This is a genomic window from Lepagella muris (assembly GCF_004793975.1).
GTDB lineage: Bacteria > Bacteroidota > Bacteroidia > Bacteroidales > Muribaculaceae > Lepagella > Lepagella muris.
Window position 1 is genome coordinate 1 of sequence record NZ_SRYB01000024.1, and the last position, 57,671, is coordinate 57,671.

The following is a 57,671-nucleotide window of genomic DNA, read 5'->3' on the forward strand; positions in this document are numbered from 1 at the left end:
CACGAATCTTTTCATTATACAAAATTTAATGATCATAAACCATAAACATTAAACCTTAAACCATTTAAGTTTCGCATCTATGTATTGGGTTATTGCTACATGTAGCTTACCGATGTGGAGCAGGAGCATAACGGGGTGTATTATTACTACCGTATTCCGGAGTTCGGCATAAATCGGATAAATAAGATATTCAGCAATAGTCCGAAGGATTGAACACAACAAATCGATTATAATTGCAATTACACTTTCAGTAGTGGTTCACTACGGAAATCGGGGGAGATCGTGATGACCTTCCCCGATTTTTTTATCGTATGATTTATCGTATCATTTCCGTGATACGAAATCAAGAGGTTTGAAGTTCCTTTTATAATACCGCAATCATCAGTTATCATAGGCTGTGGTAATCCAATACTTTTGCATTCTTTAAATATTGTGGTCAATCCACGAGCCAAATGTGTATGTTAAAAAAATGAAATGGTATTTGAAAAAAATAGCTGTGGTTGTGTTTAAAATGGAATATAGTTGTTATCTTTGTGTCTAAAACAATAAGTTATGCAAGTAGTATCAGCAAGAGAGTTTCGAAGTAACCAAGGTCGTTTTTTGACTGCGGCACGGGAGGGTCAATCTGTGTTGTTGACATCTCGATATGGTAATTTTAAAATAGTTCCGGTGACTGAAGAAGATTCATTGACGGATCGTATTTGTCGCGGACTGGAGCAGGTTAAGTTGATGGAGACAGGTAAGATGCCATGTAAAACTATTGAAGAGTTTTTAGATGAACTTTGAGATATATCCTACGGAAGATTTTCAGAAGTCTTTCAAAAAACTTACAAAACGTCATCGGTCATTGGTGGCAGACATGAAGGAGTTTGTGAAATCTTTGAAAAAAGATCCATATCAAGGTACTGAGTTAAGTCAAGGTATACGTAAGATTCGTATGGCTATTACATCAAAGGGACGAGGAAAATCCGGTGGTGCGCGAATTATCACATATACAGTTCAATTTGATGAATTTGGCGGAAAAGTTTTCTTATTGGATATTTATGACAAAGGAGATTTCTCAACTATTGATGAGTCTGTTATAAAAGCTAAGATAAGGGACTTGGAGCTATAAAACGAAACAATCGCACGCAAAAGGAGTAGCACTAAGAAAAGAAAGAAATTATATTTTTTTAATTATTTGAAAATTAATGAATTTCTTTTATTTCTTTCTTTTCTTAGAGCAATATTGAAATCAGAATTGTTTCGTCACGGAGTGGTTGCCCGGTCCATATTCCTTGGATGAGGTCTCTCCGGGGAGGGTCACTTCTGCCACGGCACCTTTGGGGACGGTGAAATTCCATATCCATTTGTCGCCGTCGTATCTCCACTGACTCTTGATCTTGCCGGCTGCGGAATCATATTCTGCCTTGACGAATCCGAGACGCTTGTCGGGGATCGGCTTCATGATGATTTTCTTGAAACCGGGGTTTGCCACATCGGTAGAGATCCCCGCCATTGTCTCCCACATCCATTCAGCCACACATCCGTAGGCATAATGGTTGAAGCTGTTCATGCCTTGTGGTCCCATGCCTTGGTCAACCATATAGCTGTTCCAGCGTTCCCAGATAGTGGTCGCGCCATTGTCGATGGAGTAGAGCCAGCTTGGGTTCTTACGTTGGAAAAGAAGTTCGTAGGCAATATCAGCCATACCGTTCTCCGTCAGAGTCTGCATAAGGATAGAGGTGCCGAGGAATCCGGTCTGAAGACAATTATCATGCTCTGCGAAGTTCTTTCTTAACCGGCTGATCATATCCTCCTTCGCCTTGCCGTCAACCAGCTTGTTTTTCAGAGCGAAAAGGGCGGGAGTCTGCATGGTGTTGAGGATATCGGTCTTGAACTTGCCGTCGGGAGTCAGGAATTTACCCTGAATGTAGGCTCTTGCCTCCTTCGCCATATCGGCGTATCGGCGGCTGTCTCTGCCTGTGGCGGCTGCCATGTCGCGCATCATCTCCGCATCCATCAGCCAATAGCAAGCGCTCAGATAATTCCAATAGTCGTAAGTCTCAGGGAGTATCCCGTCGGGACCGTTCATCCTTCCGCTGCAACTTTCAAGCGGCTCATAGCTAAGCCAGTCAGCCCATTGATAGTTGCCGTTTTCCCCGCGCAGGGCGTAATGGTCAAACTTTGTCTCATTGAGATGATTGAGATATTTCTCCATCGCGCTCCAGTTCTCATCGATGATGGAGGTGTCGTCAAACTGTTTCCATACCACCCAAGGCACAATAACCCCGGCGTCAGACCATCCGAGTCGCGTCATCTCGTTGCCATACTGAGCCAAGGGAGCCACGCCGGGGAATCCACCCAGCTCGTGCTGGCTATCGCGCATGTCACGCATCCATTTATGGAAGAAGCGGCGAGTGTCGGCAAAATATGTGCCGGTTTCGGAGAAAACCTGAGTGTCGGCAGTCCAGCCAAGACGCTCGTTGCGCTGCGGGCAGTCGGTCGGCACAGAGAGATAGTTTGAGCGTTGTCCCCACAATGTGTTGGAGATTAACTTATTCACCATGTCATTGCCGGTAGTGATGGTGCCGGTCTCAAGATTCTCGGCTATTGAACTTACCGGAATAGACTTTACCGACTTGATTTTCACTTCATCGTCGGCAGTGACGGAGATGAAGCGGTAGCCGTAGAAGGTGCATTCCGGATGATACGTGGCATATCCTTTTGTGTCGGCAAATGTGTAGTCGAGAAGCATACCGGTGTCAGGCACACGGAGATTCAGGCGGTGGCAGCTGCCTTCCGGACCATCCATGCCTCGGCTTTTCGAGCCGTTGCCATCGTTCAGAAGTTCGGCTGGGCGACAGTTGAGTTTTGTGCCACCTTTGGCGCGGAACTCAAATTCCGGCACTGCGGCACAGTTCTGACCAAAGTCAATCACGAGTGTCTCGCCGGGTTGCAGCGTTATCTCCTCACCTTTGCGGAACTCCTTGGATATTACAACCTTGCCGAAAGCATCATCGCTTTGTCCGGTGACACCTTTCCAGATATATGCACGCTCCGGGGTGAGAGCCAAGTCGTTGCGCAGATATATTTCCGCACCGTTAGAGGGGAATATAGTGCCTTTGAATTCGGTGTTTTTCTCCGGAGTGCCCAACTTGCCGATAGTCTCAAACCCTTGTAGCTCACGGGCATCATATTCTTCACCATCGAAGATTGCGGCATGTTTGACGGGTCCGGCTATACCGGCTTTCCAATCGGACACGTTTGTACCGAAACATTCCGTCGTGCCGTCGGTGTAGGTCAGTTCAAGCACGCCACGGAATGCCACTTTCTTGCCGATCATACCTTCAGTTCCCCACGGGGTGATGATCTTATCCGCCCACCATCCAGGAGTCACCTGTACGGAAAGGATGTTTTCCGCGCCTGCCTTGCGTTGGATTGCATCTGTCACGTCGTATGTGAATGACAGTTTTGTCTTGCCATGATGGGTGAAACCGGGTTTCAATACCTCCTGACCGATTATATTGCCGTTGACGTAGAGCGTGTAGACACCGAGTCCTGCAGTCATCCAGCGGGCAGACTTTACTTTCTTGCCGTTGGTCACGGTAGCGGCAAACCATGCGGCACCGTCGGCGGCGCGTCCGTCGGGGTCAGTGACTACGTGCGTCACTATGGGCGCGTCTTTTGCGGAAATCCATTCCGATTTGTTCCAAAGTGAATCGGCGAGAGGATCGGTCAGAGTGCCGCTTCGTTTATCTTTTGAGGAGGCTCCGTAGACTGTCGGGGTCAACAGGATGGAAGCCGCCAAGATGTATGCGAGATTCTTTTTCATAAATAGTTAAGATAAAGTCCGGCAAACCTCTTCGGTGGGGGTTGCCGGACTTTATCATAGGTTATAGGTTGTTATGGTTAAATCTGATAGATATTGTTCAATCCGGTATATGCTATTCAATAATGAGAGCTATCATTTCTCCTTGGAGAAAGAGTAGGGTGCAGCTTCCGGAGATGTGCCACGCTTGGTGTTGGGTTCAGAAGCCATGTCATATTTGAATGATGCGCCATTGATCAGCTCATCGTGAGTGACGTAGTTGCGGTCAAGATCCTTACCGTTGAGTTTCAGATTATTGACGTAGCGGTTGTCGCGGTTGTTTGACGGGGCATCGATCTCAATTGTCTTACCGTTCTCAAGTTTGAGCTTCATATTCTTGAAGAGGGGAGTGCCGAGAGCATATTCGCCGCTGCCGGGGCATACGGGATAGAAACCGAGAGCGGAGAATACGTACCATGCGGAAGTCTGACCGTTGTCCTCATCGCCGCAATATCCGTCGGGAGCAGGAGTATAGAAGCGATCCATTACCTCACGCACCCATTTCTGAGCCTTCCAAGGCTCGCCGCTGTAGTCATAGAGATAAATCATGTGCTGGATGGGCTGGTTGCCGTGGGCGTAGTTACCCATGTTCATGATCTGCATCTCACGGATCTCGTGAATGACTGCGTTGTAGTAGCTTTCGTCGAAGATCGGCGGAACGGAGAATACGGAGTCAAGCATATTGTTGAATTCCTTATTCCCGCCCATGAGGTCGATAAGACCCTGTGGGTCATGGAATACTGACCATGTATAGTGCCAGGAGTTACCCTCGGTGAATGCATCGCCCCATTTGAGCGGATTGAACGGAGATTGGAACTGACCGTCCTTGTTCTTTCCACGCATCAGCTTATGGGTCGGGTCGAAGAGATTCTTATAGTTCATAGCCTTTTTCTTGAAGGGTGCGAGCTCTTCATCCGATTTGCCGAGGCTCTTGCCGAGCTGGTAGATACACCAGTCGTCGTAGGCATATTCGAGTGTGCGGGCTGCATTCTCACGGATATCAACATCGTAAGGCACGTAGCCGAGAGAGTCGTAATATTCATGCCCGAGACGTCCTGTTGATGATACAGTCGGATGCACGTTGGCGGCACCGTTCACGACAGCTTCCCAGAGAGTGTTGATGTCATTCTCAGATACTTTCACGCCTTTCAGCCATGCGTCAGCCACTACAGAAGCGGAATTGTTGCCGACCATGCATCCACGGTGTCCCGGGCTTGCCCATTCGGGGAGGAACCCGCTTTCACGATATGCATTTGCCAAACCCTCCTGCATCTTCTCGTTCATTGAGGGGTAGGCGAGGTTAAGAAGGGGGAAGAGACAACGGAATGTATCCCAGAAACCTGTGTCGGTAAACATATAGCCGGGGAGAATCTCGCCATTGTAGGGGCTATAGTGTACGGGCTTGCCGTCAGCACCGATCTCATAGAAACTTCTGGGGAATAGCACAGAGCGATAGAGGCAAGAATAGAATGTGCGCAGACGGTCGATGTCGTTGTCGTTGACCTCAAATACACCCAGCACGTCGTTCCAGCGGTCGCGTCCATCCTTCTTGATACGATCGAAGTCGCCGTCGCCGAGTTCCTTCAGATTGACAGATGCCTGTTCGGGGCTGATGAAAGAGGAAGCCACCTTAGCGTTGACCACCTGACCCTTCTTTGTCTTGAAGCCAACGATGGCACCTGCATGGTTGCCCTCTACAGCATCACGGTCGGTCTTGATCTCACCGTTGTCGAGCACGGTTGCGGTGTAGGTGATAGGGGTGTCAAACTGTATCTCGAAGTAGTTGCGGAAATTCTCGGGAACGCCGCCGCTGTTTTTGGTGGTGTAGCCCACAACTTTATTTTCCGCAGGGATCACTTTCACGTAAGACCCGTTGTCCATCGCGTCGATGACGAGATAGCTGTCGTTCTCAGGGAATGTGAAACGCATTGCTGCGGCACGTTCGGTCGGTGTCACTTCAGCCACCACATCATGGTCGGCAAGATACACCTTATAATAATAAGGAGTGGCGGTCTCCGCCTTGTGGGAGAACCATGATGCACGTTGCTCCTCGTCGAATACGGGAGTGCCGGTCACAGGCATGATTGAGAACTGACCGTAGTCGTTGATCCACGGGCTTGGCTGGTGGGTCTGCTTGATGCCGCGGATCTTGTCGGCGTCATACGTGTATGCCCATCCGTCGCCCATGCGTCCTGTCTGGGGTGTCCAGAAGTTCATGCCCCAGGGTAGTGCAGTGGCGGGGTAGGTATTGCCGGTCGATAGGGAATGTTTCGACTGGGTGCCCACGAGAGTGCTTACGTAATCTACCGGGTCGGGCGCGGCAGATGAGGATGCCTGGGTGGATGTGCATCCTGCCAGAGCGATGACAGAGCCTAAGGCTGCTGTGAGATTCATGATGTGAGATGTTGTACGCATCGTTTTTTTGTATTTTTTTTGTTGTTGTGCAACTTGCTTGTAATTACGGTGTAAAATTACGGAAATCAATCTGTATGCAAGTGTTCAATCGTGCCAAATCTGTATACAGTGCGCCATGCATACGGATTTGGCAGAGATGGATTACATTTTGCGTGAAAATAAGCGTTTACTTTGCAGCGTAAAAAATATATGACGACAAGGTTAGTGTTAGGTAAATTATTAGGTTGAATTATTAAGGTTTTGAAAATGGCAGGGAGACTTGCAGAGGCGGTCTCCCAAAAAAATCAAAAGGTAAGAAAGATTGTTTTTTATGGTTCACACTAAAACTGACATTATATAGCTAACAAACTAATATAGTAATCATGAAAATTAAAAGATTTTTCAAAAAGATTGGACTCGCTGTCATGGCAGGTTTGATGATTGCAGGGGTGCAGTCATGCTCCGACAGCGATTCAGACGGAGGAGCCGTTGGTAACGGCACTGTTTCCGGTATCGTGACAGACGAACAGGAGAATCCTATCGATGGGGTTAAGGTAAGTCTGCATGCTACCGGTGCGTCTGTCACTACCAATTCCGCAGGTGAGTATTCTCTTCCGAACGTCCCGATGACATCGGGTATCATTGTATATGAAAAGGAGGGTTACGAGACTGCAGCCGTGACCGTGACTTCAAAGAGATTTACGGATGACAAGGCAAACGTCAACGTTTCTCTTGTATATGCAAATGCGGTTATCTCCGGTACGGTTTATGACGGCAATTCTGATGGACAGCCTCTTGCGGGCGTGACTGTAAAAGTTAGTGATTTCCAGAAAACAGAGACCGATGCCCAGGGTCATTTCGAACTCCGCAACCTGATCCTTCAGGATTATACTGTGACTTTCCTGAAAGATGGTTATCCTGACGTGACCAAGAATGTGGCAGCAGATGCGTTTGTCGACGGTGTATATTCACTCGAAGTGACAATGGGTAGCGTTCAGTTGCTCCGTGGTCTCACCAAGTTCAACCTTATGGAGGCTCCGAAATGGTATTATAATGAGTATCGCGGTGGTCGTAATGCCGAGGCTTATCCCCACTGGGACTGGGCTTGCAACTATATGTGTACGCTCGAATTTGTCGGTGAATGGGAGGAGCAGAATGAGGGCACAACTCTCCGCATCCGCAACTCTGCCGAAGACCAGCGCAACAATCCGGTCGACATGGAGATGTTTGACTCATTCGTATATGGCAGCAAGCTGATCACAGCTGACAACTGCCTCATGACTCTTGAAAGCCGCACACACAGTGCAGATGCCGAGAATCCCGCATATTTCGGTATTCAGGTGATCGACCTTGCAGAGTCTGACCCGAAGGCTAAGCTGATCGGAGGCGTGCGCACACTTGCTGATGAGAACTATCATCAGATTGAGGCTGACCTCAGCGAATATATCGGCAAGGAGGTGATCATCGCAGTCGGCACATTCCGTCAGCAGGCGGGCGACTACTGGAAACAGTTTGTGATCCGTCGTATCGCATTCACTCCGCAGTCTATCGGCACACTCTGGGGCTGGCTCCCCGGTACGGAGATTCCGGGTCTTGAGGGTTGGAAGCTCACTATGGAGATGGTTCGTTCCACAATGCCTAACCAGACAAGCTCATTCACCGGCATCAGCCCGATCAGCGGCAACCGTGATAATTACTTCGATGCCTATCGTGCATGGCGCGACGTTCATCACGTGGCTTGCGACTGGAGCTTCATGCCGTTGACAAAAGACCCCGAGGTGTTCCCGGGAGAGGGTTATCTCATCAAGACACGCGGTGGCGATGATGTCAACACAAAGGTGCCCGAGTCATATTTCTATTCTAAATTCTCGATTGCTCCAGGTCACAATAAGTTCACTCTGAATACACGCACATTCAGCTCAACAAACGCAACCTTCTTCAAGATCACGGCTATCACCAACGACGGCACAGTGACTCATCTTGATCCGGTGGAGAACACCGCCCAGTTTGCTGAGGCTGCTGCCGACGGTTGCTGGAAGTTTACTCATGAATCTGGCGATGCCGGTAATCCTGCCGGATATTGCAAGTTTGTCTACGATCTTTCCCAGTTCGACGGTCAGGACGTGACAATCGCAATCGCAATCTTCAAGGGTGAGGCTAACGGCGATGAGAACAAGCTTCTCTTCTACTCAGTCAAGATAGACTAATAATAAAGTCAGGAATGATGAAGAAAAGAATATTCATCAATGCTCTATATGGCACCATGGCGGCTGTTGCCGCCATGGGAGCCACATCCTGTGGCAGCGACGACAAGAATGAGCCGTCGGGTGGAGACAATGGGAAGGATCCGGTAGAGACAACCGATAAGTCTCTTGTCAATGCTGAACGCGCAATCGAGATTATCGATGCCGCCGTTGAGAATTATTTCGAGGGCGCAGGCATGTCAATGGCACGTCTATATAATCCTTACAACAATAAGAGGTCGGACGAACTCGGAAGTGTATGGATGTATACCTCCTCAATAGAGGCTGTTAATTCAGTGTTGAAGGCTATGAAGGAGCAGAAGGCTGCCGGGAAATCGGCTCTCTATGATGCTCATTTCACACGCTACACTCAGCTTCTCTCCGATCTCGTGGATAATCTGGAGTTTTATGCCGGCACTTACACCCTGACATCTTACACCGGCACCACCACCTGGACAGTCTACGGAGTGAACCGTGGAAGCGGAAAGGGTGCGGCTGATGTGACAGGCGTGCTGAACGTGTATGATGATCAGATGTGGATCGTGCGTGAGTTGCTTGAGGCTTACGAGGTGACAGGGGAGAAGAGGTATCTTGATAAGGCTGAATACCTGACGGCATACGTGCTCGACGGTTGGGACTGCACTCTTGATGAGAATGGTCGTCAGCATGGCGGCATCACTTGGGGTCCGGGCTACGTCACGAAGCATTCCTGCTCCAATGGTCCAATCGTGGCTCCCCTTGTGAAACTCGCCGACATATATAAAGGTAAGAGCGACGATATCACTTACGGCGTGATCCTTGAAGGGAAGAAACGTGGTAAGGAGACAAAGGCTAAGGCTGACTACTATCTTGAGATGGCTGCCGCAGTATATGATTACCAGATGACGCATCTCTATGATCCGAAGACGGGGCTTTTCAGCGACATGATGGGTGGCGACGACAATGGCGGAAAGGTCAGATATGAGACAGTGCGTGGCGTGGAATATCGTGCCTACGTGCATCTGCGCGACCGTGTGGGCACAATCTTCTCCTACAACACCGGCACTATGATCTCCGGCGCGGCGGCTCTCTATAAGGCTACCTCCGATGCAAAATATCTGACTGAGATGAAGTCTCTTTGCGACAAGAGTTTCCCTTATTTCGCAAAGCCAGCTACAGGGAAGGACGGCTGCTATACGTTTGACATAACCGGATTCAACAACTGGTTTAACAACGTGCTTGAAAGAAGCTATGTCGATGCTGCTGCGGCTTATCCGGAAGCGGGCGTATATGCGGAGGCTTTCCAGGCAAATCTTGACTATGCATATTCAAACTATCTCTACAACCACATGCTTCCTACCAATCTTCTGGTGGGATGGAATATGGAAAGGAGCAAGAATAACGTGGAGGGGATGTTCACGTTCTCATTCGCGGCAGAATATGCCTCTCTTGCAGAATATCAATTAACAAAATAACTAACTAACAACAAACATGACATCTATGAAGACTCCCGGCAGTCTGGCGCGTTTTTTCGTCTGTATGGCGATAGCGTTTATGGCGGCCCTCTATCCGGCAGGCTCACTGGCTCAAAGCACGGTGACCGTCACCGGTACAGTGACAGATGAACAGAACGAACCGCTTATCGGTGCTACCGTAATGATGAAGGGATCATCAGTCGGTACGTCAACGGATATAGATGGTGCGTATTCTCTTCAGGTTCCATCAAATGCAGTCCTGGTATTCTCATACGTGGGCTACAATTCCATTGAGGAGAAACTGAATGGAAGAAAAGTGATCAACGTATCCATGAGTGCAGATGCCCAGCTTATGGATGAGGTGGTTGTCGTGGGTTACGGCACACAGCGCCGAGGCTCAGTGACGGGTGCCGTGGCAAGCGTGAAGGGTGATGAGATGCTCCAGACCAAGAGCGAGAACCCTCAGAACATGCTCACAGGTCGTGTCCCCGGTCTCCGCGTATGGCAGAAGAGCTCCGAACCCGGTACGTACAGCAACAACATGGACGTGCGTGGTCTTGGTGCGCCGCTCGTGGTGATTGACGGTGTGCCCCGCACAGTTGAGGATTTCCAGCGTCTTAATGCCACCGACATCCAGGATATCTCAGTATTGAAGGATGCATCGGCTGCCATCTACGGTGTGCGTGCGGCAAACGGTGTGCTTCTCGTGACTACGAAGGGTGGCAACGCAGGTAAGGTCAACGTCACCTACAGCGGCTCCTATACTATCCAGAAGCCTAACAAGATGCCGAAGCTGGCAAGCGCGTATGACGCGATGACTATCTACAATGAGCAGAAATGGAACAACATCAACGGTGGTTCAATCGGTTTCTCCGCTGAGGATTTCGAGGCTCTCGCCAACGGCACTCGTCGCACTTCTGACTGGAACGACCTCGTGTTCTCCAACACTTCTCCCCAGACTCAGCATGACGTCAGCATCTCCGGTGGCAACGAGCGTAACCAGTATTACGTGAGCTTCGGCTATTTCTATCAGGAGGGTCTCTTCAAGAGCGGCGACCTTAACTATGACAAATACAACGTGCGTGCCAACATCACGTCGGAGATCGTTAAGGGTCTTAAGTTCTATGCCAACCTTGCAGGTATGGCAGACTCCCGCAACACTCCCTACAACTCTTCAGTAGACATTATCCGTAACTACTGGAAGCAGGGTGTACTCTTCCCGGCTTACGCCGATCCGGAGCAGACTATGCTCAACTATGAGGGTCTTGACCTCGAACAGAATACTGTGGCTATGATGACAGCCGACGTAAGCGGTCATCGCAAGTATCGTCAGAAGACTTTCGAGTCGTCAGCTTATCTTAACTTTGACTTCGGCGCATATATCGCTCCGCTCAAAGGTCTTGAGGCAAAGGCTCTCATCAGCTACGACTATCGTGCGGACGACAATGAGATCTACCGTAAGGAATACTATCAGTATGCCTACGATCCGATGACTGACTCCTACAATAAGAAGATCTACAACAGCAGCTCTCCGAGCAACCTCCGTCGTGAATACTACAACAAGCAGCAGGTGCTCTACCAGTTCCTCCTCAACTACAACCGTGAGTTTAACGAGCTTCACAACGTCAGCGCGACTGTAGGTTGGGAGGGTCAGCGTCGCAACGGCGACAACTTCTATGCAGTGCGTGACCTTGCATTCTCCAATCCTTACCTTCTCGTGGGTGTTACTGAGGGTCAGATCGGTGCGATGAACGGCGGCGACCTCTATGAGTATACCAACAACGCTCTTATCGGACGAGTTAACTATTCATTTGCCGACCGCTACCTTATCGAGGGTCAGTTCCGTTATGACGGTTCTTCAAAATTTGCCAAGGGTCATCAGTGGGGCTTCTTCCCCTCTGTGTCTGCCGGCTGGAGAATCTCTGAGGAATCATTCGTGCGCGACACGGAAGCCCTTGATTTCATCAACAACCTCAAGGTGCGTGCAAGCTACGGTGTGCTTGGTGACGACAGCGGCGTGAACTATGACTGGACGATGGGTTACAACTATCCCGCAGGCAACCCTGCTGACAACGGTAACTACAACGGTTATTCTCCGGGTTACGTATTCAACGGACAATATATCTCCGCAGCGTCTCCCATGGCACTCCCCAACGTGGCAATCTCATGGTATAAATCAAAGACATTCGACGTAGGTGTGGATTTCGATATGCGTAACGGTCTCTTCGGATTCTCATTCGACTATTTCCACCGCAAGCGTACAGGTCTCTACGAGCGCAACAATGGCGCGTTGCCGACAGTGGTAGGTGCGACAGCTCCACGCGAAAACATCAACAGCGACTCCCATCAGGGTATGGAGCTTGAACTCCGCCATTCCAACAAGGTAGGGGAAGTCACCTACAATCTTCGCGGTATGGTTACCATCACCCGTAACAAGTATCTCTATGCAGCCAACAAGGGACCGTGGGCTAACTCCTACGACCGTTGGAAGAACGATAACCTCAACAACCGTTATCAGGGTGTGCAGTTCGGCTACACAGGCGCAGGACGTTACCAGAACTGGTATGATATCTGGAACTATGCCGGATATCAGGAGAAGGATATCCTCCCCGGCGACTATAAATATGAGGACTGGAACGGCGACGGTGAGATCAGCGATCTTGACTCGCATCCTTTCGCATTCGACCAGACTCCCTGGATGAACTACTCACTTAACGTAGGCGTCAACTGGCGCGACTTCGATTTCTCAATGCTCTGGCAGGGTTCTGCTCTCGGCTCAATGGAATATAAGGAACCTCTTTATTCAATCTGGGGCGACATGGGCGGCGGTATCCTCGAGCAGTACACCGACCGCTGGCATCCGGTGAACCCGACTGCAGATCCATACGATCCCGCAACTGAATGGGTATCCGGCTACTATGCCTACACAGGTCGCTATCCTCGCGGCAACTCTTCATTCAACCGCGTAAGCACTGACTATCTGCGTCTGAAGAGCATCGAGCTTGGCTACACTCTGCCGAAGAAAATCACTCGCCAGACAAGTCTCCGTCTCTATTTCAACGCCTACAACCTGCTTACGTTTACAAAGGTGAAATTCGTTGACCCGGAGCATCCCGATGATGATCTCGGACGTATGTACCCGCTTAACAAGACCTTCACATTCGGTCTTACTTTCTCTTACTAACCAAAAAAGAAACATCAGAAATGAAAAAGATAATTCTATCAGCTATTTTGGGTGCGACCCTTCTGACATCCTGTCAGAATATGGACATCCCTCCCAAAAATATAGTCACCTCCGACGACCTTCTTTCCAGTGAGTCGGGTATGGACATATACATGGCGCGCATGTATTCCATCATGCCGTTTGAGGATTTCAAATATCTCCCTGAGAGAGGTATCAGTAACTTCAACGGCTGGCTTGCCGGTTTCGGTTTCGAGGGTATCGGCGAGAATGTGAACCGCGACGGTTATTGCCGTTCGTTCACGGGAGAGGGCGACGTATATTGGGGCAAGGCTTTCGAGCTTCTCCGCGACGCCAACTTCCTTATCGAGAATCTTCCCAACTATCGCGGCACTTACCCGGAGATCACTTATAATGACTATCTCGGTGAGGCATACTTCGTGAGAGCTTACGTATTCTATGCTCTTGCAAAGCGTTTCGGTGGTATCCCTTTGGTGACAAGAGTGATCAACTATCCTGCCGAGACGGATCTGCTTGAGGTGCCCCGTGCAAGCGAGGAGGAGACCTGGGACCAGATATGTGCCGACTTTGACAAGGCTATCGAGCTGATGATGCCCAAGAGTCCGAAGAGAGGTTATGCCAACAAGTATGTGGCTCTCGCAGTGAAATCTCAGGCAATGCTCTATGCCGGTTCTGTGGCTAAGTATAATGAGACAGTGCCCGGACGTCTGACAGGTCTCGGTCAGAAGACCGGTGTACGCGTGATCGGTTTCGACGCCGCTACAGCTGCCGAGGCTTCCAAACGTTATTTCACGGAGGCTTATAAGGCTGCCAACGAGGTGATACAGAATGGCGGCTACAGCCTTTATAAGAAGAAATGGGCTGAGGGAGACCGCGAGGCTATCCGTCAGAACATGATCGATATGATTTCTGACACAGATAGTCCGGAGAATATTTGGATCCGCGAATATCTCTATCCGACCACTACCCACTCATTCGATGCCTACAACGCGCCTTACGTGTTCCGTTCGCCGTTGAGCTCCGCAATGTGTCCGACTGCCGACTTCGTTGAGCTTTTCGAAGGCTTCGACCGTTATCCCGACGGTTCGCTCAAGGTGACTACCGGCAATTCCAACAGTGAGGGTACATATATAATGTATGACAACATCGGCGATTTCTATAAGAATGCCGAGCCGCGTCTGCTCTCTTATCTGATTATCCCCGGCGACCAGTTCAAGGGTCAGAAGATGGAGATCTATGCAGGTGTCTACACCGGCACAACTCCTGTAAGACCTCTCCTGAATGATTATTCTTATCAGGGTCAGGCTCAGAACTACCAGAATCTCGATATCGCCAAGGGCGACAATCCGACTCTCTATATGACTCCTGACCCCAACAATCATAAGATTGTGAAACTTCCCGACGGAAGCGAGATGAAGGCATCAGGCGCGAACGGTCCGTTCTACAACTTCGCCGAGTCAGCAATGACGGGTCTTCTTGCAAGAAAATGGCTGAAGGATGATCCTTCGTTCACCGCTCGTGAGGGCAACAGCGACCAGCACTATATCCTCGTGCGCTATGCAGAGGTGCTTCTCAACGCTGCTGAGGCTGCCGTGGAGCTTTCGCTCGCCGGAGTGGCATCTCCCGATGGATCCGACATGCTTGGCGTGGCTACCGACGTGATCAACGACATACGTAGCCGTGCGGGAGCAACTCTGCTCTCCGGCAAACTCACCGGCAGCATCGAGAGCCGCAATGAGGTCAGAAAAGAGCGTCGTAAGGAGATCGCAATGGAGACAAATATCAAGTGGGACCTCCGTCGCTGGCGTGTGCAGGATTATGACAACCGCGACGGTTTCTGGGGTGAGACACGCGACAAGGATAAGTTCAGCTCCAACTCTCACTATCGTTTCCGTGGCATCTATCCTTTCTACTCCGCACAGGATAAGAAATGGTTCTACGACGTGCGTTTCGAATGCATCTCCCATAAGGAGTTTGATTACAACACGATCGACTACTATTTCAGCATACCCGGTGGGGAAGTTGTCAAGAGTCCTGTAATAGACCAGCAGCCAAACCGTTAATAAAACAAAGCATGAGGCTCCGGTGAGCCGGAAGCCACTGGAGCCATACATACTAACAATACTAATAAAGACATATCATGAAATTATTTAAGATATCCGGCATGTTTGCCGCCCTCCTTATGCTCTCCTCTTGCAGCATGTTTGAGATTGATAACTACGACGCACCGGAAGAGACTATCCGTGGCGAAGTCGTGGATGTGAAGACCGGTAATCCGGTGCTGACCGACCAGGGCAGCGAGGGTATCCGTGTGCGCCTGACAGAGTTGAGCTGGGGACCGAACGTGGAGCATAACCCCGATTTCTATTGCCGTCCGGATGGCACTTTCCAGAATACCAAGATATTCAAGGGTAACTACAACATACGCATCGACGGTCCGTTTATCCCTCTTGTAAGAGAGACTGCTGACGGAGTGCCTCTCGCTGACGAGACCATCACTACAGACATAAAGGGAGTGACAAACGTCAAGTTTGAGGTTGAGCCGTTCCTTAATGTGCGCATCGTGGGTGATCCCACCGTCAGCAATGGCGTTATCAAGGCTAAGGTAGTAGTGGAGAGAGGCGTGAGTGAGCAGGATTTCCGCGACAAGATTCAGCCGATGGGCAACTGGAATGATTCATTCCTGAATATGACCGACATTCAGTTCTTCGTGAGCTACTCTAATTCGGTCGGTTATCGTGCGCGCGACGACCGCTGGTCAAGCGCAATCAACTATACCGGTTCTGAATTTAACGACAAGTTCGGCACTCCGATCACCATCACTTCCAATGGTCAGATACCATCAGGTCGTAAGGTGTGGGTGCGTGCTGCTGCCCGTATAAACTTTGATACTCCTGTAGGTAGCGGCACACGTCGCTGGAACTACAGCGAGCCTATCGAAGTGATGATTCCATAATCCCCTAACCCCATGCAGGGGAGCCGTCCGGCATTGTCCGGCTTGGCTCCCCGGCTCCCTAAAGGGGAAGTCTTAATCACTATCAACTATAACCCATAAACTATCAACCATAAACTATAAACTATAAACTATAAACTATACCCCATACCCCCTCACCCATAAAAATCTCAACCCTATGAAAAAGATTAGCAGCTTATTGGCTTGTGGATCCCTTCTGGCTCTCAGAGCGGTAGGATGTACGGCAACAGATAAAACTTCCCTGACAAGGGAGGTTGATCCAAAAATCGGCAGTGGTGGTCATGGTCACGTGTTTGTCGGTGCGAATGTCCCGTTCGGTCTTGTACAGGTGGGTCCGACAAGTGTGACAGAGGGCTGGGACTGGTGTTCCGGCTACCATGACAGCGACTCTACCGTAATAGGTTTTTCACATACTCATCTCTCAGGCACAGGTTGCGGAGATTTGCTTGACGTCACAGTGATGCCGGTGGTAGGGGATGATCTTATATATGCGCGTGGAAATACAGATTCTATCGGTTCCGGTCTGTGGTCGTATGCCGACCGTTCGCGTGAGGTGGTGCGTCCCGGCTACTATGCCGTGCCGCTGACCCGCTATGGAATCGAGACAGAGATGACCGCAACGCCGAGAGTAGGTTTTCATAGATACAGATTCCCGGAAGGGAAGGCTCCGGCAGTGGTGGTTGACTTGCGCGATGGCGGCAACTGGGATTCCGCCGAAGATATTCATATAGAGAAACAGGGAGATTCGCGTCTTACCGGCTGGCGTCATTCCAAAGGATGGGCAAATAATCAGAAACTTTTCTTTGTCATTGATTTCTCCCGCCCGTTTGCATCCCTTGAGAAGAAGGGTGAGGATGGTCTGTTTGCACGCGTGGATTTTGAGGAGAAGGGTGATGAGCCTTTGATGATGAAGGTGGCAATCTCGCCGGTGTCGGTAGAGGGAGCCGTAGCCAACATGGAGAAAGAACTTCCGGGATGGGATTTCGATAAGACCGTGGCGGATGCCGACCGTCTTTGGGATGATGAACTCGGCAAGGTGAGAATCAAGGGTGGCACTCCTGATGAGAGGAAGATATTCTACACATCCTTATATCACACGATGATTGCACCATCGGAATTTTCCGATGTCAACGGTGATTATCGTGGTGCTGACGGGGAGGTGAAACATAATCCCGGTTTCAATTGCTACACCACTTACTCACTCTGGGATACCTATCGCGCCGCGATGCCGCTCCTTAGCATAATCCAGCCGCAGCGTTATGCCGACATGATTAACACGATGACCGCTATCTGCGATGAGCAGGGTCGTCTGCCGGTGTGGCATCTGTGGGGATGTGAGACCGACTGCATGGTGGGCAATCCCGGCATACCGGTGGTGGCTGACGCTATCGTGAAGGATATCCCCGGGGTGGATAAGGAGCGTGCGTATAAGGCATTGCTGAAGACCGGCATGGATACAATCCGTGGAAACGGGCTTCGTCAGAAGTATGGCTATATCCCGTTTGATCTGTTCGGGAATGAGTCTGTGGCTTACGATATGGAGTATGCGCTTGCCGATTGGGCAATCGCACAGGCTGCGGAGGCTATGGGCGACTCTATTAATAAGGAGTATTTTGAAAACCGCAGTCATTCCTACCGCAATTATTTCGACGCGTCCACCGGCTTCATGAGAGGCAAGGACAGCAAGGGGAATTGGCGCGATCCGTTCAATGAGTTCAACACGTCGCATCGTGTAAATGACTATTGCGAGGGTAACGCCTGGCAATACACTTGGCTCGTGCCTCATGACGTGGAGGGTCTGCGCGACTGCTTCGGCTCAAAGGAGAGGATGATTTCGCGTCTTGACTCGCTGTTTACCGTATCGTCGGAGCTTCAGGGCACCGACATATCTCCCGACGTGTCGGGTTTCATCGGTCAGTATGCTCACGGCAATGAGCCGGGACACCACACTGCTTATCTCTACACGATGCTCGGGTATCCGGAGAAGACTGCCGACCTCGTGAGGGAGATCTGTTCCACCATGTACACCACGGAAGTAGACGGGTTGTCAGGAAATGAGGACGTGGGTCAGATGTCGGCATGGTACATACTCTCTGCAATCGGCATGTATGAGGTGGAGCCGGGTAGCGGACGCTACTGGTTTGGCACTCCTCTGTTTGAGGAAGTGGAGATCGACGTGCCGGGTGGTGTGTTCCGTGTGAAGGCTGACGGAATGTCTGCCGACAGGAAGTACGTGAAGGGCATCCGTCTCAACGGCGAGGAATATAAGCTCCCGTATATCAACTATTCCGATATAATGAAGGGTGGCGAGATAGTGTTTGAATTTTGAGTGTCGCTCAAAATACGATGTGACAGGTAACAAGTAATATGTAACATACGCGCTTCGCGCGTTTAGCTTATGAGATTTAAGACAATAACAGCATTTTCGGCGTCTCTCCTGATGATGGCGTCTTGCGGCGCATCGCATAAGGCTACTGTGGCAAATGATGCGTTTGCGGTATATGATTCTTTTAATACGGTATTTCTGGATTCCGCGAAGTATATCTATAAGAATACCACCAAGGATGAGGCTGCTGTCGACCGTTGGAACGGCGCGGCTGCAATATGGTGCCAGCCAATGTATGCCGATATGGCTATGAATGCCATGCTTCTCGCCCGCAAGAATGGCGACAAGGAGAATGAGGCGAAGTATCGCGACCTGAGTAATAAGATAATCGACGGTAATATCGCGCATTATCTGAATTTTGATTTCGATAATAACGACACCAACAAGGGTTGGTTCATATATGACGATATACAGTGGTGGACCATCACAATGGCTCGTGCGGCGCAGGTGCTCGGAAGAGAGGATTGCCGAGAGTTGGCGGAGAAGAGCTTCGCGCGCGTATGGTATGGCTCGCCACGTGTGGGCGACACCGGTTCGTATGCCGATCCGGCTAAGGGGCTCGGCGGAGGCATGTTCTGGCAGTGGCAACCGCTGGAGAAGCCGAATGCCAATGCTGCCGACCATGGCAAGATGTCGTGCATCAACTTCCCGACGGTAGTGGCTGCCATGCTCCTTTATGACGTGGCTCCCGAGAATCGTGCGGCTGACCCGAATCCGGAGAAATGGACCAACAACTATGGCGATTTCGTGCGCCCACATTATGAGACGAAGGGGCGTTATCTCGAGATGGCGAAGGAGATCTACGACTGGGCTTCCGAAAATCTCGGCGATATGCAGACCGGTATGATTTCCGATAGCAGCCATGGCGGGCACCGTGGTGGTCATCCGCTTATATATAATCAGGGCACATTCATCGGTGCGGGTGCGCTTCTCTATCTCGCCACCGGCGACAAACGCTATCTTGATAATGCTAAGGCGGGTGCAGACTATTCCATCAACGTGATGTCGGCGGAGAATGGTGTGCTTCCGTGGGCACGCAACCATAAGAACCCCTACGATCAGGGTAGCCTTGAACAGGGTGTGTATCCTGCAATCTGGGCGCAGTATATGGATATCCTTATCAATGATTGCGGTCAGGATCAGTATCGTGAGTTTATTGCCGACAACGTGCGTCAGGGCGTGTCAAACCGTAATGGTGCGGGTATATGCGACGGCGAGATGGATAAGAAGACTCCCGATGATGTGCTCGTGGGTAGCTATGCCGCCTCCTCACTGCCGTCGTTGATGCTATTGTTTCCGGAATATAATAAAGAGGAGAAAAAATGAGACAGCCGATTAAGTTCCTTCCGTACTTCAAGAGTACCGCATGGGGCGGACGTCGAATATCTGTTTTTAAGAATCTGTCGGTCAATTGCTCCGACATAGGGGAGAGCTGGGAGCTTTCCGCAATATCGGGATGCGAAAGCATCGTGGCGAATGGCGACGATTCGGGTATGACGTTGCCCGACCTATGCATAAAATATAGGGAGAGACTTCTCGGTGAGAACGTCTATCAGCGTTTCGGCACCGAGTTCCCGCTGCTCGTGAAGTTTATCGACGCTAAGACAGATACGTCGATGCAGGTGAATATCTCCATGCAAGGCGATCGGGATAAGGAGACGATAGGCTATGCTTATTATCCCGAAGGGGATGCTGCCGCTCATGAAGGAGAAGAGAGCGGAACCACGGCATTGGCGCAATGTGAGTATTTCAAAGTGAACAAAGAGGATATAGAGGGGAGCCGCACCTTAAGTAATGCTGAAGATTCGTTTATGGGTATAGTCTGCATAGACGGCGACGGCAAATTGAAGGTAGACGGCGTATCTACATCTGTCAGACAGGGGGAGACACTCCTGCTTCCGGCTCACGTCGACGAGTTTGACGTGGAAGGGGTGCTCTCCCTACTGACAGTGGTCATTCCGGCTTTGGGATAGCCCATCCGGTCCCTGCCCCCCGGTCCCCTAAAGGGGGAGTTGAAGAGTCGACATATATGTGTTGGCTGGAGTTGGGTGCCCGAACCCATGGGTTCGGCGTGCCGTATAAGCCAAATTCCCCGGTATCTTTTCATAAGATACCGGGGAATCTCTTTTTATTGAGAGAGAATCATACAACATTATTATTACAGTCAACGTTAACTAAATAAAAACTGCTGAAAACTTACATTTTAAGCAGAGAAGGGAATAAGATGAATATCATATCAGAGAATATCCACAAACTGAATAACCTGTGTAAAAAACATAAGGTAAAGTCATTATATGCCATAGGATCTGTATTGACATCTCGTTTTCGTGATGATAGTGATATAGATTTGGTTGTAAATTTCAACGATTCAGAGGTAGAGGATTCGTTTGTAAATTTCTTTGACTTTCAAGATGCACTTGAAACCCTCTTTGCCCGTAAAGTAGATTTGGTAGATTATTCCGCCATAAACAGCAATATTTTCCTAAGTGAAGTTAATCGAACTCGCCAATTGATTTATGGATAGAACTCAAAAATACTTGGAAGATATGCTCAGTTCAATTACCAATATTGAGCTATTTCTTTCTACACGTCCTCGAGAATATGAAAAATTTCTTGAAGATAGATGTTTCCGGAGTGCCGTGCAGTGGGAAATTGCCATTATTGGTGAAGCAATGAATAAGTTGCTTAAATTAAATCCTGATGTGGAAATTACGGATAAAAAACGGATTGTAGCTACACGTAATTATTTGATACATGGTTATGATAGTTTACGACCGGATATTATTTGGAGTATTGTCATAAATCATTTGCCAATTCTAAAGAAAGAAATTCAAGATTTGCTTAATTGAATAACTCCCAATTTTGAAGATGTGTAGATTAGCAAATATAAATATTGGGATAAAGAAACTTGATTTTAGTGCGAAAGGTAGAATGTCGGCTCTTCTTAGTGACGGTAGAGAAATAAGTGTGCCGATTTCTATGTTCCCTGATATAAAGAAACTTTCAATTAAGCAGAGAGGAGAGTGGATGGTGCTTGATGACCAATTTTTCACTTTTAAGAATCTGAGTAGAATTTTCTCTATTCAGGATCTGATGAGGTTGAAATAGAGACAACTGAAAAATAACCATATTCCCCGGTATCTTTTCGCAAGATATTGGGGAATATTTTTTATAAATAGGAACTGAAAAATGTTTGCCATTTTTGCCCGTCTCTAATTTAGAGTGGGACTTCTGCTTGCAAAATTAATAAACAAGCATGAATTATACAAATTCAGAACGATTAAAATTTCCTTTTTTTTATAAATTTATGATATGGCTACAATAATGTAATAGAGTTATAATGTATTATTAATTAGCTATTTGTATAATATTTCTATTTTTGTGTCATTATTACTTCATTGATTTTTTAACGGTAATCTCAATTAAATATCAGAATAACGTTGTCGTATTGATTGTGTTGACCAACATGGTGTATTTTGTTGACCATTTTGCCCCATTTGTTTGCCATTTTTAGATTCCCGAAAATATATTTATCTAAATATCAACAATGTAATCCACGTTGCCCCACTCTAAATTAGAGAAGGACTCTTTACACTACGGGATTACCTAAGAATCAAGCTCTTGCCAAAATCCCCGCGACATAACCCCCGATTTTTCCTCCCGACACCCACAGGTTGTCAGGGGGAAAATAAGTGTACCCTCAAAACCCGAAGTGGGTTATAGTGCTTTTCGATGCCGAAACTTCTATCATACATAGATTTACAAAATTCCGCGCTCCCGAAAAATACGTCACGTGCCACCCTCGACAAGATCAGTCAGTTCACCAACTCACTGCGTGACTACTGCCAGGGTGAGGACGTCGACATGAGGCTCGCACAGACCACCCCCTTCGTCATCGGCTACGGCACCGCACTCACCGACGGCACCGTCCGCAACTACAGCCCGACCGTCGCCAACGAGTGCGTCGAACGCCTGCGGAGCACCCTCCGCCGCGCAATGCGAATGAGGCTCATACCCAACTACGACCCCATACCCGAAGCACTCATCCGGCTCCGCGAAGAGGTTTGGCACCTCGACATGAAGGCGGAAACACCGATACCCATCGAACTGAACACACAGGAGGAGACCTGCGAACTGGCACGTCGCCTGACATGGCTCTTCGCCAACCGAGGCATCACCCGTCAGCCCGACGATCCCGCCGCACAACGCCGTCTTCGCGAAAGCATCACCGAGGCACGCGCCGCCCTCATCGTCCTCTTCGGACTCTTCTTCTACGGACTCGACGTCGAGTCCATCATCCGCCTCAAAACATCAGAGCCCTCAGAAATTTTCGTGCCGAAGTACGGCAGAAGCCTCCCGGTCCCGGCAGTCGCCCTCTCCCTCGCCCGAATGCACAACGAAGGCAAGATCTGCACCGTCGGCAACTACCTCTTCAGCGTGGTCAGCGACACCGACACCGACGAGCAGATCGCAGCCAAGGCACAGCGCATCACCGCACGTGCCCGCAAATGGCTCCTCCGTGAAGGCTTCGGACTCGGCAACCACTCGACCCTCCTCGGAGAATGGCTCACCGTGGCAGCCGCCACCGGAGCACCCACCGACGACATGGAGTCGGCACTCACGCACGCCGCCGAGGACCGTCTCACCCAGCTACCCACCGAGACCCTTCTCCGGCTCAACAACCCCGACAAAAGCATCTCCGGATTCCTCGAACAGAACTGGTACGTGCTGTGCAGCTACTCCACCACCTTCCGTGGTGACCGACTTCGCCGTCATATAGCCGCCTCCGGCATCTTCGGCACCGAGACCGACGCCATGCGCCGACTCTACGACCCGACCGACCTTGACGACGACCGCCGTCACGAATCCTCCGCTGTGAGCCGCTTCATCTTCTTCCGTGGCAACCCCATGGAGGCGATGCTTGTCGACAGCCTGCGCCGCGACGCCTCCGTACTCCGCGTCAGCCGTACCCGTCGCTTCGCCATCGTGCCCCAGCACGAACTCGAACTCTTCCAGGTCGCCCTCCGCGACTTCCGCGACGACGTGGACCTCGTCGACCGCGAGGAATGGATCCTCGCCCACCGTAAAGAGTTCGCCAAATCCCAGAAAGTGATCATCCACACCGGACCCTTCAAAGGCCGCGAAGCCACCATCGTCGACATCAAGACAAAACCGGGCAAAGCCTCCGGCAGCACCGCTACCACCGAGCCCGTCTACCTCCTCAGCTTCGCCCACACCACCTTCACCATCGTAGCGACAGCAACCGCCCTCGCCCTCGATGCCGCCCCAACCCCGCCAAGCCCACAGAGAATAATCTTCACACGAAGAAACAAAAGAATAAAAAGAAATTAATCTACAACCAGATACAATCACCCTCAAATTCCCCAATCATCTCACCTTCCCCTGAAGGATGGTCGGGGGATAACCTCATACCATTATGAAAGGCATAGTACTCGCCGGCGGTTCCGGCACGCGCCTGTATCCCATCACGAAAGGCGTATCGAAGCAGATGCTTCCGATCTATGACAAACCGATGATCTACTATCCGATTTCGGTGCTCATGCTTGCCGGAATCCGTGACATCCTCATCATCTCCACCCCACATGACCTCCCCGGTTTCAGGCGTCTTCTCGGTGACGGCTCCGATTTCGGAGTGCGTTTCGAATATGCCGAGCAGCCATCCCCCGCCGGTCTTGCACAGGCTTTCATCATCGGGAAGGAATTCATCGGTGATGACTCGGTGTGCCTTGTGCTCGGTGACAACATCTTCTACGGCTCATACTTCACGGGTATGCTGAAGGAGGCTGTGCGTTCAGCCGAGGAGGACGGGAAGGCAACCGTCTTCGGCTATTGGGTCAGCGACCCGGAGCGTTACGGCGTGGCGGAGTTCGACAGCGAGGGTAACTGTCTCTCCATAGAGGAGAAACCGGAGCATCCGAAATCCAACTATGCCGTAGTTGGTCTCTACTTCTATCCCAACAAGGTGGTGCATGTGGCGGAGAACATCAGGCCGTCGGCACGCGGTGAGCTGGAGATCACGACCGTCAACCAATGGTTCCTCCAGGATCGAGAGTTGAAGGTGCAGACACTCGGTCGTGGCTTCGCGTGGCTCGACACCGGCACGCACGACTCGCTTGCCGAGGCATCCACCTTCATAGAGGTGATAGAGAAGCGTCAGGGACTGAAGGTTGCGTGTCTTGAGGGGATCGCCTACCGCAAGGGATGGATCACGGAGGAGAGGATGCGCCGGAATGCCGCCCCGATGCTCAAGAACCAGTACGGGCAGTATCTCCTTCAGGTGATAGAGGAACTGAGGCACAGGGATATGACAGGTGATAGGTAACAGGTTATATGTAATAGGTCATTAGTAACACAATCTATGAGGAATATATTGATCACCGGTGGTGCCGGATTCATCGGATCGCACGTTGTCAGGCTGTTTGTCAACAAATACCCTGACTATCATATCGTAAATCTTGACAAGCTTACATACGCCGGCAATCTTGCCAATCTTGAGGATATAGAGGGCAGACCGAACTACACGTTCGTGAAGGCTGACATCGCCGACCTCGATGAGATGCGCCGCATCATCCGCGACTATGAGATCGACGGCATCATCCACCTTGCGGCAGAGAGCCACGTTGACCGCTCCATCAAGGACCCGTTCACGTTCGCACGCACCAACGTAATGGGCACTCTCGCCCTGCTGCAGGCCGCCAGGGAATACTGGGAATCGTTGCCCGAAAAATATGAAAGCAAGCGATTCTACCATATCTCCACCGATGAGGTGTACGGGGCACTCGAGCTGACCCATCCGGAGGGTGTTGACGCACCTTTCTCCACCAAGGCATCAAGCGGAAAGAAACATGAGGCGTATGGTTCCCTCTTCTTCACCGAGGAGACCAAATACAATCCCCATTCGCCATACAGCGCGTCGAAGGCATCCTCCGACCACTTTGTCCGTGCCTACCACGACACCTACGGTATGCCGACGATCGTGACCAACTGCTCCAACAACTACGGACCGTACCAGTTCCCGGAGAAACTGATACCCCTCTTCATCAACAATATACGCCACGGCAAACCACTTCCCGTCTACGGCAAGGGTGAGAACGTGCGCGACTGGCTGTACGTGGAGGACCATGCCCGCGCCATCGACCTCATCTTCCACAAGGGTAAGACCGCCGACACCTACAACATCGGCGGCTTCAATGAATGGAAGAACATCGACCTCATCAAGGTCATCATCAAGACCGTTGACCGTCTTCTCGGCAACCCTGAAGGTGAGAGCGAGCGTTTGATCACCTACGTCACCGACCGACTCGGACACGACATGCGCTACGCCATCGACAGCCGCAAGCTCCAGCGCGAGTTAGGCTGGGAACCGAGCCTCCAGTTTGAGGAAGGGATTGAGAAGACCGTCCGCTGGTACCTCGACCATCAGGACTGGATGGACCGCATCACCAGCGGCGACTACCTCCGCTACTACGACGACATGTACTCCAATCGCTAATCTGGCTCTTCGCTCATATTAAAATCTTTAAATGATTCAAAAGATTTAAGGCGTTAGCAAAAGTTAGCGCAGCAGTTTTGTTTCAAGTGTGAGCGCGGAGCGCGAAATTCCAACCGTCCCATCTCAATAATAACCGAATGAAAGTAACAAAGACCGACATAGAGGGCGTCCTCATCATAGAGCCTCGCCTTTTCAACGATGCCCGTGGCTATTTCTTTGAGAGCTACAACAGAAAGAACTACGAGGAAGCGGGTATAACCGCAGATTTCGTACAGGATAATGAGTCATGCTCCACGCGAGGCGTCATGCGCGGGCTCCACTTCCAGCGACCGCCATACGCACAGGCGAAACTCGTGCGTTGCGTGAAGGGGAAAGTACTTGACGTGGCAGTAGACATCCGCAAGGGTTCACCCACATACGGACAGCACGTGGCAGTGGAGCTTTCGGAAGAAAATCACCGCCAGTTCTTCATACCGCGAGGTTTCGCCCACGGATTTGCCGTACTCTCCGATACAGCGGTGTTCCAATACAAATGTGACAATTACTATCATCCCGAAGCCGACGGCGGCATCTCCATTCAGGACGACACCCTCGGCATCGACTGGCAGATAGACCCTACGGAAGCCCTCCTGTCTGAAAAAGACACGAAACATCCGCTTCTGAAGGATTTTGATTCACCCTTCATTCTTAAAGAGAAATGAATATACTTGTGACTGGCGGAAACGGACAGCTCGGAAACTGCCTGAGGAATGCCGCCAAGGGATCGGAAGACAATTATATCTTCACCGATGTGGCGGGTGACAACGTGGTGCGTCTTGACATCACAGATGCAGATGCCGTCAGCCGGATGGTGAAGGAGAATGATGTGAAGGTCATCGTCAATTGTGCCGCGTACACCAACGTTGACAAGGCAGAGGATGACGGGGAACTCGCGGAGTTGCTCAACGCTACCGCCGTAAGGAACTTGGCAGAGGCGATTAAGGCAAACGACGGCACGCTAATACATATCTCAACCGATTACGTGTTCGGAAAGGAGCCATATAATGTGCCGTGCCGTGAGGACCAGAAGGGTACCCCGACTGGTGTCTACGGTATGACAAAACTCCACGGTGAACAGGCGATCGCAGAGAGCGGTTGCCGTGCACTGATTTTCCGCACAGCGTGGCTCTATTCAGAGTACGGAAGAAATTTTGTGAAGACGATGCTCAACCTGACGGCTACGAAGCCGGAGTTGAGGGTGGTGTTTGACCAGGTCGGTACCCCGACGTATGCGCAGGATCTTGCAGACGCAATCTTCCATATAATCAATAAGCGCAAGATGTCGGGCAACGAAGGGACTTACCATTACTCCAACGAAGGTGTATGCTCATGGTATGATTTCACCAAGATGATTGCAGAATACTCCGGCAACACGGAATGTAACATCCAGCCATGCCACTCCGATGAATTTCCCTCCAAGGTAATCCGTCCATCCTATTCTGTCCTCGACAAGACCAAGGTCAAGGAGATATTCTCCCTCCGCGTCCCATACTGGACGGATTCTCTAAAACGTTGCATAGTAAATCTAAAATCAGAATAAATTTTCTTGAAATATAATAATCATTATTAAAGTAATGATTCATTCTATCCCAATAAGAATTTATGGGTTTAAAAAAGAATATCCTTTATAGCAGCATACTGACTACAGCAAATTATATATTCCCGTTATTGGTATATCCCTACGTCTCACGAGTATTAGGTGTCACCAATATCGGGATATGTAATTTTATAGATAGTATAATACATTATTTTATCTTATTCTCCATGATGGGCATTACTATCATGGGAGTGCGAGAGATTGCATCAGAAAAGACAAATCGTATTTCTCTTGATTCCAAATATAGTAGTCTTGTGGCGTTGAATGGAATCATGACACTGATAGCAGTTGTTGTTTTAGTTATAGTTACGTTTATAGTTCCTCAACTTTGGGAAAATAAAGAGATGATGATATATGGAGGGGTTAAATTGGTAAGTAATTTCCTCCTTATAGAGTGGTTCTACAAGGGAATGGAAGATTTCCGTTATATTACGATGAGAACCATTGGCGTAAAGTGTTTGTTTGTTGCGTCAGTATTCATATTTGTTCGTGAAAAATCTGACTATCCAATATATTATCTTCTTACATGTTTGATGGTTACGGGAAATGCAGTCATTAATTTTATTCATGCCAGAGAATATGTTTCGTTTAAAATTAAATTGATATCATTCAGCTCAATATGTAAACCATTCTTCATTTTAGGATCCTATATGCTTATAACATCAATGTGTACCACATTTAATGTAGCATATTTGGGATTCGCTACTGATGAAACACAAGTCGGATACTATACCACAGCAACAAAGCTATATTCAATCTTATTGGCATTGTTCACGGGAGTGACAAGCGTCATAATGCCGAGGATGAGTTCTTTGCTTGCAGATAAAAAGATAGAGGAATTCAAAGAATTATTGAAAAAAAGCAGTGAATTACTTTTCTCATTCTCTATTCCGGTAATAGTATTTACTACATTATTGGCTCCTCAGGTTATATTGTTAATTTCCGGTCCCGGTTATGAGGGAGCTATAACACCTATGAGAATAGTGATGCCACTAATGCTTATTATTGGATATGAGCAGATTATAGTAATTCAAGGACTGATGCCATTAAGAGAAGATAAGATAGTGATGAGAAATTCAGTTATCGGAGCAACGGTAAGTCTTATACTGAATATATCGCTGGTTTCAAAAATGGCAAGTGTAGGATCTTCAATTGTCTGGATATGCACTGAGACAGTGGTATTGATTCTTTCACAAATCGCAATCACTCATATAATCGGTGTAAAATTTCCGATTAGAACTTTCATTAGGAATATAGGGTGTTATATCCCACTATTCCTTATCCTATTTTTCTATAAAGATATATTATTTTATGAATCTTATTTAATATTGCTTATAACGGCAGGGTTATTCTCGGGAATATATGTGATGATTTCTCAAATATTTATTCTTAGGAATCCATTATTAATAAATATTCTAAATCCGCTATTAAAAAAATGGAAATAAATAATTTGATATTAATTGGAATAGTATTTCTCTTATTAATGTTAATTGGGAAATGGGTATTATTATTGTTATTGAGTCCATTGATTATAGCGTTTAATAAGAAGAATCGAGCGGAGGCTTGTAAGATAGAAAATAGTGATAAAAGAAATGTTAGTGGTCAAATTAATGATGATAAGGTTAAAAATAATAGTATCTTTAGAATAATTAAATCAAACATAAGAAGATATTTAGAAGGGTATATGCGATATATGCAATTCCAGGTTGCATATATTCCATCTCACCATATAAGGAATTTCATATACAAGACAATTTATCTTGTGGAAATGGAGAAAGATGCCATTATTTATTTTGGAGCAGAGATAAGAGGTGGTTTTAATTTATCTTTAGGAAAAGGATGTATTGTAGGTGATAAAGCTGTTCTTGATGCTCGAAGAGGAGGAATTGAAATTGGAGATAATGTCCAGTTGGGAAGTTTTGTCAAATTATGGACAGGTTCGCATGATCATGATGATCCATATTTTCGTAGTATGCCAAATAAAAGAGGACCTATAAAAATTGGAAATCGAGCTTGGCTTGGTCCGAATGTGACAGTTCTACATTCTGTGACAATTGGAGAAGGTGCTGTGATTGCTGCTGGTTCAGTAGTTACAAAAGATGTAGAACCTTTTGCGATAATGGGAGGTATACCAGCAAAGAAGATCGGAGAACGGTCTCATAATCTGTTATATAATTTTAAAGGAAATTATATCCCTTTTTATTAATGAAGTATATAGTCGGATTTATAGTCTTAATCTTATCCCTGTCAATGTTTTTTATTGATAGGAAACGTAAGTTTCAACTGATTTTAATCAGTTGCGTATGTTTGAATTTTGCATCGTTCCCATTTGTATCATTTGGTTCAGCAAATCAAATGTTATGTCTGTTCTTTTTTTTATCTGAAATTAGAAATTTAAAAGTATTTTTACATAGATTGAAAAAAACTCCTATATATTTAGCTCTTTTGATAGTGACTCTATCAACAATAATTACTATTATTATGAGTCCGCATGCACATAATATAGTTACAATTATTGGGCTGATAATTGGGGATTTATTGACAAAATATTATGTAATCGCGTATGCATTCTTAATGTTTACGGATTCATGGTTTAGATTAATGAGCCGTACTTTATATGTATGTTTATTGGTGCTTACTTTTTTTGGAATTCTTAATCTTTTAACAAAGGATAGTATTGTCCTTACAATGATGGGAAATACATTTGGAGAGAAGATTGCAAGTTTAGATCGGATGCGTGTTGTTGCATTGTTTAATTATCCTTTTGATTATGGTTATATGTGTGTTATGTCTTTACTGATTACTATATATAACCAGAAACGTAAATTGTTGACAAATAATGCAATCTTGATAAGTTATATTTGTAGTGGAATTGGAATAGTAATATGCGGATGTAGAACTATATTTGTACTTGCAGGAATATGTCTATTATTGTATTATATGATTAATTATTCAGTTTTTAAGGCATTAAGGGCTATTTCAATTTGTGTAATAATGGGTATTGGAGCCTACTTTATGATACCGAGTGTAAAAGATAAGGTTGACACGACATTGACAGCATTTACATTTGAAGAAACAGAAGAAGATTCCGGAAGTAGTCTTGTTGGAAGAATTCTTCAGTATGATACGGCTATTAACTATATTCAAGAACATAAGATATTTGGCAGGGGATATAGATTTTTTCAAAAAGATTTAGGGTATGATAAGAATGGTAATGGTATGTTTGATCTCCCAACTGAAGCTCGTCCTCTTTTAGGTCTTGAGGGAGCCATTATGAAATTAATTTTAGAGAATGGATATTTTGGGGTAATTTGCTATTTATTGTTTTATATAATCATGATTAGATATAGTCTGAAGCTATGTAGATATAGTAAATTGGACGGCTCAATGGCAGCAATTATATTGACAGCGTACTTATTGTATGGTAATATGACAGGAGAACTATCAAGTTCGATAATAACATTTATATTATCCGGTATATTCTTAAAAAAATCGGATATTTGTAGGATTGAATATTTAAAAAGATGTAGAAATTTGGAAGAACATCAGTCATCAAACGGTTCGTTGCAAATAGCTTGATAAATTTTTAGTTACATGGAAGAGATTTTGGCAATAGTTATACCGGCGTATAAAATAACTTATCTTAGAGAGACACTGGAGTCAATCAGCAGACAGACAGATAAGCGATTTAATCTTTATATTGGAGATGATTGTAGTCCGTATGATATTGAATCCGTTGTAAAGGAATATGAAAATAAAATCCCATTGACATATAAGCGATTTGATACAAATCTCGGTGGTAAGGATTTGGTTGCTCAGTGGGAACGCTGTATTGAGATGACTAAGGATGAGGAGTATATCTGGCTTTTTAGTGATGATGATACAATGGATCCAGAATGTGTAGCTTCATTTTATAAGGTATTATCTGAAAATAGGGATGATGAGTTATTCCATTTCAATATCAATATGATTGATGATTTGGATGGTGGAAAGATAAAGACACTTCCTCTCTTCCCAGAACGAATGACTGCGGGAGAATATTTAGAGTCGAAACTACGTGGAAAGATTCTGAGTTTCGTTGTGGAATTTATATTTTCAAGGGTATTGTATAAGAAAGTAGACGGTTTCCAAAATTTTGATTTGGCATGGGGTTCTGATTTTATGACATGGCTTAAAATGTCAGTAAATTGTAAAGGTATATTGACAATAACTGGAAGTAAAGATTGTTGTGTCAATTGGCGTAAAAGTTCGGAGAATATTTCTCCGGATAAATCCTATCCTATCATTATAAGGAAGATAAAATCGTTAATAAAAAATGCAGCCTTTATTAAGGATCTTATGCTTTCAAAACCACATAAGTTTCAGCCATTGATAAAGTCATTCCGTTGGTTACGATTCCCATTAGGTGAAATTTATCGTAGTAAGGATATTCTTAGAAAGGAAGATATTTTATATTTATGCAAATTATATATAAAAAATGTTGGTTATCCTATTATGGTATTATTTATTTATTTAAGAATTCTGATTAAAAAGTAATCTTCTTTGATAATATTTGATTATGAAAAATAAGAATCGGATTTGTTGGATAACTGCCAGCTATATGTTGCAGGTTGATTTACCATTATTAGCAACGTTGACAAAGGATTTTAATATAGATTGGTATTTCTGGGGAAATAGGGAGTCTTCCACAGGGAAGACAGCGTTGAAATATGCGGAGGATAATAATATACCTCTCAATTTTATTGAAAAAGGAAGATTTATATTTCATCCTGGTAATTTCTTTGATCAGAAAGAAATTATAAAAGGTCTGGCGAAATTGGATTATTCAATCTATTATTTCGATATATCTACTTTTCCTTGGATGCTCTCTTTGATTAAAAGGTATATTCCGGAAAACAAAGTGGTGATTGCCATGCATCATGGTAAACCTCATTCCGGAATGAGGTTCAAACCATTATATTTCCCATTCTTAAAGTATATAAATAAACAGAATTGCTATCTGCAATACTTTTCAAATAATCAGGCAGAGGCTTATGCGGGTGGAAATATAGATAGAAGATATATAATACCTCTTGCTTTAAATGATTTTGGTGTTGTATCCGCAAAGCCAAGAGATGATGGAAAAGTCGTATTTACCGTTTTTGGAAATATAATCCCATCAAAGAATGTCGGGTTATTGATATCTGCTGCAAATAAATTATGGGAAGAGTATGCAGGGAAGTTTGTAGTTAAGATTGTGGGACATTGTAAAAATTGGCAGTCGGTGTATCAGCCATTGATTAAATATGGTGATGCATTTGAATTGGATATAAGGAGAATTGAGGAAAGTGAGATACCTAAATTATTTGGTGAGTCACATTATTTAGTATTGCCTTATAAATCAGTTACGCAGAGCGGACCATTGAGAATTGCCTACGGTTATAATGTGCCTGTTATTGCTTCTGATTTGGATGGATTTAAGGAGAGTGTAGTTGAGGACGTTACAGGATTATTATTCTCTGAAGGTGATATTGATTCATTATATTCGGTGATGAGGAGCACTATTGAGAATCATCCATTGATGTATGATGAAATAAAGCGGTCACAAAAGAGGTATGTGGATGAGAATCTTTCTACGAAATCTGTATGTGATCAGTATGTTAAAATGTTTAATGAAATTTTATCAGATAGATGTCAATAAAAAAGTCGATTACAGAGAATCCTTTGGCAATCTTCATAAAGATGATACCGACAATGGTAGATGAGTTCTGGAGGTTTGCTAAAGGGAATGCCAGATGTGGAAATTCCGGGAATCGGGATAAGATGTTAACTGAAATATTGATGTTGACACATGCTTTGGAAAAAGGATTTTCTTTGCCCAATATGAGAAAATCGTTTGGAAAGGAGAAAGCATCCAAGTTGTCGGTTCTTATAGAGAAGTATATATCTTCGTATGGTTATACTGCAGATTTGATTGTGCCGATTTCTCTTATGAAGAAGTATATGGAGTTTCATAAGGAGAATGGTATTAATTCTAAGGAACTTGATTTGATATCTGACCGTATTCAGAGAATAACAGAAAAATATAAAGAAATTTGTTTCGATAAGGCAGGAAGTATAGATAAGACAAAGGAGGAAATGCTTACGGTTGCCAAAGGAGATTTTAAAACATTGGCAACGGGAAGGTATTCAATCCGTAATTTTGATAAAACTCCTGTAGCGATAGAATCAATAAATGAAGCGATTGAGATAGCAAAGAAATCGCCCTCAGCTTGCAATCGACAATCTTATCGTGTTCATGTCTTTGAAGGGGAAAATAAGAATCATATTCTTAAATTGCAAGGGGGGGCAAACAGTTTCTCTGAATGTGTGGATAAAGTGATATTGATTACAGCTGATTTACACAGATATTATACTCGAGAGCCGCATTTGGGATATGTTGATGGCAGTTTGTTTGCAATGTCGTTGATGTATGCTTTGACGTATCTTGGAATCGGTTCAATCCCTTTGACTTTAGGAATAAAGACTAAGAATTTAAAGCGGATTCATACTGAGTTTGATATACCGGAGAATGAAATACCGGTCTTATTGATTGCCGTTGGTAACTACACGGATTCATTTAAAGTGGCAAGATCTGAGAGAAACGGAATCACTTCGTTCACTACCTATCATAAATAAAAATGAAAGTATCTATTCTGACATATCATTGGGAGGATAATTATGGAGCGACCATGCAGGCTTATGCCACGTATCGTGCTATAAAGGAACTGGGACATTCTCCTGAATTTATTGATTTGCGATTGCCTTATAATCCCTCATTAAAATCAAGGTTGGTTTTTGGATTAAAACGTATGCGTTTTAATTCATTCCGTAAGAAATATTTCAAGAATCTTACGTCAAAAACGTATTGGAGTGTGGAGGAATTGAGGAATAATCCTCCGGAATCTGATTGCTATCTTGTGGGGAGTGACCAGACTTGGAATCCTCAGATTGGAAAAAAATTATTGCCGGCGTTTTTCTTGACATTTGGAGATGATAATGTTAAACGAGTATCTTACGCGACAAGTATAGGTCTTAATAAGTGGGAGGTTTCTCCTTATATCTCAAATGAGGAGATAAAGGAATCGCTTAAAAAGTTTGATAGGATTTTGCTTCGTGAGGATAGTGCGATAAAGATCGCCAAAGATTTTTTTGAAGCTGATGCGGTTCAAGTGATTGATCCGGTACTGCTTTTCCCAAAATATTCGGAATTGACTGGCGACATAAAGCCTTCGAATGAGATCATAACGTATAAGTTGATAAATGATGAGGGCTTTTATGAGATGGCAGGGGAGATGGCAAAAAAAATGAATTTGCCGATACGTTCGATTGGCAGTGTGCGTAAACCATCGGGTTACAGGGCTTCTTATCCTGAGAAAGTTGAGGATTGGATTAAGAGATTTGCTGAGGCATCTTATGTAGTTACAGATTCTTTTCATGGAACAGTGTTTTCATTACTGTATCATACCCCTTTTGTGATATATATAGGGAATCCGAGTCGTGCTACCAGAATAGTTTCACTATTAACCCAACTTGGGTTAGAAGAGCGTGTTTTGTCAAAACAAAATACTCAAGAGGAGTTTGAAAAGATGATTGTAAAGCCTATTGATTGGAATGATGTGGATTCAAAGTTGTCTGTGTTAAGGAAAAAGTCAATGACTGAGTTAAAATATGCATTGAGTTAGAAATGAAAAGGTTTGGAATTATATCTATATGCCGAATATTGATATTGATTCTTAGTGCATTATTAATTTGGGGATTTACATCATTTTATGATGATGGCGTTGATGTTATCTCTGAATTGAAATTTAAGAATAATGGTAATTGGGATGGAAATTCGGTAGTATATGGATATGTCACGTCTTGGAGTAAGGATTTGCCTGACCCATTTTCTGTAACTCATCTGTCTTATGCTTTTGCTACAATTGACAGTACTTTCACTACACTAACAATAAAGAATCTGGATAGATTCAAAGATATTGTTGGATTAAAGAAGCAGAATAATAAACTAAAAGTATTGCTTTCAATTGGAGGCTGGGGTGCAGGTAATTTTAGTGAGATGGCTGCTGATGATGGAAATAGAACTGAGTTTATTCACAATCTAATGAATATTGTGAGAACTTATAATCTTGATGGTATAGATATTGATTGGGAGTTTCCCGGTTCTTCTCTTGGAAAAATTTCAAGTTCTAAAGAGGATAAGTCAAATTTTACGGTCTTGATGCGTCAGATTAGAGATTCTATCGGTAGGGACAGAGTGCTTACATTTGCGTCTCCTGCCTATGGAAACTATTATGATTTTGAAGATTTAGTTCCGGTTGTTGATTTTGTCAATATAATGACATACGATATGGGTGTTCCTCCGAAATTGAGTGCACCTCTTCATCAATCTCCAAATACTGGTAAAATATGTGTGGATTATGTAGTTGCTAACCATTACAAATGGGGAGTGCCTGTAAATAAAATGTTGATAGGTATCCCTTTCTATGGCAGAGGTGACGATAAAGAGTATAAGAAATTTCATGATTATAGGTATATCGTACCTAAGGCCGGTACACAAGTATGTTTTGATTCAATTGCAATGAGTCCATATATAATAGATTCTGCTTCTGGTAACATACTAATCTCGTATGATGATACAACGGCTGTCAAGGCTAAATGTAAATATGTCAAGGAGATTGGTGCTCGAGGTGTTATGTTTTGGCATTATTGCGGCGATAAGAAGAATGGAGAACTATTACATGCCATTAATTCAGAATTAAATTTTGTGAAATGAAGAAGAAGGTATTCCAATTTAATAAGGAGCTTTATAAGGTCACTGGTATACAAAAAGTACTTATGGATATTCATGAGGCTTTACGAACTGAGTTTGATTGTAAGATTGTTGGAGAAATTCCTTATGAAAAGGTAAATAAGAATTTAGAGATAGCGGAGACTGATTATGTCCGTTATAAAAATCCTTTGATGTTTCGTAATTCAATAGTGATTATTCATGAGAGACGGTTATTGCCTTTGATGTGGATTCTTATGCGTATCCCCGGTTTGAATGTCAAATGCATATATATTCATCATAATGAGTTGTATGGTAATAAATTATTGTCGTTATTCCCAAAGAATATAGTGGCTATTTCAGATGCCGGTATAAAAAATCTTACAAAATATTTTGGAGTAAAATATTCAGCAATTACTAAGATACATAATTGCGTGAGGGAGTATGAAGCGTATGTGAAAAGAGAAAAGAAATTTGATTCAAATAATGTGACAATATTATATCCGGCACGAATCAATGATGTGAAAAGACAGATTGAAATTGTAAAACATCTGAAGGGGAAACTTGATAATAGAGTAAAGATTCTTTTTGCCGGAACCGGTCCTCTTTTAAATGAATTGAATGATATATGTGAAGGGGATGAGCAGTTTCAGGTATTGGGATTTAGAGATGATATACCGGAATTGATGCAAAATTCTGATTTCGTGATGTTGTTTTCTAAACATGAGGGATTGCCTATTTCTCTTATTGAAGCGACTCAGAGGGGGATTCCTGTGATATGTAATTCTGTAGGTGGAAATGAGGAGATAATAAGGGATGGAGAGAATGGTATTATTTGTAATGATTGGGATTCATTACTTAATACTTTGAATACACTCCCGGCAATGACTCAGGATATCATTGATTGTATGTCGGAAAATGGTCGGAGAGCCTATCTCAATAATTTTAATTTCAAGATCTTTAAAAATAACTATATAAAACTCATAAAATCAGTAGAGTAATGCCACATTTAGCTTCGGATATGACTTGTACGGGATGTTCTGCATGTGCAAATATCTGTCCTCATTCAGCAATTGAGATGGCAAGTGACAGAGAGGGTTTCCTGATGCCAAACATCAACCCTGATTTATGTGTAGAGTGTAAACTTTGTGAAAAGGCTTGTCCGATTGTAAATAGTAAGGATTTGAAAAATCCGGAACCAAAGGATGCTATTGCATTTTGGGATAATGAAAGCCGAACAAAAAGTAGTTCAGGAGGGGCATTCTCAGCTATCGCACGATGGATATTGGATAAAGGAGGAGTGGTATTTGGAGCATCTTGGACTAATGGTTTTGAATGTAATCATAAAGGTTGTGATTCGGAGGATAAATTAGGTGATTTAAGAGGGTCTAAATATCTTCAAAGTGATATCAAGAAAACTTATATTGAGGCAAGGGATGCACTAAAGGATGGTAAATACGTATTATTTACAGGTACTCCATGTCAGATTGCAGGGTTAAAGTCATTTCTATTAAAACCTTATGAAAAATTAGTGACGGTTGATATTGTCTGTCATGGAGTCCCCTCAAATTCTTTATTCTATAATTATATAGAAAAATTGGAGAGTGAAAATGAGAATTATTCAGGAATTTCCGGGTTTGAATTCAGAAATCTTCGCGGTTGGGGCATAGCCCCAACCGCGAAGATTTCTGATGGAAGGAAATTGACTTTGACAGGTATCTCGAACCTTTATATGAAGGCTTTTGAGAAATCTGCAATATTCAGAAATTCATGTTATGATTGTCATTTTAACGGACTGCAAAGGGTGGGTGATATTACAATAGCTGATTTTTGGGGATTGGGGCAACAAGGGAAGCCGTTTCATCATGATGTGACAAAGGGCGTTTCTTTAGTGCTTGTAAATACAGAGCGTGGAAGAGAGATTATGAGAGGAATGAAGGATTGTCTGTATGAGGAACGTTCTCTGAAGGAAGCAATTAAACTTAATCATAATCTTGTCAGGTCATCAATACGACCGGCTAACAGAGAGGAAATAATTAGGGCATTCAATGATTCAAAAATGTCTTTAGCTGAAATAAATAATAAGTTTGATATCGTTGGATTGGGATTTAAATCCAAGATTAGAGATATGCTTATTACCACAGGTTTATTTTGGCATGTAAAGTCGGTAATCAATAAAATCAGAAGTTTATGAAAATTGGTATATTGTCAATGCAACAGATTACGAATTATGGTTCGTTTCTGCAGGCATACGGTTTAAAATCAATAATTGAGGGTCTTGGGCATACTGTGGAATTTATCAATATTAAGCCGGGAGAGCAACTTCCTCAATACAGAATAAGTCGATTTCATAAGATTAAGCTGATGCTTAAACGTTTAAGGGTGAATCATCCAATAAAGCAATTCCAATGTACATTGAAATTACATAAACGTTTTGATAGTGAGTTTAAGCCGGAATTGGGCGTGAGACCAGATAGGAATAATTCTTGTTTTGATGCAGTTGTGATAGGGAGTGATGAAGTGTTTAATGTGGCACAAACGACTTGGTTTGGTTTTTCGACACAATTATTTGGCGAAGGTCTTAATACAAGTAGGGTATTAAGTTATGCAGGTTGTTTTGGCGCAACTACTGTAACGAAACTTAGAGAATTAGGTATTGCAAACCGTGTGGCAGATCTTCTGAATAATTTTTCTGCAATTTCAGTTAGAGATAAGAATAGTTCAGATGTTGTAAGTGCCTTAATCGGGAAACAACCGGAAATGAATGTGGATCCGGTCATTGCATACGGATTTGATATGGAAGTGCGTGTGCCAGATATTAAGGATAATTATCTTTTGGTCTATACATATCCGGGAAGAATGAATAATCCGGATGAGATTAAGGCAATAAGGGAATATGCTAATGTAAAAGGATTAAAGATTGTTGCAATCGCTAATTATTTTGATTGGGTTGATGAGGTTGTGACTCCGCATCCTTTTGAAGTATTGGGATATTTCAAAAAAGCTAAATGTATTGTGACAGATACGTTTCACGGTGCAGTAATGTCTCTTAAATTCAATAAACAATTTGGTGTGATTGTAAGAGATATGAATAGTAATAAATTGACCTATTTGTTACAACAATTCAAACTTGATTCCCAAATTGTAAAATCTCCGGAAGAGTTGGGCAAAGTGTTAAATTCAGAGATTGATTATAATACGGTCAATAATATAATTAAGAACGAGCAAGTTAAGTCGGTTGATTATCTTAAGAAGCAACTGGGCTAATTATGATATTATTGCTTTAATGTTTTTTGATTTGTACAGAACATTTGTTAATGGTGGCTATCAGTAGTATAGATAGCAAAATAAGGATTCATCACTATAATTCAAATTTCATAGCTTTTTATGAATACTCGCAGATTCGTTGATTGTATCACCGAGTCCGCAGCAAATTATCCGCACATCACGTTTTCTAAGTCTGGCGCAGCTTATACCTGTGTCAACCCTTTTTCGTATCATATCGTCAGGAGGAATGCCGATCTGTTTGGGGCTTTCGATGGATTGTATGTCGACGGGATGCTGATGTGTAAGTTGATTAATCTGTTGTGGCGTCGGTCGATTCCGAGACTTAGTTTTGATATGTCGGGCATGGCTGTTGACCTGTTCCGGCTTCTTGATGAGGCTGCCGGGGATAAGACGGTTTATTTTATCGGGGCTAAGCAGGAGGAGCTGGAGAAGTCGGTGGCGCAGATCAGGAGGAGTTATCCGAGGATGGCTGTTGCCGGGTATCGCAATGGTTATTTCTTGGATGTCGATGACAGGAGGCGTGCGATACGTGATATTGTAGATTCGGGTGCGGATTTTGCGATTGTGGGGATGGGTGCTCCGCTTCAGGAGCAGTTTGCGTTGGATTTGCGAGATGCGGGATTCAAGGGTATTGTGTTTACGTGTGGTGGTTTCCTACATCAGACGGCTGATAGGATAAATTATTATCCGGATTGGGTCAATAGGTATAATCTGCGGGCGTTCTATCGTCTTTTCCATGAGCAGGGGCTTTGGGGACGCCTGTATAATGTTCTTATTGAGTTTCCGGTGCTGTTTACGTATGATACGATACGTAGCCGATGGATCGTCTCGTCTACTTCCTAATGGGAGCTGAGGAGATTTTTATGGGGAGGGTGGGCTTGGTCGGCACCCCTCGCCCATGGGCTCGGGCACGGAACTCCAGCGGACACGGCTGAGTACGGGTAGCCCCAGTTATCTGAAGGGGATGTAGGGATTGTGACTGTGGGTTATTTCAGGAGGATTTCGATGTCGCTTTTTAGAAAGTCTTCTATCGATATGCCTCCGGTGCCAACTTATTCAAATTGAGATGCAATTTTACTCAAATTGGGATGCAATTTGGAATTTTGAGTGGAACTCAAAAGGAACTTGGATTTGAGCGGAACTCAAACGAAACTGCTGAAAACATCTGGCTTCTGGGCTGTTCTTTTAGGGGGCTGAGGCGGGATGGCTTTTTTTTCTTCCCCTTTAGGGTGCTTGTTATGAGGATTGGTGGGATTGATTTTGTGAGGAGCGGGGAGGGGTTCTCGCTTAGGGGGTGTCCGGAGTTTTGGTTCGTGACGCGGGATGGATTGTCAGCGGCGCGATGGATGGGGTATTATTTGGAGGTGCCGGGTGTGGATGGTTTGTTGCGCGTCAGGAAGCGGTGCTATGGGGGATGTATGCTGACGAATGTGCCGGTGTATGGGAATGTTGTGTTTTTGCCGGAGGATGGCTCTTGTGACGGGAGGGGGAGGATTTTCCGGCGTGTGTCGGAGGCAGGGGAGGATGGTATTTTGATTGAGGATTTGTGGGAACGGTGGTTTCTTCTGACTCCGGATGGTAAGAGGAGAGAGGTGATTCGCGGGCTTGGTCGGGACCCCTCGCCCATGGGCTCGGGCACGGAACTCCAGCCGACACGGCTGAGCTTTGGTAGCCCCTCGGTTCATTGAAGGAATTGCCTCTCGGCTCTCTGTGGGGGAATTTGATTTTGATAACGGGAAGCCCCGGAAAGATTTGTGTCTTTCCGGGGCTTCTTTGCGTTTGGGCAATAGCCTTTGGCTATTGGCTTTGGCTTTGGTGATAGCCTCAACCTTCGGCTATGCCGAGGTTGAGGCTATTCCGTTTTTTATTCCCACTCGATTGTGGCTGGTGGTTTTGAGGAGATGTCGTAGACTACGCGGTTGACGCCGCGCACTTTGTTGATGATCTCGTTGCTGACGTTGGCGAGGAACTCGTAGGGGAGATGTACCCAGTCGGCGGTCATGCCATCGGTGGAGATCACGGCGCGGAGTGCGACGCAGCTTTCGTATGTGCGTTCGTCGCCCATTACGCCTACGCTCTGCACGGGGAGTAGCATCACGCCTGCCTGCCATACGCTGTCGTAGAGCCCGGCGTCACGGAGTCCGTTGATGAAGATGGCGTCTGCTTCCTGCAGTACGCGCACTTTCTCTGCGGTCACTTCTCCTATGATGCGGATGCCGAGTCCGGGTCCGGGGAAGGGATGACGTCCGAGGAGTCGCTGGTCCATGTTCATGGCTTTACCTACGCGGCGTACCTCGTCTTTGAAGAGGAGGCGGAGCGGCTCAACGATCTTGAGGTTCATCTCTTTGGGGAGACCGCCCACGTTGTGGTGGCTCTTGATTGTGGCTGACGGTCCTTTTACGGAGCAGCTTTCGATCACGTCAGGATAGATGGTGCCCTGTGCAAGCCAACGTGCGCCTTCAATTTTCTTTGCCTCTGCATTGAACACTTCCACGAAGTCGCGTCCGATGATCTTACGCTTCTGTTCGGGGTCGGTTACGCCTTTGAGGTCGTTGTAGAAACGTTCGCTGGCATCTACGCCGATGACGTTGAGACCCATGTGCTTGTAGGAATCAAGCACGTCGTCAAACTCGTTCTTGCGGAGCAGGCCATTGTTGACGAAGATACAGGTGAGGTTCTGTCCGATGGCTTTGTTGAGGAGCATGGCGGCAACTGATGAGTCGACACCTCCGGAGAGACCGAGTATGACGCGGTCGTCGCCGAGTTTTGCCTTCAGTTCTGCCACGGTTGTCTCAATGAATGAGTCGGGGCTCCATGTGCCGGAGCATCCGCAGATGCCGAGCACGAAGTTGGAGAGGATCTGTGTGCCGTCGGTTGAGTGGTACACCTCCGGGTGGAACTGTATGCCCCAAGTCTTCTCCCCTTCGATATGGTAGGCGGCTGCCTGCACGTTTTCGGTAGAACCGATTATGTGGTAGTTCTCCGGGAGACGTGTGATTGTGTCGCCATGCGACATCCATACCTGAGTGGGTGAGGGCACGTTGAGCATCAGCGGGTCGATCTGGTCCTTGACCGTGAGCATTGCGCGGCCGTATTCACGGCTGGGTGCGCCCTCCACCTCGCCGCCAAATTCGGCAGCGAGGAGCTGTGCGCCATAGCATACTCCAAGCAGGGGCAGATGACCTTTGATGTTGCTGAGATCCGGTTTGGGAGCGTCCGCGTCGCGTACCGACGAGGGAGATCCGGAGAGGATGACGCCCTTTATGTCGGCGTCAAGCTCAGGAATCTTATTGAAAGGATGGATCTCGCAATACACGTTGAGCTCACGCACGCGGCGTGCGATGAGCTGGGTGTATTGTGACCCGAAATCCAGAATCAGTATTTTTTCCATTTGTATGATATTATTCTGCACGTGAATAGTTGGGTGCCTCTTTCGTGATGGTCACGTCGTGGGGATGGTTCTCGATCACGCCGGCAGAGGTGATGCGCACGAAGCGAGCGTTGTGGAGAGCCTCGATATCCTTCGCGCCGCAGTAGCCCATTCCGGAGCGGAGACCGCCGAGGAGCTGGTAGATGGTCTCGGCGAGAGTGCCCTTGTAGGGTACGCGAGCCACGATGCCTTCCGGCACGAATTTGCTTGAGTCGCAGGTTGCGCTCTGGAAGTAGCGGTCTTTTGAACCTGCCTGCATAGCCTCGATGGAGCCCATGCCACGGTAAGCCTTGAATTTACGACCGTTGTAGATGATGGTCTCGCCCGGAGATTCCTCTGTACCAGCGAGCATTGAGCCCATCATTACGCAATCGGCACCTGCGGCAATGGCTTTCACCACGTCGCCGGAGTAGCGGAGACCGCCGTCGCCGATTACGGGCACACCATATTTGGCAGCTACCTTCGAGCAGTTGAAGATTGCGCTCAGCTGGGGCACACCCACGCCAGCCACGATACGGGTGGTGCAGATTGAGCCGGGACCGATACCAACCTTGATGCCGTCGGCACCGTTTGCGATGAGGTATTCTGCAGCCTCGGCAGTTGCGATATTGCCCACGAGCACGTCGATTTGCGGGAACTGTGCCTTCACTGCCTTGAGGGTGTTGACCACGTTGGCGGAATGACCGTGGGCTGTGTCGATCACGACAGCATCCACGCCGGCATTAACGAGAGCCTCAACGCGTTTGAGAGTGTCGCTTGTCACGCCTACGCCGCCGGCTACGCGGAGACGACCCTTGCTGTCCTTGCAGGCATTGGGGTAGTCCTGAATCTTAGTGATGTCGCGGTAGGTGATGAGACCTACGAGCTTGTTGTCTTTGTCAACCACGGGTAGTTTCTCGATCTTATGACGGAGAAGGATCTGCGAAGCCTCTGTGAGGTCGGGATTGGTGGTGGTGACGATATTCTCTTTAGTCATCACTTCGGAGATGCGGAGCGACTCATCAGTCTGGAAACGGAGGTCGCGGTTAGTCACGATACCCACGAGCTTGCCCTCGGTGTCAACCACGGGTATGCCGCCGATATGGTTCTCGTGCATCATGCGCTGAGCATCGCCTACGGTCTGTTCGGGAGTGATGGTGACGGGATCAAAGATCATGCCGCTTTCAGCACGTTTCACCTTTCTCACCTGTGCAGCCTGCATCTCGATAGGCATGTTCTTGTGGATTACGCCGATGCCACCCTGACGGGCAATAGCGATAGCCATAGCGGCTTCCGTTACGGTGTCCATTGCAGCCGATACCACCGGGATGTTGAGGGTGATGTTGCGCGAGAAGCGGGTCTTCACCTCCACCATGTTGGGAGTGACCTCTGAATATGCCGGAATGAGAAGGACGTCGTCAAACGTCATGCCTTCCTCATTCACTTTTTCTGTTAAAAATGACATTTCAATCAGTTTAAATGGTTAATAAGGAGAAAAAACGTGTGAATCTATCAGAAATTCTTCAGTTTCTCTGATATGATCACGGTCTGAGTGCGGTCCGGACCTACGGAGATCACGCCTACAGGCACCTCCGTGAGCTCCTCGATCTTGCGGACGTAAGCCTTTGCAGCCTCCGGAAGCTCGTCGAAGCTCTTAATGCCGGTGATATCCTCTTTCCAGCCGTCCATCTCGATAAACACCGGTTTGCAGCGTGCGAGTTTGGAGATTGTGGATGGAGGAGTGTCGATGATCTTGCCGTCGAGTTCGTAGTGGGTGCAGATCTTCACCTTGTCAAGACCTGAAAGCACGTCGAAGAGCATGAGTGCCCAGTTGTCGATTCCGGCGAGACGGCTTGTGTAGCGTGCCACTACGGCGTCAAACCAACCCACACGACGGGGACGGCCTGTGACTGTGCCATATTCATGACCGCGTTCGCGGATTTCGTGTGCGATCTCGTCAAACAGCTCTGTCGGGAAGGGACCCTCACCCACGCGGGTGCAGTATGCTTTAGCGACGCCGAGCACGTTGTCGATCCATTTCGGGGATATTCCGGCACCCACGGGTACGCTTGCCGACGACGGGGTGGAGGATGTCACGAAGGGATACGTGCCATGGTCGATACAGAGCATCATGCCCTGTGCGCCCTCGAAGAGGATTTTCTTGTCGGAGCGGAGAGCCTTGTTGATGAGGTCAGAGGTGTCGACGATGCGCGGACCGAGAATCTTGGCAATCTCCATGTAGCGGTCGTAGACCGTCTGGAAATCGTATGTGTCGAGACCGAGCATCTTCAGCTCCATGTTCTTCTCGTCGAGAGCGGCTTTCAGACGCTCAGCGAAGTATTCCGGCTCAAGCAGGTCGCCCATGCGGAGACCTACGCGGCTATACTTGTCGCTGTAGGCAGGACCGATACCCTTCTTGGTTGTGCCGATGAGCTTGCCACCTTTCAGGCACTCGTAAGCCCCGTCGAGCGCGGAATGCCAGGGCATCACCATGGCTGCGCGGTCGGAGATATAGAGCTGATAGTCGGTTATACCCTGGTTGTGAAGTTTTTCAAGCTCCACAAGCACCGATTCCGGATTCACGACCATGCCGTTGCCCATCACGTTGACAGTGGCGGGGTTGAATATGCCTGACGGGATGCTCTGCAGGGAGTATTTATGACCGTTGAACATCACACTGTGACCAGCATTGTTGCCACCCTGATAGCGCACAACCATGTCGGCACGACATGCGAAATAGTCGGTAATCTTTCCTTTACCTTCATCGCCCCACTGGGAGCCGATGACAACTAATCTTTCCGACATTATTCTTCTAATTTATTACGTTTGTAAATATGGTCGATGTTTTTGAAATAGTAATCGAGGGTGAAGCAGTTGTTGAGCTCCTCCTCTGTGAGTGCGCCCATCACAGTGGGGTCTTCCTTCAGAAGCTCCTGATATGATGCGCCCATGCTCATCGCCTTCATTGCGATAGGCTGCACGGTGTCGTAAGCCTTCTCACGCACAAAGCCCTTGTCGATGAGTGCGTTCATCACGCGCTGTGCGAAGATGACGCCGTTGGTGCGGTAGATGTTTGCCATCATCTGCTCCTCAAACACGACGATATTCTCCAGGATGCCCTTCATGCGGTTGAGCATGTAGTCGAGGAGGATAGTTGCGTCGGGCATGATGATACGCTCGGTTGCGGAGTGGGAAATGTCGCGCTCATGCCAGAGAGCCACGTTCTCGTAAGCCGTCACCATATATCCGCGAAGCACGCGTGCGCATCCGCAGATGTTCTCGCTGCTGACCGGGTTGCGCTTGTGGGGCATTGCGGATGAACCTTTCTGACCCTTACCGAATGCTTCCTCCACCTCATGCACCTCGGTGCGCTGAAGGTTGCGCACCTCAAGAGCCATCTGCTCGAGGCTTGCACCGATTACGGCGAGAGTAGCCATGTAGTAAGCGTGGCGGTCGCGCTGTATCACCTGAGTGCTGACGTCGGAGCTGTCGATGCCAAGTTTGTCGCATACATAGTCCTGCACGAAGGGGGGTATGTTGGCGAAGTTGCCGACGGCACCGCTGATCTTACCTACCTCGACGCCACGTGCGGCAGCCTTGAATCTTTCGAGGTTGCGGCGCATCTCAGCCAGCCAGAGCACCCATTTGAGTCCGAATGAAGTTATGTCGGCGTGTATGCCGTGTGTACGACCGATGCAGGGGAGTTTCTTGAAACGGATTGCCTGCTTCTTGAGCATCTCGATAAATTCCTCGATATCTTTGAGAAGAATTTCATTAGCCTGCTTGAAGAGGTAGCCGTTGGCGGTGTCAACCACGTCGGTCGATGTGAGACCGTAGTGAACCCATTTGCGTTCCTCGCCGAGCGATTCGCTGACGGTGCGGGTGAACGCCACGATGTCGTGACGGGTCTGAAGCTCGATCTCCTTTATTCTGTCGATATTGAAAGTGGCATTGGCGTTGAGTTTCTCAACGTCTTCAGCGGGCACAACACCCAGTTCTCTCCAAGCCTCGGCAGCGAGGAGTTCCACTTTGAGATATGCACGGAATTTGTTCTCTTCCGTCCATACCTCTCTCATTACGTCTCTTCCGTATCTTTCGATCATTTCTATGTAAGTTTTTTATTTTTCCATTTTACGAAGGAAGCACTCAAGGGTGTTCTCCATGAGGCATGCGCGGGTCATCGGACCGACACCACCGGGCACGGGAGTGATCACCGAAGCCTTATCCTTGCAGGCCTCATAATCCACGTCGCCGCAGAGCTTGCCGGTCTCCGGGTCGCGGTTTACACCGACGTCGATAACGGCAGCACCTTCGCCCACCATGTCGGCAGTGACGAAGCGCGGACGACCGATAGCCACCACAAGGATGTCGGCGGCTGATGTTACTTCTGCAAGGTTCTTGGTGCGGCTGTGAGCCATAGTGACAGTGGCGTTGCGGTCAAGGAGCAACTTGGAGACGGGGAGCCCGACGATGTTGCTTCTGCCGATCACTACTGCCTTCTTCCCTTCAATCTCCACGCCTGCCTTGTCGAGCATCTTGATGATACCTTTCGGGGTGCAGGGCAACGTGCAGGGGAGTTTCTGCCAGAGTGAAGCCACGTTGGCGGGATGGAAGCCGTCTACGTCCTTCTCCTTAGCGATAGCCTCGATCACCTTGTCCTCATCGATATGCTTTGGGAGGGGGAGCTGCACGAGCACGCCGTCAACAGTGTCGTCGGCATTCAGCTCGGCGATCATGGCGAGAAGTTCCTCTTCAGTGATGTCGGCGGGGCGACGGATGGTTGTGCCTTTAAAGCCAACCTCCTCGGCATCCTTACCCTTACCCTTCACGTAAGATTGGCTTGCAGGGTCTTCACCCACAAGAATCACCACGAGATGAGGTGCGCGTCCGTATTTCTCTTTTGCCTCAACCACTCTGCGAGCCACATCCTGCTTGAGTTCTTTTGCTAATTGCGTTCCGCTTATAATCATTGTGTATGTTCTGTTTTTAGGGTTTCCGTCTCCCCGACAATCATGTCGGGGAGACGGAAGATATTAGAGAGATGCTTTACCTATATCGGTGCGGTGGAAGAGCGAGGGGCACTCGATCTTCTCGATCTCAGCCTTGGCGGCTGCGTTGGCAGAGGGTATGTCCTTACCTTTGCCCACCACCATCAGCACGCGTCCGCCGGCGGTCAGAATCTTGTCGCCGTCACGTTTTGTGCCCATGTGGTAGACGTCGGCATTCACCTTGTCAAGACCCTTTATCTCCACACCCTTCTTATAGGAACCGGGATAGCCTTCGGAAGCGAGCACCACGCCAAGATAGGCGTCGTCGCTCCAGCGAGTCTCACAGTCGCGACCCTCTACGGCAGCATCCACAAGTTCGTAGAAATCGCTTTCAAGACGCGGCAGGACCACTTCTGTCTCCGGATCGCCGAAGCGAGCGTTGAACTCAATCACCTTCGGACCGTCGGCAGTCAGTATAAGACCACCGTAGAGCACACCTTTGAAGGGTACGCCTTCAGCCACGAGACCGTCGGCTGTGCGGCGGATAATCTCGTTGAGGGCTTTATCGCGGATCTCTTCAGTGACGAACGGAACGGGTGAATACGCACCCATGCCGCCTGTGTTCGGACCCTTGTCGCCGTCGAAGGCGCGTTTGTGATCCTGTGCCATTGCGAGGGGGTACACCTTGTTGCCCGATACGACACACATGAAGGAGAACTCCGGACCGTCGAGGAAATCCTCAACCACCACGCGACCCTTGCCGAAGGCAGAGTCGAGAAGCATGTCGCGGAGAGCCGCCTCAGCCTCGTCGTAGGTCAGAGCCACCACTACGCCTTTACCTGCTGCAAGACCATCATATTTGATGACTGCGGGGAGGGGACGGTTCTTAACGTAGTCCCATGCCTTTTCGAAGTCGTCAAATGCTTCGTATGAGGCAGTGGGCACGTTGTATTTGGTCATTATCTGCTTTGCAAACTCCTTGCTGCTCTCAATGCGTGCGGCAGCCTTTGTCGGACCGAATGCCTTCAGTCCGGCAGCTTCCATGGCGTCAACGACGCCGACAGCGAGTGCAGCCTCCGGACCAACGACTGTCATGTCGATGGCATTTTCGGATGCGAACTTCACGAGGGCATCTACATCCTCCACACCGATAGCCACACACTCGGCATCGTCAGCGATACCGGCGTTGCCGGGTGCGCAGAAGATCTTGCCTACCTGCGGCGAACGTGAGAGAGCCTTGACGATCGCATGTTCGCGACCGCCGCTACCCACTACAAGTACTCGTTTCTTGCTTTCCATCTCAGATCAATGTTTGAAATGACGCATTCCGGTGAAGAGCATTGTGATGCCCTTCTCGTTTGCCACCTTGATGGAATCCTCGTCGCGGATGCTTCCGCCGGGCTGTACGATAGCTGTCACGCCATATTTTGATGCGAGTTCAACAGTGTCGCCGAAGGGGAGGAAGCCGTCGGATGCGAGCACAAGACCCTCGGTGATTCCGGCAGCCTTAGCCTCTTCGAGAGCGATCTCGGCAGAACCTACGCGGTTCATCTGTCCGGCACCTACTCCGGCTGTGGCACCATCCTTAACAACGACGATGGCGTTGCTCTTAACATGCTTCACGATCTTCCAACCGAAGTCCATCTCAGCGAGTTCCTTCTCGGTAGGCTTGCGCTCAGTGACGCACATGTCGGCAGTGATGTCCTTGCACTCCACGTCGGCATCCTGCACGAGCATACCACCGTTGACACCCACGTACTGCTTCTGGGGCTCTTTCACGTTGTCCATCTTCACTTCAAGGAGACGGAGGTTCTTCTTCGATGCAAGCACCTCAAGGGCTTCCGGCTCGAAAGCGGGAGCCATTACGATCTCAAGGAAGATAGGTTTCATGAGGCGTGCCACTTCGGCAGTCAGCGGACGGTTCATTGCCACGATACCGCCGTAGATGCTCACCTTGTCAGCCTCGTAAGCACGTGTCCATGCCTCAAGAAGATCCTTGCCCACGCCTGCGCCACAGGGGTTCATGTGCTTGAGTGCGCAGCAGAACGGCTCTGTAAATTCGCGGACGATGTTGAGCGCGGCATTTGCATCCTGGATGTTATTGTAGCTGAGTTCCTTGCCGCCGAGCTGACGGGCGTGAGCTACTGAGTAAGACACCTCTTTGGGTGCACGGTAGAATGTGGCAGCCTGATGAGGATTCTCGCCGTAGCGCAGAGTCTGGATTGCGTCGAAAGCGAGGAACAGTTTCTCGTCAAGACCGGCAGCCTTGCGCATATAGGTTGCGATGTGGCTGTCGTAGAGAGCTGTGTGGGTATATGCCTTTGCTGAGAGTTTCAGACGGGTCTCTGGAAGGGTGTTGCCGTTTGCAGTGATCTCCTCAATTACGTTGGCATAGTCGGCAGGATCGCATACCACGGTCACGTCGCGGAAGTTCTTGGCTGCGCTGCGGAGCATTGAGGGACCGCCTATGTCGATGTTCTCCACGGCGTCTTCCATAGTGACGCCCTCTTTTGCGATGGTTGCCTCAAAGGGGTAGAGGTTGACGCATACCATCTCTATAGTGCCGATGCTGTTCTCTGCAAGCTGAGCCATGTGCTCCGCGCTGTCGCGGCGTCCGAGCAGACCGCCGTGCACTTTGGGGTGAAGAGTCTTCACGCGGCCTTCGCAGATCTCAGGAAAACCGGTGACGTCCTGGATGTCGGCAACCACGAGACCTGCACCACGGAGCACTTTCAGAGTGCCGCCTGTGGCGATGAGGTCCCAGCCGAGATTCTTGAGGGCAGTGGCAAATTCCACGATGCCCGTCTTATCGCTTACGCTGATTAAAGCTCTCATTTATTTTATTTTGTTGTTGTTTTTGTTGCTTAATGTTTGTAATTGTCATGCCGCATCTCCGCGATGTAGGGGAGGCGCGTCAGAGGGAGGAGAGTAGCTTCTGGACAGTAGCCGGATAGAGGATATGTTCCTGAGCATGGACCAGAGTCTCCAGTTCGTCGCGGTCGCTACCTTCGTAAGGTATGGCAGTCTGGGCGATGATCTTCCCTCCGTCGAGAGTCTGGTCGACGAAATGGATAGAGATCCCGTAGACCTTCACCCCATATTTCATTGCCTGTCCGATCGCATCAGCCCCTTGGAATGCAGGGAGCAGAGAGGGGTGGATATTGATGATTCTCCCTTCGTAGGCATTGAGAAGCACGTCGCCGATTATTCTCATGTAGCCTGCGAGGCATATCAGATCTACACCCTTTTCGCGGAGATGACCTAACAGCATGGTCTCAAATTCCGCCTTCGACGCGAAGTCTTTCGGACGGAATTCCACTACGGGCACTCCGAATCGAGCGGCACGTGTCACGACGTATGCGCCGGGTTTGTCAGTGACGCAGAGAACCACTTCCGCGTCAATCCTCCCTTCGGCACACGCCTTGGCTATTGCCTCAAAATTTGAGCCGTTGCCACTGGCGAATATTGCAATCCGTTTCTTGTCTTTACTGTCCATTGTCTATGTCGTTAGATGCTTGTAGTGCGGAACTACACCTTATAATATAGTGACGCCTTCGCCTTCGACCACCTTTCCGATGACGGATGCCTTCTCTCCGGCTTTCGTGAGGATCTCGATAGCCTTGGGTGCATCCTCCTCGTTGACTGCAAGCACCATGCCGATGCCCATGTTGAAGATGTTGAACATCTCGCGGTGGGGCACCTTGCCATATTTCTCAAGCAGACGGAACACCGGAAGAATCTCCCAGCTCCCCTCTTTTACCTCTATGCCCTGTCCTTTGGAGAGGATACGCGGGATATTCTCGTCGAATCCGCCGCCGGTGATGTGGGCTATGCCGTGAACGTCGATCTCCTTGAGCACCTCATGCACCTGCTTGACGTAGATACGGGTGGGGGTGAGGAGCATCTCGCCGAGAGTCTGGTCGCCTGTCTCCTCATATTTCTTGTTGAGGTCAAGACCGTTGTCGGCTACAATCTTACGCACAAGGCTGAAGCCGTTGGAGTGTACGCCTGAGGATGCTATGCCTACGAGCACGTCGCCTGCCTTCACTTTCGAGCAGTCGATAAGGTTCTCTTTCTCTACGGCACCGACAGTGAAACCTGCGATGTCGTAGTCGTCCTCGTCATACATGCCGGGCATCTCGGCGGTCTCACCGCCTACGAGTGCGCAGCCTGCCTGACGGCAACCCTCTGCCACGCCTGCCACGATTGCCTCAACCACTGCGGGATGATTCTTACCCACTGCCACGTAGTCGAGGAAAATCAGAGGCTCGGCACCCTGTGCGAGCACGTCGTTGACGCACATTGCCACGGCATCGATGCCGATGGTGTCGTGCTTGTCGAGGGCGAATGCCAATTTAAGTTTTGTGCCGACACCGTCGGTGCCGCTCACGAGGATGGGGTGCTTGTAGTTGAGCGAGCCGAGATCGAACATGCCGCCGAACGCGCCGATGTTGCCCATGCAGCCGAAGCGGTTTGTCGATGCCACATGCTTCTTGATGCGGCTCACTACCTCATAACCGGCTTCCAGATTCACGCCGGAGGCTTCATAACTTTTTGCCATTTCTATATTTTTTTATACGCCCCGCGCAATTCTATTTCATGCGCGGGACGCAAGGATTATTAATATTATTTTGCCTTGAAATAGGCCACAGCGTTGGCGAAGAGGTTCTGGCTCTTGTTGCCGGCTATGTTCTTCATCAGCCCGTCGGCATAACGCTCGGAGTGTGCCATCTTGCCGAGGATAAGACCGTCGGGCGAGATGATGCCCTCGATAGCCTCTGTACTGCCGTTGGGGTTTGCCGGGGAATCCATTGTGGCGTTACCTTCGCTGTCGGCATACTGGAATGCTATCTGACCGTTCTTACGGAGAGTGGCGGCAAGTTCTGCATTAGCCACGAATTTGCCCTCACCGTGGGATGCTGCGACTGCGTGCATCTCGCCGAGCTCGAATCCGGCAAGCCATGGGGAGGCTACCGAACCTACGCGGGTGTTGACGATCTGTGAGATATGGCGGTTGATGTCATTATGGAAGAGAGTGGGGGAGTCGGCTGTCAGCTCACCGATCTTGCCGAAGGGGAGAAGACCGGATTTCACGAGTGCCTGGAAGCCGTTGCAGATGCCGAGGATCAGACCGCCACGTGCGTGGAGTCGTTCGATTGCTGCCTTCACCTTCTCATTCATGATGACGCTTGCGATAAACTTACCGCTTCCGTCGGGCTCGTCGCCCTCGGAGAAGCCGCCGGAGAATGCGAGGATGTCGCAGGCATCGATGTGTGCCGCCATGTCTGACGTTGATTTCTCGATGTCTTCAGCCGTCTGGTTGCAGAATACGGATGTAGTCACCACTGCACCCTCCTTGGCGAATGAAGCCGCCATGTCGTAGTCGCAGTTTGTGCCGGGGAATACGGGGAGATACACCACAGGGTTATCCTTAGGCTCACCCTTGTATTTTGCCACTTCAGAGCCGGATGTCGCATTCTCTACCTTGCCGCTCACTGCGGTGCGGTCGGGATATACGGCGGTGAAACGCACGCGGTTAGCTTCAAATGCCTCATCAATTGAGATCTTCTCTCTGTTAACGGTGAGGGTGGGCTCTGCCACTGTCTCGCCGATGAGGTCGAAGTCGGGGAGATTGAGGATATCCTTGCTCTCCACCACGATTGAGCCGTTGCCATAGTTGAAGAGGTTATCCTCCTTGGCTGTGATGTTGACGCCGATGCGGTTGCCGAAACTCATCTTGGCAATAGCCTCAGTGAGACCGCCGAAGCCGAGTGCATAGCCTGAAACTACGGTGCCCTCCTCAATGAGACGCTGGAGCAACTTGTAGTTGGTCTTCAGCTTCTCGGAATCCGGCATGAGGGAGGGGAGCGGGTTGTGGCGCACCACATATATATAGTTGCCTGCTGCCTTGAATTCAGGGCTGATGACGTTGCGGCTGTCTACGGGAGCCACGCCGAATGCGATGAGTGTCGGAGGCACGCTGATGTTGGCGAATGTGCCGCTCATGGAGTCCTTGCCACCGATTGATGCAAGACCGAACTCAGTCTGCATGCGCAGGGTGCCGAGAAGTGCGGCGAGAGGCTTGCCCCATGATTCGCGGGTGTGCATGCGCTCGAAATACTCCTGATAGGAGAATCTCATGCGCTCGTAGTCGGCACCGGCAGCAACAGCCTTGCTGATAGCCTCCACTACTGAGTAGGCTGCACCGTGATACGGGCTCCAGCTTGTAAGGTAGGGGTTGAAGCCGAATGCCATCATGCTGGCGGTGTCGGTATGGTGGTTGCCTACGGGGAGTTTCTGTACAGATACCTGTGCCTCTGTACCCTGAGTCTTACCGCCGAACGGCATGAGCACTGTTGATTTGCCGATTGAGGAGTCGAAATGCTCGATAAGACCTTTCTGGGAGGTCACGTTGTCGTTAGCGAGAAGGTTCAGGAATTTATCTTTGAGTGAGTTGCCTGCCACTTCATGTACAAACGGATCACGCGGCTCGATGGTGCCGATTGTTGCCTCTGCGAAATGGCGTGCACCTGCTGAGTCGATAAACTCGCGGCTGAGGTCTGCAACTACCTTGTCGCCGTAGAACATGCGCATTCTTCCGGTGGAGGTCACGTCTGCCACATGGTTGACCTCAAGATTCTCCTCATGGCAGTATTTGATAAACTCATCCATGTCTTTCTTCTCGACCACTACCGACATACGCTCCTGGCTCTCGCTTATGGCGAGTTCGGTGGTGTTAAGACCGGAATATTTTGTAGGCACTCTGTCGAGATGTATGTCAAGACCGTCGGTAAGTTCGCCGATTGCCACGCTGACGCCGCCGGCACCAAAGTCGTTTGATTTCTTGATGAGTCGTGTCACCTCCGGACGACGGAACAGGCGTGCGATCTTTCTCTCTTCGGGCGCGTTACCTTTCTGCACCTCACTGCCACACTCCTCAAGTGATGATGTGGTGTGTTCCTTTGATGAACCTGTAGCACCGCCGATGCCGTCGCGACCTGTGCGACCGCCGAACATGAGCACTACGTCTCCCTCTGCGGGGCTTTCACGACGCACGTCGGATGCCTTCACTGCACCGACCACAGCACCTACCTCAAGGCGTTTTGCCACGTAGTCGGGGTGGTATATTTCGCGCACGTGGGTTGTGGCAAGACCGATCTGGTTGCCGTAAGATGAATATCCGGCAGCTGCACGCAGGGAGATGACTCTCTGGGGAAGTTTACCCTCCATAGTCTCTGATACAGGTTTGTAGATATCGCCTGCACCGGTGACGCGCATTGCCTGATATACGTAGCTTCGTCCGCTCAACGGGTCGCGGATTGCACCGCCGAGACAGGTAGATGCGCCGCCAAACGGCTCAATCTCAGTCGGGTGGTTGTGAGTCTCGTTCTTGAACTGAAGCAGCCAGCGTTCCTTCTCGCCGTCAACGTCTACATCAACGTAGATGCTGCAAGCGTTGTTCTCCTCGCTCTGCTCCAAGTCGTTGAGCTGACCTGTCTTCAGCAGGTAGCGTGCGCCGATGGTGGCAAGATCCATGAGGCAAAGGGGCTTGTGCTCACGTCCTAATTCCTTGCGGATCTCATGCCACTGGCGAAGGCTCTCCTCAAGGTCGGCGGAAGCGAAAGAATCATCCACCTTTATATCGGTCAGTTCGGTAGTGAATGTGGTGTGGCGGCAATGGTCGCTCCAGTAAGTGTCAAGGATACGAAGCTCAGTCTCGTTGGGGTCGCGACCTTCGGCAGTGAAGTATTTCACCACTTCCATAAGGTCGTCGCCGTTCATTGCCAATCCCTTCTCCTTGCACCATGCGGGAGCCTGATCGGCAGTTATTTCGCGGAAACCTTCAAGCACTGGCACCGGTTTGGCAGCGGCTCTTTCCGGGGCAGCGAGTATCGACAGGTCTTTCTGACGCGATTCCACGGCATTGATGCAATAGTGAGCAATTTTCTTCATCTCCTCATCGCCTACAGAGGCATCGAAAATGATGAGGCGTGCGCTGCGGATCTCGATGTCGGCATCCGGTTTGATGAGCTTGACACACTCAACGGCAGCGGCTGCACGCTGGTCAAACTGTCCGGGGAGCGACTCAATCGCAAGATAGGGGCGTCCTTCGAAGTCTACTTCCTTTGACACGTTATCGGTGGCAGGTTCGCCAAACACCTTGTAGCTGCTCTTCTCCACCAATTCAGGAGTGAAGCCGAAAAGGTCATAAACGCAAAGGAGACGAAGGTCGCGGATGTTGAGTCCGAGATTTGAGTTGAGCTCATTGCGGAGGCTTTCCGCTTCCACACGATATGGCTCACGTTTCTCTACGAAAATTCTATATGGAGTCATGATGAGATGGTTGATTTCAATCAGTCTAATGTTGATGCGAGAACTTTCTCAGCCTGTTTGCGACGGAACTCGTCCATTTTCTCTTTGAGAGATGCGTCGGTGATGGCGAGCATCTCGATGGCGAGGAGTGCGGCATTCTTTGCACCGTCGATAGCCACAGTGGCTACCGGTATGCCTGACGGCATCTGCACCATCGACAGGAGAGAGTCAAGACCGTCGAGAGTCTTCCCCTTGATGGGGACTGCGATGACGGGGAGGGTGGTGAACGCAGCCACCACGCCTGCAAGATGTGCGGCACCGCCTGCAGCGGCGATTACGGCAGCGAAATCACGCTCACGCAATCCGCTGACCCATTTTTCGAGCTCCGCAGGAGTGCGGTGTGCGCTCAGAACCTTAGTTTCAGACTCGACGCCAAACTGAGCAAGAGTCTCAGTGGCAGCCTTCATGACTCCCCAATCGCTGGTGGAGCCCATAACAACACCTATTTTCACTTTATGATTCAAGTTTAAAAAACGGATGGGCGCCACATAATATGTGGCGTCCACCCGTTTATATTGTTACACTGTTTACCTGTCTGTTGCTGCCGGCTGTATGTCGGCATGCCTTCACCACACAAGAGCACACTATTATTCCCGAAAGATGCAGACGCGCACTTGTGATGCTCGAAATCCTGCCCGGCTTTCGTCTGGCTGAAGATATGTCACGTCGTTGCATATTCATGCGGAATCAAGATGTCTCCCTCCCGGAAAGGAAATTTGTGGTTCTGTGTGCAAAATTAATAAATATTTTTGACATATCCACAATCCCCATCCAATAAATCATCAGCTAATGCAGTTTTTCAGGGTCGTTTCCCCAGTCTTATTGTCTGCACATTATATCTGGTCTGAAGCCTCATCCGGGGTGAGGCGATAACTTCGGTTTGGTTTGTGTTGAATGCCTGCTCACAGAAGACACGTTGTAGCGTTGTACGGTTTCCGCAAACTCCGATAAAATGCAAATTTGAGCCTTGTAAACTCCGATAAAATGCAGTTTTTGGCATTCTAAACTCCGATAAAATGCAAATTTGAGCCTTGTAAACTCCGATAAAATGCAGTGACCTGCCACAGTTCATCCATTAATAATCTTACCGGGATGAAGTATATATATCTTTAGCGTCATGCAGTTTTACGTCATTCAACTAATTATACGGAAGAAGCATCCCAAAAGTTCCAA

At 48.1% G+C, this 57,671-nt stretch carries 44 protein-coding genes; 30 read left to right on the top strand and 14 right to left on the bottom strand.

From position 1 onward, the window contains the following. Window positions 1-552 precede the first annotated feature (552 nt). Window positions 553-786 carry a prevent-host-death protein gene (locus E5331_RS14170; RefSeq protein ID WP_123482170.1) on the top strand — a complete coding sequence of 78 codons (234 nt, stop codon included), beginning with the start codon at window positions 553-555 and terminating at the stop codon, window positions 784-786. Further along, window positions 776-1,114 (top strand): hypothetical protein, encoded by a 339-nt coding sequence (locus E5331_RS14175; protein ID WP_135985416.1) that lies wholly within the window; start codon window positions 776-778, stop codon window positions 1,112-1,114. Before E5331_RS14170 ends, E5331_RS14175 begins: the two co-directional genes overlap by 11 nt. A gap of 120 nt (window positions 1,115-1,234) precedes the next feature. Here E5331_RS14175 and E5331_RS14180 read toward each other — a convergent pair whose 3' ends face one another. Both E5331_RS14180 and E5331_RS14185 read right to left on the bottom strand, forming a co-directional pair. Continuing rightward, window positions 1,235-3,814 (bottom strand): family 78 glycoside hydrolase catalytic domain, encoded by a 2,580-nt coding sequence (locus tag E5331_RS14180; protein WP_135985418.1) that lies wholly within the window; start codon window positions 3,812-3,814, stop codon window positions 1,235-1,237. Between the two features lie 132 nt (window positions 3,815-3,946). Continuing rightward, window positions 3,947-6,244: a GH92 family glycosyl hydrolase gene (locus tag E5331_RS14185; RefSeq protein ID WP_135985481.1), complete on the bottom strand. Its 2,298-nt coding sequence runs from the start codon at window positions 6,242-6,244 to the stop codon at window positions 3,947-3,949. A 383-nt stretch (window positions 6,245-6,627) separates the two neighbouring features. Between E5331_RS14185 and E5331_RS14190 the strand changes: the two genes are divergently transcribed. The 28 genes from E5331_RS14190 to E5331_RS14325 all read left to right on the top strand — a co-directional run bounded on the left by E5331_RS14190 (window position 6,628) and on the right by E5331_RS14325 (window position 41,416). Then, window positions 6,628-8,451 (top strand): carboxypeptidase-like regulatory domain-containing protein, encoded by a 1,824-nt coding sequence (locus tag E5331_RS14190; protein WP_135985420.1) that lies wholly within the window; start codon window positions 6,628-6,630, stop codon window positions 8,449-8,451. 14 nt (window positions 8,452-8,465) lie between these two features. Next, window positions 8,466-9,941, top strand: a complete 1,476-nt coding sequence (locus E5331_RS14195) for a glycoside hydrolase family 76 protein (RefSeq protein WP_275441229.1) — start codon at window positions 8,466-8,468, stop codon at window positions 9,939-9,941. A 25-nt stretch (window positions 9,942-9,966) separates the two neighbouring features. Next, window positions 9,967-13,125, top strand: a complete 3,159-nt coding sequence (locus E5331_RS14200) for a SusC/RagA family TonB-linked outer membrane protein (protein ID WP_135985485.1) — start codon at window positions 9,967-9,969, stop codon at window positions 13,123-13,125. Window positions 13,126-13,145: 20 nt separating this feature from the next. Then, on the top strand, window positions 13,146-15,206 hold the full coding sequence (locus E5331_RS14205; protein ID WP_135985422.1) for a RagB/SusD family nutrient uptake outer membrane protein: 2,061 nt from the start codon (window positions 13,146-13,148) through the stop codon (window positions 15,204-15,206). Between the two features lie 77 nt (window positions 15,207-15,283). Further along, entirely contained in the window at window positions 15,284-16,099 is an 816-nt protein-coding gene (locus E5331_RS14210) for a DUF3823 domain-containing protein (RefSeq protein WP_135985424.1), read from the top strand. Between the two features lie 175 nt (window positions 16,100-16,274). Next, window positions 16,275-18,446 carry a GH92 family glycosyl hydrolase gene (locus tag E5331_RS14215; RefSeq protein ID WP_123482178.1) on the top strand — a complete coding sequence of 724 codons (2,172 nt, stop codon included), beginning with the start codon at window positions 16,275-16,277 and terminating at the stop codon, window positions 18,444-18,446. A gap of 69 nt (window positions 18,447-18,515) precedes the next feature. Further along, the gene (locus E5331_RS14220; RefSeq protein WP_123482179.1) at window positions 18,516-19,829 is read left to right on the top strand and encodes a glycoside hydrolase family 76 protein; all 1,314 of its coding nucleotides are present in this window, start codon (window positions 18,516-18,518) and stop codon (window positions 19,827-19,829) included. Then, complete coding sequence (locus tag E5331_RS14225) at window positions 19,826-20,476, top strand: type I phosphomannose isomerase catalytic subunit (RefSeq protein ID WP_135985426.1); 651 nt, start codon at window positions 19,826-19,828, stop codon at window positions 20,474-20,476. Before E5331_RS14220 ends, E5331_RS14225 begins: the two co-directional genes overlap by 4 nt. Before the next feature lie 251 nt (window positions 20,477-20,727). Further along, entirely contained in the window at window positions 20,728-21,027 is a 300-nt protein-coding gene (locus tag E5331_RS14230; RefSeq protein WP_123482181.1) for a nucleotidyltransferase family protein, read from the top strand. Further along, window positions 21,020-21,352, top strand: a complete 333-nt coding sequence (locus tag E5331_RS14235) for a HepT-like ribonuclease domain-containing protein (protein WP_123482182.1) — start codon at window positions 21,020-21,022, stop codon at window positions 21,350-21,352. Before E5331_RS14230 ends, E5331_RS14235 begins: the two co-directional genes overlap by 8 nt. Window positions 21,353-22,235: 883 nt before the next feature. Next, window positions 22,236-23,855, top strand: a complete 1,620-nt coding sequence (locus E5331_RS14240; protein WP_135985428.1) for a KOW motif-containing protein — start codon at window positions 22,236-22,238, stop codon at window positions 23,853-23,855. A gap of 85 nt (window positions 23,856-23,940) precedes the next feature. Beyond that, entirely contained in the window at window positions 23,941-24,846 is a 906-nt protein-coding gene (gene rfbA, locus E5331_RS14245; RefSeq protein WP_135985430.1) for a glucose-1-phosphate thymidylyltransferase RfbA, read from the top strand. A 36-nt stretch (window positions 24,847-24,882) separates the two neighbouring features. Further along, entirely contained in the window at window positions 24,883-26,016 is a 1,134-nt protein-coding gene (locus E5331_RS14250) for a dTDP-glucose 4,6-dehydratase (RefSeq protein ID WP_135985432.1), read from the top strand. Between the two features lie 137 nt (window positions 26,017-26,153). Further along, the gene (rfbC, locus tag E5331_RS14255) at window positions 26,154-26,717 is read left to right on the top strand and encodes a dTDP-4-dehydrorhamnose 3,5-epimerase (RefSeq protein WP_135985434.1); all 564 of its coding nucleotides are present in this window, start codon (window positions 26,154-26,156) and stop codon (window positions 26,715-26,717) included. Next, window positions 26,714-27,595, top strand: a complete 882-nt coding sequence (rfbD, locus tag E5331_RS14260) for a dTDP-4-dehydrorhamnose reductase (RefSeq protein WP_135985435.1) — start codon at window positions 26,714-26,716, stop codon at window positions 27,593-27,595. The genes rfbC and rfbD overlap by 4 nt, the downstream gene beginning before the upstream one ends. A 62-nt stretch (window positions 27,596-27,657) precedes the next feature. After that, window positions 27,658-29,097, top strand: coding sequence for an oligosaccharide flippase family protein (locus E5331_RS14265; RefSeq protein ID WP_135985437.1), 1,440 nt, complete (start codon window positions 27,658-27,660; stop codon window positions 29,095-29,097). Further along, window positions 29,088-29,858 (top strand): acyltransferase, encoded by a 771-nt coding sequence (locus E5331_RS14270; protein ID WP_275441230.1) that lies wholly within the window; start codon window positions 29,088-29,090, stop codon window positions 29,856-29,858. Before E5331_RS14265 ends, E5331_RS14270 begins: the two co-directional genes overlap by 10 nt. A gap of 275 nt (window positions 29,859-30,133) precedes the next feature. After that, a complete protein-coding gene (locus E5331_RS14275) occupies window positions 30,134-31,231 on the top strand; it encodes an O-antigen ligase family protein (RefSeq protein WP_168355245.1) in 1,098 nt (365 codons plus the stop codon). Between the two features lie 15 nt (window positions 31,232-31,246). Next, window positions 31,247-32,188, top strand: coding sequence for a glycosyltransferase family 2 protein (locus E5331_RS14280; RefSeq protein WP_135985441.1), 942 nt, complete (start codon window positions 31,247-31,249; stop codon window positions 32,186-32,188). 22 nt (window positions 32,189-32,210) lie between these two features. Further along, window positions 32,211-33,332, top strand: coding sequence for a glycosyltransferase family 4 protein (locus E5331_RS14285; protein ID WP_135985443.1), 1,122 nt, complete (start codon window positions 32,211-32,213; stop codon window positions 33,330-33,332). Window positions 33,333-33,385: 53 nt separating this feature from the next. Then, a complete protein-coding gene (locus E5331_RS14290; RefSeq protein WP_168355246.1) occupies window positions 33,386-34,309 on the top strand; it encodes a nitroreductase family protein in 924 nt (307 codons plus the stop codon). 2 nt (window positions 34,310-34,311) lie between these two features. Next, the gene (locus tag E5331_RS14295) at window positions 34,312-35,355 is read left to right on the top strand and encodes a polysaccharide pyruvyl transferase family protein (protein ID WP_135985447.1); all 1,044 of its coding nucleotides are present in this window, start codon (window positions 34,312-34,314) and stop codon (window positions 35,353-35,355) included. A 2-nt stretch (window positions 35,356-35,357) separates the two neighbouring features. Further along, a complete protein-coding gene (locus E5331_RS14300) occupies window positions 35,358-36,446 on the top strand; it encodes a glycoside hydrolase family 18 protein (RefSeq protein ID WP_135985449.1) in 1,089 nt (362 codons plus the stop codon). Further along, window positions 36,443-37,441: a glycosyltransferase family 4 protein gene (locus tag E5331_RS14305; protein ID WP_135985451.1), complete on the top strand. Its 999-nt coding sequence runs from the start codon at window positions 36,443-36,445 to the stop codon at window positions 37,439-37,441. Before E5331_RS14300 ends, E5331_RS14305 begins: the two co-directional genes overlap by 4 nt. Then, a complete protein-coding gene (locus E5331_RS14310) occupies window positions 37,441-38,634 on the top strand; it encodes a Coenzyme F420 hydrogenase/dehydrogenase, beta subunit C-terminal domain (protein WP_136013276.1) in 1,194 nt (397 codons plus the stop codon). The genes E5331_RS14305 and E5331_RS14310 overlap by 1 nt, the downstream gene beginning before the upstream one ends. After that, window positions 38,631-39,707, top strand: a complete 1,077-nt coding sequence (locus E5331_RS14315; RefSeq protein WP_135985455.1) for a polysaccharide pyruvyl transferase family protein — start codon at window positions 38,631-38,633, stop codon at window positions 39,705-39,707. Before E5331_RS14310 ends, E5331_RS14315 begins: the two co-directional genes overlap by 4 nt. Window positions 39,708-39,827: 120 nt before the next feature. Then, window positions 39,828-40,571 carry a WecB/TagA/CpsF family glycosyltransferase gene (locus tag E5331_RS14320; protein ID WP_135985457.1) on the top strand — a complete coding sequence of 248 codons (744 nt, stop codon included), beginning with the start codon at window positions 39,828-39,830 and terminating at the stop codon, window positions 40,569-40,571. 395 nt (window positions 40,572-40,966) lie between these two features. Further along, complete coding sequence (locus E5331_RS14325) at window positions 40,967-41,416, top strand: hypothetical protein (RefSeq protein WP_135985459.1); 450 nt, start codon at window positions 40,967-40,969, stop codon at window positions 41,414-41,416. A 176-nt stretch (window positions 41,417-41,592) separates the two neighbouring features. On the opposite strand, the gene guaA is transcribed toward E5331_RS14325, so the two are convergent. The 12 genes from guaA to E5331_RS20435 all read right to left on the bottom strand — a co-directional run bounded on the left by guaA (window position 41,593) and on the right by E5331_RS20435 (window position 57,179). Further along, entirely contained in the window at window positions 41,593-43,119 is a 1,527-nt protein-coding gene (gene guaA / locus E5331_RS14330; protein ID WP_123484248.1) for a glutamine-hydrolyzing GMP synthase, read from the bottom strand. A 10-nt stretch (window positions 43,120-43,129) separates the two neighbouring features. Next, window positions 43,130-44,602 (bottom strand): IMP dehydrogenase, encoded by a 1,473-nt coding sequence (guaB, locus tag E5331_RS14335; protein ID WP_123484249.1) that lies wholly within the window; start codon window positions 44,600-44,602, stop codon window positions 43,130-43,132. Window positions 44,603-44,649: 47 nt separating this feature from the next. Further along, window positions 44,650-45,942, bottom strand: coding sequence for an adenylosuccinate synthase (locus E5331_RS14340; protein ID WP_123484250.1), 1,293 nt, complete (start codon window positions 45,940-45,942; stop codon window positions 44,650-44,652). Beyond that, on the bottom strand, window positions 45,942-47,240 hold the full coding sequence (gene purB / locus E5331_RS14345; RefSeq protein ID WP_123484251.1) for an adenylosuccinate lyase: 1,299 nt from the start codon (window positions 47,238-47,240) through the stop codon (window positions 45,942-45,944). Before purB ends, E5331_RS14340 begins: the two co-directional genes overlap by 1 nt. Window positions 47,241-47,255: 15 nt before the next feature. Continuing rightward, entirely contained in the window at window positions 47,256-48,107 is an 852-nt protein-coding gene (locus tag E5331_RS14350) for a bifunctional 5,10-methylenetetrahydrofolate dehydrogenase/5,10-methenyltetrahydrofolate cyclohydrolase (protein ID WP_123484252.1), read from the bottom strand. Between the two features lie 63 nt (window positions 48,108-48,170). Continuing rightward, on the bottom strand, window positions 48,171-49,424 hold the full coding sequence (purD, locus tag E5331_RS14355) for a phosphoribosylamine--glycine ligase (protein ID WP_135985460.1): 1,254 nt from the start codon (window positions 49,422-49,424) through the stop codon (window positions 48,171-48,173). Between the two features lie 6 nt (window positions 49,425-49,430). Further along, on the bottom strand, window positions 49,431-50,960 hold the full coding sequence (gene purH / locus E5331_RS14360) for a bifunctional phosphoribosylaminoimidazolecarboxamide formyltransferase/IMP cyclohydrolase (protein ID WP_135985461.1): 1,530 nt from the start codon (window positions 50,958-50,960) through the stop codon (window positions 49,431-49,433). A gap of 79 nt (window positions 50,961-51,039) precedes the next feature. Next, window positions 51,040-51,621 carry a phosphoribosylglycinamide formyltransferase gene (gene purN / locus E5331_RS14365; protein ID WP_135985463.1) on the bottom strand — a complete coding sequence of 194 codons (582 nt, stop codon included), beginning with the start codon at window positions 51,619-51,621 and terminating at the stop codon, window positions 51,040-51,042. A 39-nt stretch (window positions 51,622-51,660) separates the two neighbouring features. Continuing rightward, the gene (purM, locus tag E5331_RS14370) at window positions 51,661-52,686 is read right to left on the bottom strand and encodes a phosphoribosylformylglycinamidine cyclo-ligase (protein WP_123484256.1); all 1,026 of its coding nucleotides are present in this window, start codon (window positions 52,684-52,686) and stop codon (window positions 51,661-51,663) included. Between the two features lie 65 nt (window positions 52,687-52,751). After that, entirely contained in the window at window positions 52,752-56,459 is a 3,708-nt protein-coding gene (locus E5331_RS14375; RefSeq protein ID WP_135985464.1) for a phosphoribosylformylglycinamidine synthase, read from the bottom strand. Window positions 56,460-56,479: 20 nt separating this feature from the next. Then, complete coding sequence (gene purE / locus E5331_RS14380) at window positions 56,480-56,950, bottom strand: 5-(carboxyamino)imidazole ribonucleotide mutase (RefSeq protein WP_275441231.1); 471 nt, start codon at window positions 56,948-56,950, stop codon at window positions 56,480-56,482. A gap of 58 nt (window positions 56,951-57,008) precedes the next feature. Further along, complete coding sequence (locus E5331_RS20435) at window positions 57,009-57,179, bottom strand: hypothetical protein (RefSeq protein ID WP_168355248.1); 171 nt, start codon at window positions 57,177-57,179, stop codon at window positions 57,009-57,011. Between the last annotated feature and the right edge of the window lie 492 nt (window positions 57,180-57,671).

Bases quoted from the DNA above. Each gene is read 5' to 3' on its own strand.
- E5331_RS14170 (WP_123482170.1), top strand. From the start codon at position 553: ATGCAAGTAGTATCAGCAAGAGAGTTTCGAAGTAACCAAGGTCGTTTT.
- E5331_RS14175 (WP_135985416.1), top strand. From the start codon at position 776: ATGAACTTTGAGATATATCCTACGGAAGATTTTCAGAAGTCTTTCAAA.
- E5331_RS14180 (WP_135985418.1), bottom strand. From the start codon at position 3,814: ATGAAAAAGAATCTCGCATACATCTTGGCGGCTTCCATCCTGTTGACC.
- E5331_RS14185 (WP_135985481.1), bottom strand. From the start codon at position 6,244: ATGAATCTCACAGCAGCCTTAGGCTCTGTCATCGCTCTGGCAGGATGC.
- E5331_RS14190 (WP_135985420.1), top strand. From the start codon at position 6,628: ATGAAAATTAAAAGATTTTTCAAAAAGATTGGACTCGCTGTCATGGCA.
- E5331_RS14195 (WP_275441229.1), top strand. From the start codon at position 8,466: ATGATGAAGAAAAGAATATTCATCAATGCTCTATATGGCACCATGGCG.
- E5331_RS14200 (WP_135985485.1), top strand. From the start codon at position 9,967: ATGAAGACTCCCGGCAGTCTGGCGCGTTTTTTCGTCTGTATGGCGATA.
- E5331_RS14205 (WP_135985422.1), top strand. From the start codon at position 13,146: ATGAAAAAGATAATTCTATCAGCTATTTTGGGTGCGACCCTTCTGACA.
- E5331_RS14210 (WP_135985424.1), top strand. From the start codon at position 15,284: ATGAAATTATTTAAGATATCCGGCATGTTTGCCGCCCTCCTTATGCTC.
- E5331_RS14215 (WP_123482178.1), top strand. From the start codon at position 16,275: ATGAAAAAGATTAGCAGCTTATTGGCTTGTGGATCCCTTCTGGCTCTC.
- E5331_RS14220 (WP_123482179.1), top strand. From the start codon at position 18,516: ATGAGATTTAAGACAATAACAGCATTTTCGGCGTCTCTCCTGATGATG.
- E5331_RS14225 (WP_135985426.1), top strand. From the start codon at position 19,826: ATGAGACAGCCGATTAAGTTCCTTCCGTACTTCAAGAGTACCGCATGG.
- E5331_RS14230 (WP_123482181.1), top strand. From the start codon at position 20,728: ATGAATATCATATCAGAGAATATCCACAAACTGAATAACCTGTGTAAA.
- E5331_RS14235 (WP_123482182.1), top strand. From the start codon at position 21,020: ATGGATAGAACTCAAAAATACTTGGAAGATATGCTCAGTTCAATTACC.
- E5331_RS14240 (WP_135985428.1), top strand. From the start codon at position 22,236: ATGCCGAAACTTCTATCATACATAGATTTACAAAATTCCGCGCTCCCG.
- rfbA (WP_135985430.1), top strand. From the start codon at position 23,941: ATGAAAGGCATAGTACTCGCCGGCGGTTCCGGCACGCGCCTGTATCCC.
- E5331_RS14250 (WP_135985432.1), top strand. From the start codon at position 24,883: ATGAGGAATATATTGATCACCGGTGGTGCCGGATTCATCGGATCGCAC.
- rfbC (WP_135985434.1), top strand. From the start codon at position 26,154: ATGAAAGTAACAAAGACCGACATAGAGGGCGTCCTCATCATAGAGCCT.
- rfbD (WP_135985435.1), top strand. From the start codon at position 26,714: ATGAATATACTTGTGACTGGCGGAAACGGACAGCTCGGAAACTGCCTG.
- E5331_RS14265 (WP_135985437.1), top strand. From the start codon at position 27,658: ATGGGTTTAAAAAAGAATATCCTTTATAGCAGCATACTGACTACAGCA.
- E5331_RS14270 (WP_275441230.1), top strand. From the start codon at position 29,088: ATGGAAATAAATAATTTGATATTAATTGGAATAGTATTTCTCTTATTA.
- E5331_RS14275 (WP_168355245.1), top strand. From the start codon at position 30,134: ATGAGTCCGCATGCACATAATATAGTTACAATTATTGGGCTGATAATT.
- E5331_RS14280 (WP_135985441.1), top strand. From the start codon at position 31,247: ATGGAAGAGATTTTGGCAATAGTTATACCGGCGTATAAAATAACTTAT.
- E5331_RS14285 (WP_135985443.1), top strand. From the start codon at position 32,211: ATGAAAAATAAGAATCGGATTTGTTGGATAACTGCCAGCTATATGTTG.
- E5331_RS14290 (WP_168355246.1), top strand. From the start codon at position 33,386: ATGGTAGATGAGTTCTGGAGGTTTGCTAAAGGGAATGCCAGATGTGGA.
- E5331_RS14295 (WP_135985447.1), top strand. From the start codon at position 34,312: ATGAAAGTATCTATTCTGACATATCATTGGGAGGATAATTATGGAGCG.
- E5331_RS14300 (WP_135985449.1), top strand. From the start codon at position 35,358: ATGAAAAGGTTTGGAATTATATCTATATGCCGAATATTGATATTGATT.
- E5331_RS14305 (WP_135985451.1), top strand. From the start codon at position 36,443: ATGAAGAAGAAGGTATTCCAATTTAATAAGGAGCTTTATAAGGTCACT.
- E5331_RS14310 (WP_136013276.1), top strand. From the start codon at position 37,441: ATGCCACATTTAGCTTCGGATATGACTTGTACGGGATGTTCTGCATGT.
- E5331_RS14315 (WP_135985455.1), top strand. From the start codon at position 38,631: ATGAAAATTGGTATATTGTCAATGCAACAGATTACGAATTATGGTTCG.
- E5331_RS14320 (WP_135985457.1), top strand. From the start codon at position 39,828: ATGAATACTCGCAGATTCGTTGATTGTATCACCGAGTCCGCAGCAAAT.
- E5331_RS14325 (WP_135985459.1), top strand. From the start codon at position 40,967: ATGAGGATTGGTGGGATTGATTTTGTGAGGAGCGGGGAGGGGTTCTCG.
- guaA (WP_123484248.1), bottom strand. From the start codon at position 43,119: ATGGAAAAAATACTGATTCTGGATTTCGGGTCACAATACACCCAGCTC.
- guaB (WP_123484249.1), bottom strand. From the start codon at position 44,602: ATGTCATTTTTAACAGAAAAAGTGAATGAGGAAGGCATGACGTTTGAC.
- E5331_RS14340 (WP_123484250.1), bottom strand. From the start codon at position 45,942: ATGTCGGAAAGATTAGTTGTCATCGGCTCCCAGTGGGGCGATGAAGGT.
- purB (WP_123484251.1), bottom strand. From the start codon at position 47,240: ATGATCGAAAGATACGGAAGAGACGTAATGAGAGAGGTATGGACGGAA.
- E5331_RS14350 (WP_123484252.1), bottom strand. From the start codon at position 48,107: ATGATTATAAGCGGAACGCAATTAGCAAAAGAACTCAAGCAGGATGTG.
- purD (WP_135985460.1), bottom strand. From the start codon at position 49,424: ATGGAAAGCAAGAAACGAGTACTTGTAGTGGGTAGCGGCGGTCGCGAA.
- purH (WP_135985461.1), bottom strand. From the start codon at position 50,960: ATGAGAGCTTTAATCAGCGTAAGCGATAAGACGGGCATCGTGGAATTT.
- purN (WP_135985463.1), bottom strand. From the start codon at position 51,621: ATGGACAGTAAAGACAAGAAACGGATTGCAATATTCGCCAGTGGCAAC.
- purM (WP_123484256.1), bottom strand. From the start codon at position 52,686: ATGGCAAAAAGTTATGAAGCCTCCGGCGTGAATCTGGAAGCCGGTTAT.
- E5331_RS14375 (WP_135985464.1), bottom strand. From the start codon at position 56,459: ATGACTCCATATAGAATTTTCGTAGAGAAACGTGAGCCATATCGTGTG.
- E5331_RS20435 (WP_168355248.1), bottom strand. From the start codon at position 57,179: ATGAATATGCAACGACGTGACATATCTTCAGCCAGACGAAAGCCGGGC.